This is a genomic window from Rhodanobacter sp. UC4438_H5 (genome assembly GCF_052978405.1).
Window position 1 is genome coordinate 1,850,778 of sequence record NZ_CM129672.1, and the last position, 57,068, is coordinate 1,907,845.

Here is a 57,068-nt window from a genome sequence, read left to right on the forward strand (position 1 = left end):
GGAGCTCGGCCGCAACCGCGGCAAGAATCCGTACGAACATTACCTGTGCCTCAACTCCGGCTCCGAGTCGGTGTCGCTGGCCTGCCGCATCGCGGACGTCAACGCCAAGGCGATGACCGATGCCGGCGCGCGCCATGCGGGCCGCACGATCAAGCGGCTGGCGGTGAAGGGCGCCTTCCACGGCCGCACCGAGGCGCCGGCGCTGTATTCGGACTCCTCGCGCAAGACCTACCAGCAGAACCTGGCCAGCTATCGCCACGAGGAGAGCGTGATCACGGTGGCGCCGTATGACGTGGCGCAACTGAAGGCCGTGTTCGCCGATGCCGACAGGCACGGCTGGTTCATCGAGGCCATGTTCCTGGAACCGGTGATGGGCGAAGGCGACCCGGGCCGGGCGGTGACGCCGGAGTTCTACAGTGCCGCCCGCGAGCTGACCGAAGCGCACGGCACCCTGCTGCTGGTCGATTCCATCCAGGCCGGGCTGCGCGCACACGGCGTGTTGTCGATCACCGACTACCCCGGTTTCGAGAAACTGCCGGCGCCGGACATGGAAACCTTCTCCAAGGCGCTCAACGCCGGCCAGTACCCGCTGTCGGTGCTGGCGGTGGGCAACCGCGCCGCCGGGTTGTACCGCAAGGGCATCTACGGCAACACCATGACTGCCAACCCGCGCGCACTCGACGTGGCGCTGGCCACGCTGGGCGAATTGACCGATGAGGTGCGGCAGAACATCCGCGAGCGCGGCAAGGAGTTCGTCGACAAGCTTGGCGCGCTCAAGCACGAGCTGGGAGGCCTGATCACCAAGGTGCAGGGCACCGGGCTGTTGTTCTCCTGCGAACTGGCCCCGGAGTACAAATGCTTCGGCGCCGATTCGACCGAGGAATTCATGCGCGAGCACGGCATCGGCGTGATCCATGGCGGCGTCAACTCGCTGCGCTTCACCCCGCATTTCAAGGTCACCAGCGCCGAGGTCGACCTGATCGTCGCCCACGTGCGCAAGGCCTTGCTGGAAGGCCCGCGCAAGGCCAAGGCCGAAGCGGCCTGAGCCGCGCGGCCACCCACACCGGCTGCGGCGAAACACGACGTTTCGCCGCAGCTGAATACTTCATGCACGTAAGAACTTGCCGACTGCCCTGACGGTGTCCCCCTGCCTAGACTGATCCGGCCGGCAGCTGCCGGTCACCCAGGGAGGATTCACCATGTCCATGTCACTGCGCCTGCTTGCCGTCAGCGCCGCCTTCGCCTTTGCCGGCACCGCCTTCGCAGCCAGCCCGGCGACCCCGGCGGCATCCACCAAGCCGCACACTGCCCAGCAGCAGCGGATGATCGACTGCAACCACCAGGCCACCGGCAAGAAGGGCGCCAAGCGCAAGGCGTTCATGAGCTCCTGCCTGAAAGGCCATGCCTCGGCGCCCGCGGCGGCGTCGACCGACACGGCCCAGCACGCGAAGATGAAGAGCTGCAACGCGGACGCCAAGACCAAGGCGCTCAAGGGTGCCGAGCGCAAGGCGTTCATGAGCTCCTGCCTGAAGGGCGGAGCGGCCGCCGCGCCCTGACGCATCGCGGTGCTGTCCATGCCGGCGTGCGTGGACAGCACCGCTTCGCTAAGCTCCCGGACTGTCGCGCCCGGCGCCGCCACCAGACAGTCCACTGATGAAGATCGTCGAAGTCCGCCACCCGCTGATCCGGCACAAACTGGGCCTGATGCGCCGCGCCGGCATCAGCACCAAGGAGTTTCGCGAACTGGCTTCCGAAGTCGCCGCCCTGCTCACCTACGAGGCCACCAAGGATCTGGAGACGGTCGAGGAGGAGATCGAGGGTTGGGCCGGTCCGCTGCGCGTGCATCGGATCAAGGGCCGCAAGATCACCATCGTGCCGATCCTGCGCGCCGGCCTGGGCATGCTGCCCGGCGTGCTCGACATGATTCCGGCGGCCAAGGTCAGCGTGGTCGGCCTGCAACGCGACGAGCACACGCTCAAGCCCGTCACCTACTACGAGAAACTCACCGGCCGCATGGACGAGCGCATCGCGCTGATCGTCGACCCCATGCTGGCCACCGCCGGCACCCTGGTCGCCACCGTGGACATGCTCAAGGCGGCCGGCTGCAAGCGCATCAAGGGGCTGTTCCTGGTCGCCGCGCCGGAAGGGCTCGAACGCATCACCGCGACCCATCCCGATATCGAGATCTACACCGCCTCCATCGACCAGCGGCTCAACGAGAACGGCTACATCCTGCCCGGCCTGGGCGACGCCGGCGACAAGATCTTCGGCACCAAGCAGCTGCCCGCCGGCTGAGCGCCAGATCGCCGCGGAAGCGGCGTGCGCGGTTTCACGGCACGGTCACAAGGCGCCACTAAACTCGGCGCGTTCCGGCTGACCGGGCGCCATCGGGGGAGAAACCATGTTCGCAAAGCTCGCGCAACGCGGCCTGTGGCTGCTGCTGGCCGGCATCGCCTCGACGTTCGCCGCACAGGCTGCCGACGTCAGCATCGACCAATTCCGGGTTCGCGGCCCCGCCGGCGGCAACGACGAGTTCGTCGAACTGTTCAACGCCGGCCCTGCAGCGATTGACTTGTCCGCGTACAAGTTCAACGCCTCCAACGCCAGCGGCACGATCGGCACGCGGCTCACCTTCCCCGCCGGCACGCAACTGGCGTCGGGCTGCCACCTGCTGCTGACCAACAGCGCCAGCGGCGGCTACTCCGGCAGCGTGCCGGGCGATCTCACCTACGCCACCGGTGTCACCGACACCGGCGGCCTGGCCTTGCTCGACGCCGACGGCAACATCGTCGACCAGGTGGGCCTCAGCACCGGTTCGGCCTACAAGGCGGGCACGCCGCTGGCCTCGCTGGGCAGCAGCAATACCGACCAAGGCTACCAGCGGCGGCAGACCGCGGCCGGCCTGCCGCAGAACTCCGGCGACAACAGCGCCGATTTCGTCACCGTGAGTCCGACCCAGCCGCACAACAGCGCCAGCACCTGTGTGGCCATGGGCCCGTCGCTGTCGATTGCCGACGCCAGCATCAGCGTGCACGGCGCCAGCGACGTGGCGATGCCGTTCACCATCACCATGAATGAACCGGCGCCGAGCGGCGGCACCAGCGTGCACGTGGCCACCGCCAACGGCAGCGCCACCGCGGGCGTGGAGTACGAAACGCTCGACACTACCCTCACCATCGCCGCGGGCGAGACCCAGGCCAGCTTCAACGTGGTCGTGCATGGGCGCTCCACGCCGGCCGACGACAAGGACTTCAGCGTCACGCTGAGCGATCCCGGCGACGGCGTGGCGCTGGGCGACGCCACCGCCATCGGCACCATCCACTACGACATCCCGGTGCAGGCGGAGATCTGGCAGATCAACGGCAGCGGGCAGCGGGCGGCCCTGCTCGGCAAGTCGGTGCTGACCTACGGCAACGTGGTCACCGCAGTGGGCCCGCTGGGCTTCACCATGCAGACGCCCGACGCGCGCGCCGACGCCAGCCCGCTGACGTCCAATGGCGTGTACGTGTTCACCAACGCCGCACCGACAGTAAGCGTGGGCGAGGCGGTGGACGTCGCGGCGGTGGTGGACGACTACTACGGCCTCACCGAGTTGAAGAACCCGACGATAAGCGTGGTCGGCCGCCACGTGCGCCTGCCGCGCGCCGTCGTGTTCGACCGGCGCACGCCTTCGCCCGATCCGGACCAGCTCTCCTGCGGCACCACCAATTTCCAGTGCTTCATGAGCATGCGTGTGCGCATCGATCACGGCATGATCAACACCGGCAACAAGCGTTTCAGCAGCGAACCGTATGCGGAGGTCAGCATCACCGCCAATGGCCGGCGCTCGCTGCGCCAGCCCGGCGTGGTGTTCGGCGTGCCGGTGCCTGCGGGCGTGGACCTGCCCAACTGGAGCGGCAACCCGGAAGTGTTCAAGATGAACACTGCCGACTTCGGTGCGGTGCCGCTGAACACGCCGTTCAACGCCGGCAGCACGTTCCGGGCCGAGGGCGTGATCTCCTACGACTTCGGCGCCTACACCTTCATCCCGACGCAGTTCCGGCTGGCGTACGCCGCGCCGATACCACGGCCGGTCTCGCCCACCCCGCTGCTGGCGCTGCGCATCGGCGCGTTCAACATGGAGCGCTTCTGCGACAGCGTGTTCGACACCACCTACAGCTGCAGCGGCGGGAGCAAGGAGCCCACGCCGGACGCCGTCGCGCTGAAGACCCGCCGCCTGTCCAGCTATGTCGGCAGCGTGCTGCAGCTGCCCGACGTGCTGTCGGTGGAGGAAGTGGAAACCCGGCCGCTGCTGCAGGGTCTGGCTACGCAGATCCTTGCCGACTATGGCGTGGCGTACGACGCCTACCTGCTGCCCGGCCACGATCCCAGCGGCATCAACGTCGGATTCCTGGTGCGCCGCGACCACGTGCAGGTGCTCTCGGTGCAGCAACTCGCCGCCGGCGAAACCTGGGACGACGACGGCCACACCGCCTTCATCCACGACCACCCGCCGCTGCTGCTCACCGCGCAGGCAGGCCGCACGCGCTTCCACGTGATTGCCGTGCACATGAAGGCGCGCTCGAACGTCGACGACAATACCGCCGCCGCCGAGCGTGATCGGGAAAAGCGTTTCCTGCAGGCAAAATCGCTGGCCAGCCAGGTGCAGGCGCTGCAGCAGGCCGATCCGCGCATGCCGCTGCTGGTGGTGGGCGACTTCAATGCCTACCAGTTCACCGATGGCTGGACCGACGTGGTGAACCTGGTGGCCGGCCGCTACGACGACAACCAGAACCTGCTCAAGCTCGGCCACAATATCGTGCAGCCGGCGCTGTGGAACGCGGTGAACACGGTGCCGCCCGACGATCGTTACTCGTTCCTTTACACGCAGAACTTCGGCGAGATCCAGGGTTACACCAGGGCCGGCAGCGGCAACCCCGGGCGCACCGTGCCGACCTTCCAGGTGCTGGACCACGCCCTGCTCAACGTGCCGGCGCGGCTGCGCTTCCTGCGCATGCAGTTCGGCCGTGCCGACCTCGACGCGCCGGCGCAGACCGTCGACGACGCCGCCAATGCCAGCGACTGGACGCGGGCGATCGGCGTCTCGGACCATGACGGCTTCGTGGTGGACCTGTTCGTGCCGCTGATCCACCGGCGGCTGCACTGAACACACTGGCGAAGGCCGCCGACCGGCGGCCTTCGCACGTTGACCGGGCTCAGCGACCGAAGCGGTCGGTGGCTTCCAGCAACTGGTGCAGGATGCCCGGCTCGAACGCCGAATGGCCGGCGTCCTGCACGATGTGCAGGTCGGCTTCGGGCCAGGCACGGTGCAGATCCCATGCGCTGCGCAATGGGCACACCACGTCGTAGCGGCCCTGCACGATCACCGCCGGAATATGGCGGATGCGATCCACGTTGCGCAGCAACTGGTCGTCGTGTTCGAAGAAGCCGCCGTTGACGAAGTAATGGCATTCGATGCGGGCAAAGGCCAGCGCGAAGTCGTCCGCGGCACTCGATTCGATGTGCGACTTGTCCTGCCACAGGAAGCTGGTGGCGCCTTCCCATACCGACCAGGCGCGCGCGGCCGCGCTGCGCACCGCCGCGTTGTCGCTGGTCAGGCGGCGGTGGTAGGCGCTCATCAGGTCACCGCGTTCCACCTCGGGGATTGCAGCCAGATAGGTTTCCCATGCGTCCGGATACAGCGCGTCGCAACCCTTCTGGTAGAACCACTCCAGCTCTTCCCGGCGCAGCATGAAGATGCCGCGCAGCACCAGCTCGGTCACCTTGTCCGGATGGGTCTGCGCGTATGCCAGCGCCAGGGTCGAACCCCACGAACCGCCAAACACCTGCCAGCGGTCGATGCCCAGGTGCTCGCGCACGCGCTCGATGTCGGCGACCAGGTCCCAGGTGGTGTTGTCGGCGAGTTCGGCATGCGGGGTCGACTGGCCGCAGCCACGCTGGTCGAACAGCACGATGCGATAGACCGCCGGATCGAAGAAGCGCCGGCATTTCGGATTCGTGCCGCCGCCCGGGCCACCGTGCAGGAACACCACCGGCTTGCCGTGCGGATTGCCGCTCTGCTCGTAGTACAGCGTGTGCAGCGGCGACACCGGCAACATGCCGCGGTCGAACGGCTCGATCTCGGGATACAGCGAACGCAGCGGCGACGACGGCATGACGGCTCCTTCGAATCCACAGACAAGCCGCCAAGGCTAGCACGGGCATGGTTTGCAGGCCCTCAATCGCCAGCAAACAGCTTGCCGGGATTGAGGATGCCGCGTGGGTCGAACACCTTGCGCACGCCGCGCATCAGGGCGATCTCCGCCGCGCTGCGCGTGCTGTCCAGGTAGGCCCGCTTGACCAGGCCGATGCCGTGTTCCGCCGAGATGCTGCCGCCATGGCGCTGCAGGGTATCCGCCAGCAGATGGGTGACGTGTTCGCACTGCTCGATGAACGCGGCCTCGGCCAGGTCATCCGGCCGCAGCACGTTGATGTGCAGGTTGCCGTCGCCGATGTGACCGAACCAGACCACCTCGGCTTGCGGATACTCGCGCGCCAGCAACGCCTGCATGTCGTGCAGAAAGGCGGGAACCGCGCCGACCCGAACCGAGATGTCGTTCTTGTACGGCCGCCGCGGCGCCAGACTCTCGGTGATGCCTTCGCGCAGGCGCCACAGCGCGGCTGCCTGCGCTTCGCTCTGCGCGATCACGCCGTCGCTGACCCAGCCCTGTTCCAGTGCCAGCTCGAATGCAGCCAACGCTGCTTCCTGCTGCCGCTCGTCCGCAGCATCGAACTCGGTGACCACGTAGTACGGATAATCGCCGTCGATGGCGCGCTGCGCGCCGTGTGCCAGCACGTGGCGCAAGGCGTGATCGGTGAAGAACTCGAACGCCTGCAGCACCAGCCGCGCGCGGAACAGCGCGAACACCTGCATCAGCGCGTCCATGTCCGGCAACGCCAGCAGCATCACCTGCGAGGGTAGCGGCGGATCGGTGAGCTTCAGCGTCGCCTCCACCACGATGCCCAGCGTGCCTTCCGAGCCGACCAGCAACTGGCGAAAATCGTAGCCGCTGGAGTTCTTCACCAGGCCGCGGTTGAGATCGAGCAGCTCCCCGTTGCCGGCCACCACCTTCAACCCGGCGATCCACTCGCGCGTGTTGCCGTAACGGATCACCCGGATGCCGCCGGCGTTGGTGGCTATGTTGCCGCCGATCGAACACGAGCCGCGCGCCGCGAAATCGACCGGATAGATCAGGCCATGCTGGCGTGCCGCGTCATGGACGTGCTGCAGGATCATCCCCGCCTGCACGGTGAGGGTGCGATCGACTGCATCGAAGCCGAGCACGCGCTGCATCCGCTCCAGGCTGAGCACCAGCTCGCCGTTCGCCGCCACCGCGCCGCCGGACAGGCCCGTACGCCCGCCCGATGGCACGATCGCCACCGCCTGCTCGTTGGCCCAGCGCACGATCGCCTGCACTTCTTCCACCGACGTCGGCAAGGCGATTGCCAGCGGCGCCGGCGTCCAGCGGCGGGTCCAGTCGCGACCGTAGTGTTCGAGGTCGGCCGCGGCCGTCAGCAGGCGCAGTTCGGGCAGTCGGCGGGACAGGTCGGCGAGGCGGTCATCGGACATGCGGCGGCTCCGGGGGCATCCACACAGACTGCCAGTCGCGCCGGAGCGCGTCCAGTGTTGCAGTGCGGCAATTCCTCGCCTACTCTGGACCGACCGCCGCCACCGGACACGCCACGAAGATGCAGACCTCCTATCCGCGCCAGGACATCAAGGTATTGCTGCTGGAGGGGGTCAGCGCCAGCGCGGTGGAGGTATTCCATCGGGCCGGCTACAGCCAGGTCGAGTTGCACGCCAAGTCGCTGCCTGAGGACGAACTCAAGGCGCGCATCGGCGAAGCCCACATCATCGGCATCCGTTCGCGCACGCAGCTCACCGCCGAAGTGCTGGCGCAGGCCAAGCGGCTGATTGCCGTGGGCTGCTTCTGCATCGGCACCAACCAGGTGAACCTGGGCGCCGCCCGCCTGGCGGGCATACCGGTGTTCAACGCGCCCTACTCCAACACCCGCAGTGTGGCCGAGCTGGTGATCGCCGAGGCGATCATGCTGCTGCGCGGCATTCCGCAGAAGAATGCGCAATGCCACCGCGGCGGCTGGGCCAAATCCGCCAGCGGCAGTTACGAGACCCGCGACAAGGTGCTGGGCATCGTCGGTTACGGCCACATCGGCACCCAGGTCGGCGTGCTGGCCGAGAGCCTGGGCATGCGGGTGATCTTCCACGACATCGAAACCAAGCTGGCGCTCGGCAACGCCCGCGCGGTGTCCAGTCTGGACGAACTGCTGGAACGCGCCGACGTGGTCACCCTGCACGTGCCCGAGACCCCGGCCACGCAGCTGATGATCCGCGCCGAACAGCTGGCGAAGATGCACGCCGGCGCCATGCTGATCAACGCCTCGCGCGGCAGCGTGGTCGACATCGATGCGCTGGCCGTGGCACTGCGCGAGAAGCGGCTGGCCGGCGCGGCGATCGACGTGTTCCCGCTCGAACCCAAAGGCAACGACGACGCCTTCGTCTCGCCGCTGGCGGGCATGGACAACGTGATCCTGACTCCGCACATCGGCGGCAGCACGCTGGAAGCGCAGGACAACATCGGCATCGAGGTGGCCAGCAAGCTGGTGCGCTACAGCGACAACGGCTCCACCCTGTCGGCGGTGAACTTCCCCGAGGTCACCCTGCCCGAACACCCGCACAGCCGCCGCCTGCTGCACATCCACCGCAACGTGCCCGGCACGCTGTCGCGCATCAACGAACTGTTCTCCGCCGGCAACCTCAACATCGACGCGCAGTTCCTGCAGACCGACAGCGAAGTCGGCTACGTGGTGATCGACGTCAGCGCCGACGAGGCCCAGGCGAATGCGTTGAAGGCGCAGATGGCGACGATTCCGGGGACGTTGCGCGCCCGGGTGTTGTATTGAGGCTGGGAATAGGGAATGGGGAATAGGGAATCGGAAAAGCAGTTGCCGGACCGCGGCTCTGGCTCCTCCATTCCCTATTCCCCATTCCCTATTCCCGACATGAAAAAGGCGCCCAGTGGGCGCCTTTTTCATGTCAAACCATTGGTCGGGGCGGCCGGATTCGAACCGACGACCCTCTGCCCCCCAGGCAGATGCGCTACCAGGCTGCGCTACGCCCCGACGAAACGGCGATTCTAGCAGCTTGTGGTGCGCTGCCGGAAGCGTGATGTCGCTCAGCGGCGCAGCAACGTCAGCACTTCCTCCAGCTCCATCCGCACCTGGCGCACGATCTGGTGCGACATGCTCGATTCCAGCCGTGCCTGCGGGCCTTCAAGGCGCGCGCGCGCACCGGTGATGGTGAAACCCTCGTCGTACAGCAGCGAACGGATCTGACGGATCATCAGCACGTCGTGGCGCTGGTAGTAGCGGCGGTTGCCGCGGCGCTTGACCGGGTTGAGGGCCGGAAACTCCTGCTCCCAGTAACGCAGCACGTGGGGCTTCACACCGCACAGCTCGCCCACTTCACCGATGGTGAAGTAGCGCTTGGCCGGGATGGCCGGCAGTTCGGTGTTATTCCCTTGATCCAGCATAGCTTTCGACTCTCACCTTGAGTTTCTGCCCCGGTCGGAAGGTCACCACCCGCCGCGCGGAGATCGGGATCTCCTCGCCGGTCTTGGGGTTGCGCCCCGGCCGCTGGTTTTTCATGCGCAGGTCGAAATTGCCGAACCCGGACAGCTTCACCTGCTCGCCGTTCTCCAGCGCACCACGCACCACCTCGAAGTAGGCATCCACGAATTCCTTGGCCTCACGCTTGTTGAGGCCCACGTCGAGGAAAAGCCGCTCGGCCATTTCCGCCTTGGTCAGCGCCATCTCATCCTCGCAGTTTCCCCTGGCATGTCTGCTCCAACGCGTTCACCGCTTCGCGTACCCAGTGATCCGCGTCGTCGTCTGTAAGGGTGCGTGAAGCGTCCTGCAAAATCAAGCCCATAGCGAGACTCTTTCGGCCTGCTTCGACGCCTTTGCCGCTGTAGCGGTCGAACAGCCGCAGCTCCCGCAACCGCGCGCCCAGCGTGCCGCGAACGGTGTGCTCGATCCGTGACCAGCTGACGCTTTCCGGCAAATCCATCGCGATATCGCGGCGCACCGCAGGAAATCGCGGGATCGCGGTCGCCCGGGGCAGGCGGCGGGCCAGCAGCGGCTCCAGCGCCACCTCCAGCACATGCACGTCGGGGCCAAGATCGAGCTCCCGCGCCAGCCGGGGGTGCAGGGCGCCGAGATAGCCGACCGTCTCGCCGTCGCGCGCGACCCGGGCGCCGCGGCCCGGATGCAGCCAGGACGGCAGCTCATCGGCATGGATCGACCAGCGCTCCGGCTCGCCGCCCCAGGCGATCAGCGTATCCAGGTCGCCCCTGAGATCGTGGAAATCGAGCAGGCGCGACGGCTCGCCCCATTGCTCGGCGCGCGCGTTGCCGCTGGCCACGACGGCCAGGCTGGGGGTTTCCACCGGTGGTTCGCCGGCCTGCGGATGCGTCAGGCCGTGGATGCCCGGCTCCTCGCACCCGGCCGCGCCTTGCCGGAACACCCGCGCCACTTCGAACAGGCGCACGCGACCCTGCTGGCGTGCGCGGTTGTGCCGCAACGCCTCGACCAGGCCCGGCAGCAGCGAGGGGCGCATCACCGCCAGGTCGGCCGACAGCGGATTGGCCAGCGGCACCAGTTGTTCGTTGAAGCCCCAGCGGGAGAGCAACTCGGCCGCCACGAACGACAGGTTGACGGCTTCGTGGTAACCCCGTGCCGCCAATTGCTCGCGCAGCGCCAGCTCGTTGATGCGCGCTTCGGGCTCGATCGCCAGCACCAGCGCGCCGGACGGCGAATGGGTGGGAATCTTGTCGTAGCCGAAGATGCGCGCGACTTCCTCGATCAGGTCTTCTTCGCGCTCGATGTCGAAGCGGCTGCTCGGCGCGGTGACCCGCCAGCCATCGCCGATCGTTTCCACCCGCATGCCCAGCGCGGTGAAGATGCGTGCCACCTCGGCGTCGGCCACGTCCACCCCGAGCACGCGTTTCAGGCGTGCTCGGCGCAAGGTCACCGGCACCGGCTGCGGCAGGTCGGCGGCGTTCTCGGCCACCAGCACCGGGCCGGCCTGCCCGCCGGCGATCGCCAGCAGCAGTTCGCTGGCGCGCTCCAGCGCGCGACGCGGCAAGCCCGGATCGACGCCGCGTTCGAAGCGGTGCGAGGCGTCGGTGTGCAAGCCCAGCTTGCGCGCGCGGCCCATGATCGCGGCCGGGGCGAAGTGCGCGGACTCCAGGAACACGTTGCGCGTGGCGTCGGTGACGCGCGAGTCGTGACCGCCCATCACGCCGGCCACCGCCAGCGCTTTCTTCTCATCGGCGATCAGCACGAAGCCGTCATCCAGCTTTGCTTCGCTGCCATCGAGCAGCTTCAGTGTCTCGCCGGCGCGCGCATGGCGCACCACGATGTCGCCGTCCAGCGTGTCGTTGTCGAACGCGTGCAGCGGCTGGCCCAGTTCCAGCATCACGTAATTGGTGACGTCGACCACCGCGTTGATCGGGCGCAGGCCGGCTCGGCGCAGGCGCTCGGCCAGCCACAACGGCGTTTTTGCCGCCAGGTCGATGCCTTCGATGATGCGCCCGAGATAGCGCGGCGCATCCTTGCCCGCCTCCAGGCGGATGCCGCGGCGCGCTTCGCTGCTCACGGGCACCTCTGCCTGCGCGACGGTCTTCACGTGACTGCCGAACAGCGCAGCCACGTCATGCGCCAGGCCGACCAGGCCGAGGCAATCGGGGCGATTCGGGGTGAGCTTCAGTTCGAAGCTGGCATCGGGCAGGCCGAGGTAGGCAGCCAGCGGCTGGCCCACCGGCGCATCCAGCGGCAGTTCCAGCAGGCCGGAGGCATCGGCATCGATGCCCAATTCCTTCGCCGAGCAAAGCATGCCGAACGACTCGACGCCGCGCAGCTTGGCCGCCTTGATCGAAACATCGCCGGGCAACTGCGCACCAACGCTGGCCAGCGGCACCTTGATGCCCACCCGCGCGTTCGGCGCACCGCAGACGATCTGCAGCGGCTCGCCCTGCCCTGCATCGACCTTGCACACCTGCAGCCGGTCGGCCTGCGGATGCTTTTCGGCTGCGACGATTTCGGCCACCACCACGCCGGCCAGGCCCTCGCCCAGTGGCGTGAGCTCTTCCACCTCCAGCCCGGCCATGGTCAGCGCATGCGCCAATGCCGCACGGTCAGCCTTGACCTCGACCAGTTCACGCAACCAGTTTTCGGAGAATTTCATGGATTGAAGTCCGGGAATAGGGAGTAGGGAATAGGGAATAGAGAATGGGAAAAGCACGAGCACGCGGCTCCAACTATTCCCCATTCCCTATTCCCGATTCACTCTCAGGCAAACTGCCTGAGAAACCGCAGATCGTTCTCGAAGAACGCACGCAGGTCGGAGACGCCGTAGCGCAGCATGGCGAAGCGCTCCACACCGAGGCCGAAGGCGAAGCCGGTGTAGCGCTCCGGATCGATGCCGCAGTTCTTCAGCACGTTCGGATGCACCATGCCGCAGCCGAGCACCTCCAGCCAGCGGCTCTGGCCATCCTCGGTCTCCCAGCGGATGTCGACCTCGGCCGAAGGCTCGGTAAAGGGGAAATAGCTGGGGCGGAAACGCATCTCGAAATCGCGTTCGAAGAACGCGCGGATGAACTCGGCCAGGGTGCCCTTGAGGTCGGCGAAACTGGAAGTCTCGTCAACCAGCAGGCCTTCGATCTGATGGAACATCGGCGAGTGAGTCTGGTCCGAATCGCTGCGGTAGACCTTGCCCGGCGCGATGATGCGGATCGGCGGCTGGCGACCGGCCATCGTGCGGATCTGCACCGGCGAGGTATGCGTGCGCAGCAGACGGCCGTCGCCGAAGTAGAAGGTGTCGTGCATCGCGCGCGCCGGATGGTGCGGCGGGAAGTTCAACGCCTCGAAGTTGTGCCAGTCGTCCTCGATCTCGGGGCCGTCGGCGCGCTGATAGCCGAGCCGCGCGAAAATCGACGCGATGCGTTCCAGCGCGCGGGTGATCGGGTGAATGCCGCCGCGCTCGCCATCGCGGCCGGGCAGCGAAATGTCGATCGCCTCGGAGGCAAGCCGATGGTCGAGCTCGGCCTGTTCCAGCACGGCCTTGCGTGTCGCCAGTGCGTCGACGAGGCACTCCTTGACACGGTTCACTTCGGCACCGCGCGCCTTGCGCTGCTCGGGCGCCAGGGTGCCCAGGGTCTTCAGCGCGGCGGTCACGATGCCGCTCTTGCCCAGCAGGCCCACGCGCAGGGACTCCAGCGTATCCAGCGTCTCGGCCTGTTCGATGCCAGCCAGCGCCTGCGCGGCCTGGCGTTCCAGATCATCCATCGGTGCGGTCCCGGTTCGGACGTGCAAAAACGAAAACGGGGAGGAGGCGTGTGGCCTCCTCCCCGCTTGATTCACATTCTATCGTCGCAAGCGACGATCAAGCAGCCAGGGCGGCCTTCGCCTTGTCAGCGATGGCCCCAAACGCCTTGATGTCATGCACGGCGATATCAGCCAGGACCTTGCGGTCGACGGTGATGCCGGCCTTGCTCAGCCCATTGATCAGACGGCTGTAGGACAGCCCGAACATGCGCGCGGCAGCGTTGATGCGCACGATCCACAGTGCACGGAACTGGCGCTTGCGCTGCTTGCGGCCGATATAGGCGTACTGACCAGCCTTGATGACGGCCTGGTTGGCGACGCGGAAGACCTTGCGGCGGGCGTTGTAGTAGCCCTTGGCGCGGCCGATGATGGTCTTGTGACGACGACGAGCGGTGACGCCACGCTTTACACGAGCCATGGTCTATCTCCTCACAAGTACGGCAGCATGCGAGCCACGCCCGGCGCGTCGCACGCCTTGAGGTGGTTCGGGGCACGGAGACCACGCTTCAGCTTGGTCGACTTCTTGGTCAGGATGTGCGACTTGTATGCGTGGCCGCACTTGATCTTGCCGGATGCGGTCTTGCGAAAACGCTTCGCAGCCGCCCGGTTGGTCTTGATCTTGGGCATGGAATGCTCCTTGAGTGGGAATGATCCCGTTTCTGACTGATCTGGCGGCAACCGCGGGCTGCTCTTTCCGTCCTGCCATGACCGGTGCACGACCCTTCCGGCGGGTCGAACCCGTAATCATACGGGTTCAAAAGGTCAAACGCCAGCACGAAGTGCCGACGCGTGCGTCCTCTCCCCTCCGGAGAGGATTGGGGAGAGGGTACGGGGCTTGCCCGCTACCCAATTGAGGGCGGCCGCTCCGGGAGACACGGCAAAAGGAGCATTGCCCGCGAGCGAACTCCCGCAAACGCGAACAGCCTATTTCTTCTTGGGCCCGATCATCATGACCATCTGGCGCCCTTCGAGCCGGGGGTACGACTCGACCTGGCCGTTGTCGCCGACGTCTTCCTGGATCTTGCGGGCCAGGTTCTGGCCGAGATCCTGGTGCGACATCTCGCGGCCGCGGAAGCGGATGGTGACCTTGACCTTGTCGCCCTCTTCCAGGAAGCGAAGCATGTTGCGCAGCTTGATCTGGTAGTCGCCCACGTCCGTGACCGGACGGAACTTCACTTCCTTGATCTCGACCTGCTTCTGCTTCTTCTTGGCGGCCTGGGCTTTCTTCTGGGCTTCGAACTTGAACTTGCCGTAATCCATGATGCGGCATACGGGCGGATCGCCATTGGGCTGGATCTCGACCAGATCCATGCCGGCTTCCTGCGCCAGCGCCAGCGCTTCGTCACGGGTCAGGATGCCGAGTTGCTCGGAATCTGCGCCAATGACACGCACCCGCGGCACGCGGATTTCCAGGTTGCGACGATTGCCCTTGTTGTCGGTGGTTGCGATACCACGATCCTCCAGAAGAAGTAATGAAACAGACCGTTCGGCGTTCAACGCCGGGTTTCGGTCTCCAGTCGCCCGATGAAATCGGCCAGCGGCATGCTGCCCAGATCCTCGCCGGAACGGGTACGGACAGAAACCGCCCCCGTCTCTTTCTCGCGGTCGCCGACCACGAGCAGATAAGGCACTTTCTGCATCGTATGTTCGCGGATTTTATAGCCGACTTTCTCGTTGCGCAAATCCGATTGTACCCGGAAACCTTTGTCGACAAGGGCTTGCGTGACCTCGCGAACGTAACCGGCCTGCGCATCGGTGATGCTGAACACCATCGCCTGGACCGGCGCCAGCCAAGTCGGCAGCAGGCCGGCATGGTGCTCGATCAGGATGCCGATGAAACGCTCCATGGACCCCACGATGGCCCGGTGCAGCATCACCGGATGCTGCTTCTGGGAGTGCTCGTCCACGTATTCGGCGCCCAGCCGCTCGGGCATCATGAAATCCACCTGCATGGTGCCGACCTGCCAGTCGCGGCCGATCGAATCGCGCATGTGGTACTCGATCTTGGGGCCGTAGAAGGCGCCCTCGCCCGGCAGCTCGGTCCAGGTTACCCCGGCAGCCGCCAAGGCACCCCGCAGCGCGGCCTCGGCCCGATCCCATACCTCGTCGTCGCCGATGCGCTGGTCCGGACGCAGCGCCAGAGCCACCTCGATCTTGTCGAAACCGAAATCGGCGTAGACCTGCATCGCCTGCCGGTGGAAGGCGGTGACCTCCGGCTCGACCTGCCCGGGCGTGCAGAAGATGTGGCCGTCGTCCTGGGTGAACGCGCGCACGCGCATGATGCCGTGCAGCGCGCCGGACGGCTCGTTGCGATGGCAGCCGCCGAACTCGCCATAGCGCAGCGGCAGGTCGCGGTAGCTGCGCAGGCCCTCATTGAAGATCTGCACGTGGCCAGGGCAGTTCATCGGGCGCAGCGCGAAGGTGTGCTTCTCCGACTCGGTGAAGAACATGTTCTCCTTGTAATTGTCCCAGTGCCCCGACTTTTTCCACAACGACACGTCCAGCACCATCGGGCAACGCACCTCCTGGTAACCGCTGCTGCGGTACACGCCGCGCATGTACTGCTCGACCTGCTGCCAGATCGCCCAGCCGTTCGGGTGCCAGAACACCATGCCGGGGCTCTCTTCCTGCTGGTGGAACAGGTCCAGCTGCTTGCCGATCTTGCGATGGTCGCGCTTCTCGGCCTCTTCCAGCTGGAACAGGTAGGCCTTCAGGTCCTTGTCGTTGAGCCAGGCGGTACCGTAGATGCGGCTGAGCATCGCGTTGTTCGAGTCGCCGCGCCAGTAAGCGCCAGCCACCTTCATCAGCTTGAACGAATGCAGCTTGCCGGTGTTCGGCACGTGCGGCCCCCGGCACAGGTCGGTGAATTCGCCCTGCGAATACAGCGACAGATCCTGGTCGGCCGGGATGCCCTCGATGATCTCGGCCTTGTAGTTCTCGCCCAGGCCGCGGAAGAACGCCACCGCCTCGTCGCGTGATTTCACGCTGCGCGTGACCGGCAATTGCTCGGCCACGATCTTGTGCATCTCCGCCTCGATCTTCGGCAGATCCTCGGGCGTGAACGGGCGTTCGTAGGCGAAGTCGTAGTAGAAGCCGTTGTCGATCACCGGGCCGATGGTGACCTGCGCGCCGGGAAACAGCCGCTGCACGGCCTGGCCCATCAGGTGCGCGGTGGAGTGGCGCAGGATCTCCAGCGCCTCCGGGCTCTTCTCGGTGACGATCTGCAGGCTGGCATCGTGTTCGATCGGGAAGCTGGCGTCGACCAGCTTGCCGTCGACCTTGCCGGCCAGCGTGGCCTTGGCCAGGCCGGCGCCGATCGAAGCGGCCACGTCCTGCACGGTGACGGGGTGTTCGAACGGCTTCTTGCTGCCGTCGGGGAGCGTAATCTCGATCATCGCGAAAGCTTCTCTTGAAAAGCAAAAAAGGGCTTGACGCCCTTTCTTTGACAAACGAAGGCGTGGTGGCGGTCAGTCGTGGCAGCACGTAGTCGTCATGTCGCACACTCGGCCGGCGCAAGCGCGGGCCACCTTGGTCTCGTGGATGGTGCCGAAATCCTAGTCTAGCCCAGATCGTGCGCGTCGCGGAGAGCCTCAGAACGGCTTGGCCAGCACCAGCCAGATCACGCCCAGCAGCAACAGCACCGGCAGCTCGTTGAGCCAGCGCAACGTGCGCGCCGAGGGCAACGCAAGGCCCTTTGCGCTGCGCTTGAGCAATCGCCCGGCCCAGGTGAAGTAGACCAGCAACAACGCGACGAGGGTCAGTTTGGCGTCGATCCAGTGCGTGCCGGAGGCCACGTTCGGCAGGCTCTGCGGGAATACCCGCCAACCCTGCCACAGCACCAGGCCGAACAGGAACGCGATGCCGAACATGTTGTGGCCGAACTTGTACAGTCGACGCCCCATCAGCTGCAGCCGCGCCTGCACCGCCGGCTCGTTCGCCGCTTCGGCCATGTTCACCAGGATGCGCGGCAGGTAGAACACCGTGGCCATCCAGGCGATCACGAACAGCAGGTGTAACGATTTGATCAACAGATAGGTCATGACGAATGGGCGTGGCCGCTGCCTCGCGCAGCGGCGGGCATGATAGCGCGAGCCGCCGGCTTCACTCGCGCGCGGGACCGATCCGCGCCAGCAACGCCTGCAGCAGGCGCTGCTGGTGCTGCGCATCGAGCGGCGCGTTGGCGCGATCGGTCAGCAGGAAGAAGTCCTCCACCCGCTCGCCGAAGGTGGCGATGCGTGCGTCGTGCACGCGTACGTCCTCGCTCAGCATCACCTGCGCCACCGCCGCCAGCAGACCGGGCCGGTCGGTCCCCGCCAACGCCAACTGGGTGCGGCCGCCGGCGGCATGGAAGCTGATCTTCGGCGTCACCTGGAAATGCTTCTGATGGCGCGACATGCTGCGCTTGCTCGGCTGCACGCCCACCGCTTGCGCGAGTGCGCGCTGCAGGCGCTGCTGCAACTCTTCGGCACGCGCGGGACTGGCCGGTTGCTGGCTGTCGGCTTCGAGCAACAGGAAGGTATCCAGCGCCATGCCGGTGGGCGAGCTGAGGATGCGCGACTCCATCACCGAAAAGCGCAGCCGATCCAGCATCGCCGTCACGGTGGCGAACAGGCCGTCCCGATCGGGCGTGTAGACGAACAGCTCGGTGCTGCCGCGTACCGACAACGGTTCCACCGCGACCAGCGGCACCGCACCCTGCGCGCGCAGGATCGCCGCGGTCTGCCACGCGATCTGCTCGGGCCGATGGCGCAGGAAGCTGAGTTGCGGAAAATCCCCCCAGACCTGCCGCACCCGGGCTTCGTCGAAGCCATCCTCCTGCAGCCGCGCCAGCGCCTGCGCGCTGCATTCGCGCACGCGCACGCTGGCGTCGCGCGGCAACTCGACGTCGCTGCGCAGGGCATGGCGGGTGCTGGTGCAGAGATCGGCCAGCAGGCGATCCTTCCAGCTGTTCCACAGGCGCGGGCTGGTGCCGATGATGTCGGCAATGGTCAGCAAGTAGAGCTGGCCGAGCTGCTCCCGCTCGCCCACCGTCTCGGCGAAACGGTGCACCACCTCGGGATCGGTGATGTCCTGGCGTTGCGCCGTGGTGCTCATCAGCAGGTGATGGCGCACCAGCCAGGCGACCCGTTCGACGTCGCCGGAGGGGAGGCCCAGCCGCGTGCAGAAATCCCGCGCATCCTGTTCGCCCAGCACCGAATGGTCGCCGCCGCGACCCTTGGCGATGTCGTGGAACAACGCCGCCAGCAGCAGCACCTCGGGCTTGGGCAGCATGGCCCAGATCTCGCAGCCAAGCGGGAACTCGCCCCGTGCCGCCGGCTCGGCGAAGCGCGCCATGTTGCGCAACACGCGCAAGGTGTGTTCGTCGACCGTGTAGACATGGAACAGGTCGTACTGCATGCGCCCGAACACCTTGCCGAACGCCGGCAGGATCGCCGCCAGCAGGCCGTGCCGGTTCATCCGCCACAACGCCTCCACCGCCGGCGCACCGCGCCGCAACAGGCGCAGGAACGCGGCCAGCACCTCCTCGTCCCGGGCCAGCGCCGCGCCATGGGCGTCGGTCGCCTGATGGATGCGGCGCATGGTGTCGGCACTGAAGCCCAGCACGCCGGACTGCTCCAGCCGGGCGATGAAAATCTCCACCAGCGCCGCGGGCCGGCGCATGAACAATTCCGGATCGCGCGCGGCCAGGCGCGCGCCGTAGCGCACGAAATCGTCGCCCACCGGCTGCTCCGCCGCGGGAGGCTCCAGCATCTCCTCGAAGCGCTCGGCCACCTGCACGCCGAGCCGCTCGACCTGGCTGGCTGCGCGGTAGTAGCCCTGCATGAACTGTTCGACGCCGAGGTTCTTCTCGTGCTCGTCCTGGAATCCCAGGCGTGCGGCCAGCGCCTGCTGATAATCGAACAGCAGCCGCTCCTCGGCCCGTCCCGCTTCCAGATGCAGGGCATAGCGGTAACGGCGCAGCGTCGATTCGGCTTGTTCCAGCTGGGCTTGCTCGGCCGGATCGAGCAGCCCCTCGGCGACCATCCCCGACAACCCGTCCGCGTGCGCCAGGCGTCGCCCCATCCAGCGCAGCGAGTCGAGCGTACGCAGGCCGCCGGGCCCGTCCTTGAGGTTCGGTTCGAGGTTGTAGGCAGTGTCGTCGTAACGGGCGTGCCGCGCGTTGCGCTCGGCCAGCCGGGCGGCGAGGTATTCGCGCGGCGGCCACAACGCCGGGTCGTCAACGATGCCCCGCAGTTGCGCATCGAAGGCCGGATCGCCGGCCAGCCGTCGCGCGTCGAGCAGGCTGGTGAATACGCTGGCGTCCTGCGCGGCCAGCGCCCGGCATTGCGCTGGTTCGCGCACGGCGTGGCCCACTTTCAGGCCGATGTCCCACAAGGTAGCGAAGAACTGCTCCAGTGCCCGCAGGCGCGCAGGCTCGGGTGCCGCCGCCAGCGCCAGCAGGTCCACATCCGAGTACGGAAACAGCAGGCCGCGGCCAAAGCCGCCAATCGCGAACAGCGCCGCGCCGGCTACCTCACCGAGGCAGGCTGCCCACACATGCGCAACCACCCGCGCCACCGACTCGCCGCGCCGCCGCGCCAACGCACTGGCATCCATGCCGTCGCGAAACGCCGTAGCCAACCCGCGATCCACATCCTCCAGCAACTGCCGCAACGCCCGCCGCGCCTCGGCCGAAACGCCGGAGCGCGGCACTGCCACGGGCAGGCGCGGCAAGGGAGGGAGCGCTGAATTCATTGGAGCGAGAAGTGAGTGGAGAGGAGTGCGGAATGAGAGAAGGCAGTCTGCCATGTCTGCATGGCATCCGGCGCCGGCGCCGCGCGCCCAGCTCTCTTTTCTCAATCCTCCCCACTCACTCCTGCTTCACGCATCCGGCCAGGGCGTGAGGATCTCGAAGCCGTCGTCGGTCACCGCCAGGGTGTGTTCCCACTGGGCGGACAGCGAATGGTCCTTGGTCACCACGGTCCAGCCGTCGGGCATCTGGCGCGTCTGCGGCTTGCCGGCGTTGATCATCGGCTCGATGGTGAAGGTCATGCCCTTCTTCAACTCGACGCCGGTGCCGGGCTTGCCGTAATGCAGCACCTGCGGCTCGTCGTGATAGACCTTGCCGATGCCGTGGCCGCAGTACTCCTTGACCACGCTGAAACCGGCCGCCTCGGCATGCTGCTGGATGGCGTGGCCGATATCCCCAAGCGTGGCGCCGGGACGCACCGCCTCGATGCCGCGCATCATCGCCTCGAAAGTCGTATCCACCAGCCGTTTGGCCAGCACCGACGGGGTGCCGGCGACGTACATGCGACTGGTGTCGCCGTGCCAGCCGTCCTTGATCACGGTGACGTCGAGGTTGACGATGTCGCCGTCCTTGAGCACCTTGCCCTCGCTCGGGATGCCGTGGCAGATCACGTGGTTGACCGAGGTGCACAGGGTCTTGGGGAAGCCGTGATAGCCGACGTTGGCGGGAATCGCCTTCTGCACGTTGACGATGTGCTCGTAGGCGCGGCGGTCCAACTCCTCGGTGGTGACGCCGGGCTTGACGTACTCCTTGAGCATGGCCAGCACTTCGGCAGCCAGCTTGCCGGCGACGCGCATGCCTTCAAGGTCTTCGGGAGATTTCAGGGTAATGGCCATGGATTCCACTCATGTGGCGACAGAACTCCTTGAAATCCAGAGACTTGCCGCACCGCCGGCGTACCGGCTACAATTTCGGAGTTTTGCAGGGCTGATGCCTCCCGAGCGGGAGTCGATCCACGCAAAGCGAGCCGGGATTGTAACGCCCAGCGGTACAACACCCAAACCAACGCCACACACGCATCGGCACCGCCTTCGGGGTGCCGCGCCTCGCCCACCGTCAAAATCGGGCCAGTCGCGGTCGAAGCCGGGGATGCGTGGAGGTCCCAACCCCCAGGTTCCTTCTCGAGGGAACCGACAATCGGAGCGACACCCATGGCACAAGTCACCATGCGTCAGATGCTGGAAGCCGGCGTCCATTTCGGTCATCAGACCCGTTACTGGAATCCCAAGATGGCCCCGTACATCTTCGGCGCCCGCGGCAAGATCCACATCATCAATCTCGAAAAGACCCTGCCGCTGTTCACCGACGCGATGAATTTCCTGTCGGGCCTGGCGCAGAAGCGCGGCACCATCCTGTTCGTCGGCACCAAGCGTTCGGCCCGCGAGCCGTTGGCCGAAGAGGCCGCACGCGCCGGCATGCCGTTCGTCACCTCGCGCTGGCTCGGCGGCATGCTGACCAACTTCCGCACCGTGAAGCAGTCCGTTTCGCGCCTGAAGGAACTGGAAGCGGCCGAGACCGATGGCAGCTTCGACAAGCTGGTCAAGCACGAAGTGCTGGCCCGTCGCCGCGAGCGCGACAAGCTGCAGGCCTCGCTGGGCGGCATCAAGGACATGAACCGTCTGCCCGACGCGCTGTTCGTGATCGACATCGGCCACGAAGACATCGCCGTGCAGGAAGCCAAGAAGCTGGGCATCCCGGTAATTGCCGTGGTCGACACCAACTACAACCCGGAGCTGGTCGACTACGCCATCCCGGGCAACGACGACGCGATCCGCGCGATCCAGCTGTATGCCCGCGCCGCCGCCGACTCGATCCTCGAAGGCAAGGCCGCCGCGCCGGCCGCCGCCCAGGGCGACGGCAACGACTTCGTCGAGCTGGACGAGGAAGGCAACCCGGTGGCCAAGGTCGATCGCCCGCGCCGCGAGGCTGCCCCGCGCAAGTCCGCGCCGCGCCGCGACGGCGGTCGCGACGGCGGCCGTGGCCCGCGCAACGAAGGCGCGCCCGCCAAGTAAGCGCCGAGGCGGCGGTCGCCGACCGCCGCCAGGCTGCCGAGATCAACGCGTGACGGCGTTTGCTTGCCGTCGCGCCATCCAAGCATTGGAGAACTACCGATGAGCAATATTTCCGCCCAGATGGTGAAGGAGCTGCGCGAGCGGTCCGGCGCCGGCATGATGGAATGCAAGAAGGCGCTGGTGGAGAACAACGGCGACCTCGACGCCGCCATGGAGTGGCTGCGCAAGTCCGGCCTCGCCAAGGCCGACAAGAAAGCCAGCCGCATCGCCGCCGAAGGCCGCATCGTCACCGACCAGGCCAGCGGCAAGGCCGTACTGGTCGAGATCAACTGCGAAACCGACTTCGTGGGCAAGGACGCGAGCTTCCTGAAGTTCAGCGACACCGTCGCCGAAGTCGCGCTGAAGTCCGGCGCCGCCGATATCGACGCGCTCAAGGCAGCCGCCTATCCCGGCGGCGGCACCGTCGAGGACGCGGCCAAGGCGCTGATCGCCACCATCGGCGAGAAGATCGACGTGCGCCGCATGGCCCGCATCGAGAACGACGGCGTGATCGGCAACTACATCCATGGCGGTCGCATCGGCGTGCTGGTGTCGCTCAAGGGCGGCTCCGAGGAGCTGGCCAAAGGCATCGCCATGCACGTGGCGGCGATGAACCCGGCGCACGTCCGCGCCGAGGACGTGCCGGCCGAGTTCGTCGCCAAGGAGAAGGAAATCGCGCTGAGCCTGATGTCCGAGAAGGACAAGGCCAAGCCGGCCGAGATCCTGGAGAAGATCATCAGCGGCAAGATCCACAAGATCGTTTCCGAAGTCACCCTGCTGGGCCAGCCCTACGTGCTGGACACCAACGTCACGGTCGCCGAGGCGCTGAAGAAGGAAGGCGCCGACGTCATCTCGGTCGTCCGCCTGGCCGTCGGCGAAGGCATCGAGAAGGTGGAAGAGGATTTCGCCGCCGAAGTCATGAAGCAGGCAGGCTTGAGGTAATCCGAAGTACCCGTCATCCCTGACGGCAAAGACCGGCCATCGGGCAACCGCTCCTGCGTTGCCTCACCTCGGGCATCCATGCCCTCGCCATGGCCGGACTTTCAGAAAGAGCGGGTGCTTCGAACCAGGGGCCGCGGGAAACCGCGGCCCTTTTCGTTGTCGCGGTCAATCCCGGTAGGCGCCCAGGTCGCGACGATGGCCGAACTGCGTGACGTAGAACCCCAGCCGCCCGCGAAAGCCTCCCAGCGCCACCTCCACGCGATGGCGCGGATGGGCCTCGTAATAGGCCGAACTGGTGCAAAGGTGGTCGAACAGGAAGCCGGTCATGGGGCCGCCCCTCAACTGGTAGTCGCATTCCCGGCGCCGCCGGCGGTGAACGGTGTGCATCTGCACCGGCGGCAGGAATGCGGCATCGCCCAGCATTCGCGTGACCCCGCCCGCCACCCCATGCGCCAGCGCGCACCAGATGAAGCCTGCAGCCAAGGCAGCGCAGAACGGTGCCGCCAGGAGCATTTTGGCGGTACCGCCCTGATAGGCTTCGTTGCGTCCGGTGAGATTGACCCACGCGAGCCACACCGTGACCGCCACGCCAAGCACCAGCGCCACGTAGAAGCTGGATCGTTCCACCCACGGCTCGGGCAGGAAGTCGATCCAGCCACCGTAGAACGCCAGGGCCATCACGATCAGCGTGCCGTGGATGGCGATGCGTCGCCCGCGCGACGGCGCCGGGACCCCGTAATAAAGCGTGTTCCACCCCACCCGTTCGCTCCTTGAACCGAATCCGTCGCGGCGACTTCAATCGACCGAGGCAAGCTTACCCGAGAGCGGCTCTGCCGCTACAATGTGGCGGTTTGCCCCCACAATCCGGAGAACCCATGAGCACCCAGCCCAAGTACCACCGCATCCTGCTCAAGCTCTCCGGTGAAGCGCTGATGGGCGAGGCCGACTACGGCATTGATCCGAACGTGATCGGCCGGCTCGCCGAGGAGATCATCGAGGTGCGCCGCGCCGGCGTGGAAGTGGGCGTGGTGATCGGCGGCGGCAACATCTTCCGCGGCGCCGGCCTGGCCGCGGCCGGCATGGATCGCGTCACCGGCGACCACATGGGCATGCTCGCCACCGTGATGAACGCGCTGGCGATGGCCGATGCGATCGAGAAGCGTGGCGGCTATGCGCGGGTGATGAGCGCGATCCAGATCCACGACGTGGCCGAGGACTACATCCGCCGCCGCGCGATCCGCCACATCGAGAAGGGCCGCATCGTGCTGTTCGCTGCCGGCACCGGCAATCCGTTCTTCACCACCGACTCGGCCGCGGCGCTGCGCGCCGTGGAAGTCGGCGCCGACCTGCTGCTCAAGGCCACCAAGGTCGACGGCGTCTACAGCGCCGACCCCGCCCGTGACGCGCACGCCATCCGCTACGAGCGGCTGAGCTACGAGGAAGTGATCCAGCGCAACCTGCAAGTGATGGACACCGCCGCGATCGCGCTGTGCCGCGACCACGGCATGCCGCTGCGCATCTACGACATGAGCGTGCCCGGCAGCCTGATGCGCATCATGGGCGGCGAGTCGATCGGCACGCTGGTCGGCTGAGTCGGCCCGCGGGGGCGACGCCCGCCACTGCTATAATCACGCGTTGCCAGATTCACCGGGGTACGACACATGCTCAACGACATCAAGAACGATGCCCAGGCCCGCATGGGCAAGAGCATCGATTCGCTCAAGCACGACCTCACGCGTATCCGCACCGGCCGCGCCAGCACCACGTTGGTCGACCACATCAAGGTCAGCTACTACGGCGCGGAAACGCCGCTGTCGCAGGTCGCGTCCGTGACGCTGGCCGATGCGCGCACCATCCTCATCACGCCGTGGGAAAAAAACATGGTGGCGCCGATCGAGAAGGCCCTGATGGCATCGGACATCGGCATCACGCCGACCACCGCCGGCACCGTGATCCGGCTCAACATGCCCGCGCTCACCGAGGAGCGTCGCAAGGAGCTGGCCAAGCACGTGGGCCATGAGGGCGAGAACGCCAAGATCGCCATCCGCAACGTGCGCCGCGATGCCCTGCAGCAGGTCAAGGACCTGCTCAGGGACAAGCAGATCACGGAGGACGAGGATCGCCGTTTCGACGACGAGATCCAGAAGCTCACCGATCGCGCGGTCAAGGACGTCGATACCGTGGTCAAGGCCAAGGAAGAGGAGCTGATGGCGCTCTGAGCGCCATCGCACCCCGCATGCCGGCCGCCACGGCTGCCCGGGTTCCCCGCCATGTCGCCATCGTGATGGACGGCAACGGGCGCTGGGCCCGTGCCCGGCACCGTCCGCGCAGCTTCGGCCACAACGCCGGGCGCCGCGCGGTGCGCGAGGTGATCGAAGCCTGCCTGCGCGAAGGCGTGCCGGTGCTGACCCTGTTCGCCTTCTCCAGCGAAAACTGGCAGCGCCCGCAGGACGAGGTCAGCGCCCTGATGAACCTGTTCGTGCGCGCGCTGGACAAAGAAGTGGAGGAACTGCACGGCCACGGCGTGCGCCTGCGCTTCATCGGCGACCTGGACAGCTTCGACGAGCCGCTGCGCCAGCGCATGCGCGCGGCGACGGACCGCACCGCCGGCAACGCGGCGCTGCAACTGAATATCGCGGTGAGTTACGGCGGCCGCTGGGACATCGTGCAGGCCTGTCGCCACGCTGCCGCGGCAGTCGCGCATGGCGAGTTGCGCGCCGACGAGATCGACGAATCACGGCTGGGCCAGTGGATGAGCCTGGCCGAGCTGCCGCCGCTGGACCTGTTCATCCGCACCGGCGGCGAACGCCGCATCAGCAACTTCCTGTTGTGGCAGGTCGCCTACGCCGAGCTGTACTTTACCGATACGTTGTGGCCCGATTTCGACCAGGCTTGCCTGCGCGAGGCCATCGCCGACTACGCTTCGCGCGAGCGCCGCTACGGCCGCACCAGCGCGCAGCTGGCCCCTGCCCCCCAGGAGCGTGGGCGATAGAAACCAAGGGGCTATGGCTTCGCGCTTTTGGCCAGCTTTTCCGCTCCTTCTCGTCAGATAGCTACGGCTATCTTCCTCAAACGATCGAAAAACCTGACTCAAAATCGCTTTGCTCGCTCCCTTGGTTTCTACCGCCCACGCTCCTAGAGGATTTCCATGCTGCTTCAGCGCATTCTCACCGCCCTGGTGCTCGCGCCGCTGGCGATCCTGATCGTCCTGCTGCCGCCGACCGGCGTCTTCGGCGCGATCGTGGCCGTGGCTTTCCTGGCGGCATGGGGGGAGTGGGCCCAGCTGAGCGGCCTGCATGGCCGTGCCCGGGTGGCCTTGCTGATCGTGGCCGCCGGCGTGTTCGTGCTGCTCTGGCTGGCGCGCGACAGCGCGTGGCTCGACTGGCTGCTGGTCGCTGGCGTGGCATGGTGGCTGGTGGCCTGCCTGTGGCTGCGCCACTTCGCGTTCGCCGCCGCGCCCACGCGCGACAACACCGCGCTGAAACTGCTGGCCGGCGCATTCGTGATCTTTCCGGCCTGGGTCGCCCTGGTCCGCATCCATGGCCACTCGCCGCACGGCCCGTGGTGGACCTTGCTGGCGCTGATGATCGTGTGGGCCTCGGACATCGGCGCCTACGCCGCCGGCCGCGCCTTCGGCAAGCGCAAGCTGGCGCCGCATATCAGCCCGGGCAAGACCTGGGCCGGCGCCTACGGCGCGCTGGTCGCCGGCGTGCTGCTGGCGCTGGTCGGCGCCTGGCTGCTCGACGTGCGTGATGTGCGGTTGCTGGCGCTGGCGCTGCTGGCGGCGGCCACCGTGTCCATTTCTATCGTCGGCGACCTGTTCGAGAGCCTGCTCAAGCGGCATGCCCAGGTGAAGGATTCGGGCAGCATCTTTCCCGGCCATGGCGGCCTGATGGATCGACTGGACAGCGTGTTCGCGGCACTGCCCATTTTCGCCGCCGGCTTGTGGGTGCTGCAGTTGTGACGATGCGCACGGTCGCTGTCCTTGGTGCCACCGGCTCGATCGGCGGCAGCACGCTGGACGTGATCGCGCGCCATCCGGAGCGGTTCCGCGCCAGCGTGCTCACCGCGAACCACCGCGTCGAGGCGCTGGTCGAACTGTGCGTTCGACACCGGCCGGACCTGGCCATCGTCGCCGATCCCGCGCACGAGGGCGAACTGGCCCGGCGCCTGGCCGACGCCGGGGTGCGCTGCGATGTCGCCAGCGGCCCGGACGCGCTGGTCGCCGCGGCGGCCAGCAACCTGTGCGACACCGTGGTGGCGGCCATTGTCGGCGCCGCCGGGCTGGAGTCGACCCTGGCCGCCGCGCAGGCCGGCAAGCGGCTGCTGCTGGCCAACAAGGAGTCCATCGTGATGGCCGGCCCGCTGCTGCTGCAGGCGGTCGAGCGCGGTGGCGGGGTGCTGGTGCCGGTCGACTCCGAGCACAACGCGTTGTTCCAGTGTCTGCCGGGCGGTCGCCCCGCACTGGCCCGCAGTGGCGTGCGCCGATTGATCCTGACCGCGTCCGGCGGCCCGTTCCGCGGCCGCAGCCGCGCCGAGCTGGCGCATGTCACGCCCGACCAGGCCTGCAAGCATCCCAATTGGGTCATGGGCCGCAAGATCTCGGTCGACTCGGCCACCCTGATGAACAAGGGGCTGGAGGTGATCGAGGCGCATCACCTGTTCGCCGCGCCGGTCGAGGCCATCGAGGTGGTGGTGCATCCGCAGAGTCTGATCCACTCGATGGTCGACTACGTCGACGGCTCCGTGCTGGCGCAACTGGGCAACCCGGACATGCGCACCGCGATCGCCCACGCGCTGGCCTGGCCGGAGCGGGTCGAGTCCGGGGTCACCCCGCTCGACCTCGCCGCCTGCGCGCCGCTGCAGTTCGAGGCGCCGGATCTGGCCACCTTCCGCTGCCTGGCGCTGGCCTTCCAGGCGCTGCGCGCCGGTGGCGACGCCCCGACCGTGCTGAGCGCGGCCAACGAGGTGGCGGTGGAGGCCTTCCTCGCCGGCACGCTGGCGTTCCTGTCGATCGCCGACGTGGTCGAGGCGGTGCTTGCGGAACTGCCGGCGCAGCCGGTGGTCGATATCCCGACCCTGCTCGAGCGCGACCGGGCGGCCCGCGAGGCGGCCCGGCGCGTACTGCGCAGGGCTTGCTGATATTCTTGTCCCGATGACTTTCCGCTGCGGTACTTGATGACTTCCTTTTTCGGCTCGGTGTTCTGGTTGCTGGTCACGCTCGGCGTGCTGGTGACCTTCCATGAGTTCGGCCACTACTGGGTCGCGCGGCGCTGTGGGGTCAAGGTGCTGCGGTTCTCGATCGGCTTCGGCAAGGCGATCTGGAAGCGCATCGGCCGCGACGGCACCGAATACTGGATCGCGGCGATCCCGCTGGGCGGCTACGTGAAGATGCTGGACGCGCGCGAGGGCGAGGTCGACCCGGCCCTGCGCGACCAGGAGTTCACCGGCAAATCGGTGTGGAAACGCATCGCCATCGTGGCGGCCGGGCCGGGCTTCAACGTGATCTTCACCATCGCCGCGCTGTGGCTGATGTTCATGCTCGGCCGGAGCGACTACGCGCCGATCGTCACCTCCACGCCGGACAGCATCGCCGCCGAGGCAGGCATCCAGCCGGGCGACCGCATCCTCAGCGTCAACGGGCGCCAGGTCTCCACCTGGAGCGATTCGATGGACGCGGTGGGCAACGCGCTGCTGGCGCTGACCCCGCTGCCGCTGACGGTGCGCCACGCCGACGGCCAGACCCGCGAACTCGTGCTGCCGCTGGACCGTCTGCCGGCCGGCCAGCCGATCGACCAGTACTTCGGCAAGCTCGGCTTGCGCCTGGCACCGCCGCCGGCGATCGCCGGCACGGTCAAGCCCGGGCAACCGGCGGCCCTGGGCGGCATCCAGGGCGGCGATCGCATCGTCAGCATCAACGGCCAGCCGGTGGGCGATTTCGACAGCCTCGGCAAGCTGGTGCAATCGGCGGCGGCCACATCGCCGCGACTGTCGATCGGCGTGCTGCGCGACGGCCGGCCGCTGACCCTCGCGGTCACCGCGACATGGGAGTCGCTCGGCGACCAGCCGGCGAAGTGGATGCTGGGCGTCGCCCCGCCGCCGCCGGAGCCGGCCACCGTGCAGTATTCGCCGGCGCGCGCACTGGGCGCCGCGTTCACCACCACTTGGCGCAACACCCGGCAGACCTTCGGCATGATCGGGGAGATGCTCAGCGGGCACGCCTCGACCAAGAACATCTCCAGCGTGATCGGCATCGCCCAGTACGCCAATGCGTCGGCGCAGATGGGGCTGGCGTGGTTCCTGCAGTTCCTGGCGATGGTGTCGCTGAGCCTGGCGATCCTGAACCTGCTGCCGATCCCGGTCCTCGATGGCGGGCACCTGCTGTATTATCTGATCGAACTGGTCAAGGGCAGCCCGGTCAGCGAACAGGCCATGATCATCGGCCAGTACATCGGTCTGGTCCTGCTGTTCAGCCTGGTCGGATGGACGCTATTCAACGACATCCAGCGAACCCTGCTGTCGTGATGCGCATTGCCATCGCCCTCGACCACCTGGCGATCCGCCAGACTGCGCCGGTCCTGCTTGCCCGGGCCGACGCGGTCCGCGACAAATCCCGCTGGAATGCAGCGCCCCTTTTCGCGACGGGCTCATCCCCCGCCGCATGCGTTGACGGAGCGGCCGCGCTGGCCGCCCCGTCAAACTAACCCAACGGAACCGACGATGAAGCGTATCGCCGCGCTGATCCTGCTTGCCTCCCTTGCCGCGAACGCGTACGCGTTCGAGCCCTTCGTGATCTCGGACATCCGCATCGACGGCCTCAGCCGCATCGCGGCCGGCACGGTGTACAACTACCTGCCGGTGAACAAGGGCGACCGGCTCACCAACGCCGAGGCGGCGCGCGCCATCCGCGCGCTGTACCAGACCAAGTTCTTCAGCGACGTGGAGCTCGACCGCGACGGCAACATCCTGGTGATCAAGGTGGTCGAGCGGCCGTCCATCGCCAAGCTCAACATCCGCGGCAACCACGACATCAAGACCGACGACCTGAAGAAGGGCCTCAAGCAGACCGGCATCTCCGAAGGCGAGACCTTCGACCGGCTGGCCATCGACGGCGTGCAGCAGGAGCTGATCCGGCAGTACTACAACCGCGGCAAGTACAACGTGTCGGTCGAGCCGCACGTGACCCGGCTCGACCGCAACCGCGTTGCCATCGACATCGAGATCCGTGAGGGCAAGGCAGCCAAGATCCGCGAGATCAACATCCTCGGCAACCACGCCTACACCGACAAGCAGATCCGCGACGATTTCGAGTCCGGCACGCCGAACCTGATGTCGTGGTACTCCAAGAACGACCAGTACTCGCGCGAGAAGCTTTCCGGCGACCTGGAGAAGCTGCAGTCCTACTACATGAACCGCGGTTACGCGGATTTCGGCGTGGATTCGACCCAGGTCAGCATCTCGCCGGACAAGCGCAACATGTACATCGACGCCAGCATCAAGGAAGGCGACATCTACAAGGTCACCGACGTCAAGCTGCTCGGCGACCTGATCCTGCCGGAAAAGACGATGCGCCAGCTGGTGTTCGTCAAGGAAGGCGACATCTTCAACCGCGGCGCGATCGAGAACTCCAGCAAGGCGATCAAGGCGGTGCTGTCCAACATCGGCTATGCCTACGCCAAGGTCACGCCGATCCCGAAGCTGGACAAGGACAAGCACACGGTCGACCTGACCATGTACGTCGAGCCGGGCCAGCGCGTGTACGTGCGCCGCGTGATCTTCTCCGGCAACACCAAGACCGAGGACAACGTGCTGCGTCGCGAGATGCGCCAGCTCGAAGGCTCCATGTACTCGCAGGCCGCGATCGACCGCTCGAAGATCCGCCTGCAGCGGCTGGGCTACTTCAAGAAGGTCGACATCGACAAGAAACTGGTGCCCGGCTCGCAGGACCAGGTCGACGTCAGCGTCAAGGTCGAGGAGCAGGCCGCCGGCAGCATGCAGTTCGGCATCGGCTACTCGCAGTACGCCGGCATCATCCTCAACGCCTCGTTGAGCCAGAACAACCTGTTCGGCAGTGGCGACAGCTTCTCGGTGAGCGGCTCGCGCAGCACCTACCAGACCAGTTTCGGCGCCAACTACTACAACCCGTACCTGACCGACAACGGCATCGGCATCGGCTACAGCGTCAACTATTCCAAGACCGACTACGGCAACACCGACTACGCCAACTACAGCACCAGCGCCAAGGGCTTCTCCACCTACCTGGGCATCCCGATCAGCGAAACCGACGGCGTGCGCTTGGGCCTGGGCATCAGCAGCAACAAGGTCAACCTGTTCCCCGGCTACAGCCCGCGGGACCTGATCGACTACCAGAACCAGCTCGGCAACAAGACGATCCATTCGTGGACCGGCACGCTGGGCTGGAACCACGACACCCGCAACGGCTTCTGGGCGCCCACCCGCGGCGGCCTGCTGCAGGCCCAGGCGGATGTCGCCCTGCCCGGCTCCACCGTGCAGTACTGGAAGCTCACCGCCGAGGCCAACCATTACTGGCCGATCGGCAAGGGCTTCGTGCTCTACCTGGACGGCCAGGTGGGCTACGGCAAGACCTATGGCAAGAACGGCATCAGCGACGACCAGTTCGCCGTGCTCAAGGCCGCCACCGAAGCGCAGCGCGGCGCAGGCTACGTGATGCCCGACCTGCGCCAGGATTTCCCGTTCTTCGCCAACTTCTCTTCCGGCGGCGTGCGCGACGTACGCGGCTTCCAGGACAACACCCTGGGCCCGCGCGTGTGCATCGACGGCAGCTCGCCGGACGCGCGCGGCAACTGCCTGGGCGCCTACTGGGCGCAACCGATCGGCGGCTCGTTCAAGGTGCTGGGCACCGCCGAGCTGTACCTGCCGCTGCCGTTCCTGAAGGACATCAACACCGCGCGCGTGTCGCTGTTCACCGACGTCGGCAACGTCTACCGGGATTACCAGAGCTTCGACGCCAGCACGCTGCGCGCCTCGGCCGGCGTATCGCTGCACTGGCAGGCGCCGATCGGCCCGCTGATCATCAGCCTCGCCGTGCCGTTCCGCTCGCAGCCGTCGGACGGTCATTACGAGGAGCGCATCCAGTTCACCTTCGGCAGCCAGTTCTGACCATCGGCCGGTGCGGGCGCCGCCACGTGCGGAGCTGCCGGCGTCTCGAAGGAAAACGCGGCGATGCCGCGTTTTCTTTTTCGTCGTCCGGGCACACCTGCGTCGTGCGGCGCCACGCCCTACAATGACGCGCACCGTCCGGAGCCACGCATGAACGCCATCCACTACTCGGCAGCCGAACTGGCCGCGCGCTTCGGCCTCGACGTCCGCGGCGACGGCACGCGGATGGTGAGCGGCGTGGGCACGCTCGGTGGCGCCGGCGCCAGCGAGTTGAGCTTTCTTTCCAACAGCAAATACACCGCGCAGCTGCTGTCCACCCGCGCGGGCGTGGTGGTGCTGCGCGAGGAGAACCTCGCCGATTGCCCGGCCACCGCGCTGATCGCCAGGGACCCCTACGTCGCCTACGCGCGCATCGCCGCGCTGTTCGAGCGCCTGCCCGCCGCACCGGCTGGCGTGCATCCCAGTGCCGTGGTCGCCGCTTCCGCGCGCGTCAGCGCCGGCGCCAGCATCGGCCCGTGTTGCGTGATCGAGGCCGATGCAGTGGTCGAGGACGGCGCCGTGCTGGGGCCACACTGCATCATCGGCGAGGGCTGCACGGTGGGGGCGCAATCGCGGCTGGTGGCCCGGGTCACCCTGGTCACGCGCGTCATCCTGGGTCGCCGCGTGCTGGTGCATCCCGGCGCGGTGATCGGTTCGGACGGCTTCGGCCTGGCCTTCGACACCGACCACTGGATCAAGCTGCCCCAGTTGGGTGGGGTACGCATCGGCGATGACTGCGAGATCGGCGCCAACACCACGATTGACCGCGGCACGCTGGACGACACCGTGCTGGAAGAAGACGTGCGGCTGGACAACCAGATCCAGATCGCCCACAACGTGCACGTGGGCGCGCACACCGCAATGGCCGGATGCGCCGCCGTGGCCGGCAGCGCCAGGATCGGCCGCTACTGCCAGATCGGCGGCAATGCGGGCGTGCTCGGCCATCTCGAGCTGGCCGACCGGGTTACCATTACCGCCAAGAGCCTGGTCACCCATTCGATACGCGAACCGGGCGAGTACTCCTCCGGCGTGCCGCTGCAGGAAAATCGCCTGTGGCGCAGGAATGCGGCGCGATTCAAGCATCTGGACGAATACGCGCGCCGTCTGGCGGCACTGGAAAAGGACAAGAGCGATGACTGAGGAAAATTTCGAGATCACCCTGCCGGTGCAGGTGGAGCAGATCCAGCGCCTGCTGCCGCACCGCTACCCGTTCCTGCTGGTCGACCGGGTGATCGAGGTCGTGCCGGACGTCAGCGCAGTCGCGCTGAAGAACGTCACCATCAATGAACCGTTCTTCGATGGCCATTTCCCGGGCCATCCGGTGATGCCGGGCGTGCTGATCATTGAGGCGATGGCGCAGGCCGCCGGCCTGCTGACGCAGATCAGCCGCCGCATGAAGGGCGACGCGGGCAGCCCGTTGTTCTATCTGGTCAAGGTCGACAATGCGCGCTTCAGCGCTCCGGTGGTGCCGGGCGACCAGTTGCGCCTGGAAGTGAACCTGAAACGCCTGGTCCGCGGCATGGGCCTGTTCGCCGCGCGCACCACGGTCGACGGCAAGGAAGTGGCAAGCTGCGAACTGATGTGCGCCGCGAGGTCATGAACATGAGTGACAGCACCGCGATCCACCCCACTGCGCAGGTCGACCCGGCTGCCGTGATCGGCGCCGGCGTGCGCATCGGCGCCTATAGCGTCATCGGCGCGCAGGTGGAGATCGGCGACCGCACGGTGATCGGCCCGCACGTGGTGATCGAAGGCCCCACCCGGCTCGGGTGCGACAACCGCGTCGCCCAGTTCGCCTCGCTGGGCGGCGATCCGCAGGACAAGAAATTCGCCGGCGAGCGCACCGAACTGGTCATCGGCGACCGCAACCTGATCCGCGAATTCACCACCATCAACCGCGGCACCGGCGACGGCGGCGGCGTCACGCGCCTCGGCGACGACAACTGGGTGCTTGCCTACGTGCACATCGCGCACGACTGCCAGGTCGGCAATCACGTGGTGTTCTCCAACTATTCCGCCCTGGCCGGGCACGTGGTGATCGGTGACTGGACGATCCTCTCCGGCTATTCGGGCGTGCACCAGTTCTGCAAGGTCGGCGCGCACGCCTTCATCGGCATGGGCTGCCTGGTCGGCCACGACGTGCCGCCGTTCGTGATGATGGCCAACGAGCAGCAGGGCCGCCCGCGCGGCATCAACAGCGAAGGCCTCAAACGCCGGGGCTTCGATGCCACCCGCATCGCCGCGATCAAGCGCGCCTACCGCACCCTCTACATGGCCGGCCTCTCGCTGCCCGAAGCCCGCGAGAAACTCGCCGAGCAGGCGCGCGAAAGCGCCGACGTCATGGCAATGCTGGAGTTCCTCGACCACAGCGAGCGGTCGTTGGCGCGATAAGCGCGTCGCGCTTATCGCAAAATCAAGCACGCGCTCTGGCTCTCGCTTCACGACGGAGACGAAATGCAAAACACCGGCGTCTCCGCAACTGCCCCGCTGATCGCCATCCTCGCCGGTGAGGATTCCGGCGACCAGCTCGGTGCCGACCTGATCGTCGCCTTGCGCCAGCGCTACCCGCAGGCGCGCTTCGTCGGCATCGGCGGGGCGCGGATGCAGCGCGAGGGGTTCGAGTCCTGGTACGACATCCGCGAGCTGTCGCTGTTCGGTTTCAGCGAGGTGATCAGCCACCTGCCGCGCCTGCTGCGTCTGCGCCGTTCCCTGGTCGCGCGCCTCAGGCAGGCCAGGCCGGCGGTGGTGATCGGCATCGACGCCCCGGATTTCAACCTCGGCGTGGAACGGCGCCTGAAGGAGGCCGGCTTGCGCACGGTTCACTACGTCAGCCCCTCGGTGTGGGCATGGCGCGAGAATCGCGTGGAGAAGATCGGTCGCAGCGCGGACCGCGTGCTGTGCCTGTTCCCGATGGAACCGGCGATCTACGCGCGCCATGGCATCGACGCGCGCTTCGTCGGCCACCCGCTGGCCGACCGCTTCGCGCTGGTCGCCGACCGCGTCGGCGCGCGCGAGGCGCTGCACCTGCCGCAGCAGGCGCCGGTGTTGGCAGTACTGCCGGGCAGCCGGATGTCCGAGGTGGATCGGCTGGGCCGGATTTTCCTGGATGCCGCGCAGCACGTTGCTGCAGTCGTGCCCGGCCTGCGCATCGTGGTCCCCGCCGCCAATGCACGGGTGCACGCGCGGTTGCAGGAACTGCTCGCCCGATTGCCGGCCAGCGAACCCGCGCCGCTGCTGCTGGACGGCCAGGCCCACGAGGCGATGCTGGCCGCCGACGTGGTGCTGCTGGCCTCCGGCACCGCCACGCTGGAGGCCATGCTGGCCAAGCGGCCGATGGTGGTCGGCTACCGCGTGGCGCCACTGAGCTATCGCATCGCGCGCGCCCTGAACATGATCAAGACGGACGTCTATTCGCTGCCCAACATCCTGGCCCGCGCCAGCGGGCTGGGCCCGGGGCCGTGGGTGCCCGAGCTGATGCAGGACGACTGCACCGCCGACAAGCTGGCCGCCGCCACGCTGGCCCTGTTCGGCGACAGCGAGCGCCGCAGCGCGATCGTGGCCGCCTTCGAATACCTGCACCAGGAACTGCGCGGCGACATGGCCGGCCACGCCGGCGAACGGGCCGCGACCGCGGTGGCGGAGCTGGTCGACGATCACGGCCGCGCCGATGGCTGAGCTTGTTCTCGACAGCCATCGCCCACCGCCGCGCTCGCAGGCGGACGAGGACGGATCGGCCACCAGCCTGCTGGTCGCCGGTGTCGACGAAGCCGGTCGCGGCCCTCTCGCCGGTCCGCTGGCGGTGGCGGCGGTGATCCTCGATCCGGTCCGGCCGATCCGCGGCCTCGACGATTCGAAGAGGCTCAGCGAGGCGCGCCGCGAGGCGCTGTTCCCGCTGATTCTCGAACGCGCGCTGGCGTACTGCATCGTGCTGGTCGAGCCGGAGGAAATCGATTCGCTGAACATCTTCCGCGCCACCATGACCGGCATGCGCCGCGCCCTCGCCGGCCTGGCGCCCGCCGCGCAGCACGCGCTGATCGACGGCAACAAGCTGCCGCCGGACCTGCCCTGCCCGGCGCGCGCGATCGTCGGCGGCGACGCGCTGGAACCGGCCATCAGCGCGGCCTCGATCCTGGCCAAGGTCACCCGCGACCGCTTGATGGTGGAACTGGACGCGCTCCACCCCGGCTACGGCTTCGCCCTGCACAAGGGCTACCCCACGCCGGCCCACCTCTCCTCGCTGCAGCGGCTGGGGCCATGCCCACTGCACCGCCGCAGCTTTGCCCCGGTGCGCCTGCTGCTGGATCAGGCCAGCTTGTTCTGAGGCAAACATCGCGGCCGCGATTGCTGCATCCGGCCATCGCTTACACTGGCCTCTCGTGACCGCTGGTCCATGGATATGAAGGGGACGCCATGCGACGGATGAGCCTGTTCCTGGTCGCCTTGATGAGCTGCTTCGCCGCCACCGCGGGCGTGCGGCCCGGCGACGTGCCGCCGGATTCACTGGGGCCAACGATGGATGGACACACGGTGAGCCTGGCCTCGCTGCGCGGCAAGGTCGTGGTGATCAGTTTCTGGGCGACCTGGTGCGGCTACTGCATGAAGGAGATGCCGGTGCTGGCGAAGATGCAATCGCTGGCGACCGAGCGCGGCATGTCGCTGCAGGTGGTGGCGGTCAACTACAAGGAGGATCGCCGCGTCTTCCTGCGTGCCGCGCGCGCACTGGGCAAGAGCCTCCCCGAACTGCTGCTCACCTGGGATCGTCACGGCGCCATCGGCAAGCCGTATGACGTCACGGGAATCCCGGTGATGGTGATGCTGCATCGTGACGGCACCGTGGCCCATGTCCACGTCGGATATGGCGAAGACATGCTCGGTACGCTCGTCGAGGAGATCAACGCGTTGCTGCGCGAACCGCCGATCGCGGCACCGGTGCTCGCGCCGCGATGACCCCCGGTCGGCGCCGGCCCGCGCTTCGCGCAAACCCCGCGCAAGTCAATCTTGCCGCTGCCTGCGGCGGCGGGTAGCCTGCACGGACAACGCGCGCAGATTTGCATGACCGCCAGCTTCGCCCACCTTCACCTGCACAGCGAGTACTCGCTGGTCGACTCGACCATCCGCATCAAGGCGCTGGTCGCCGCCTGCGTGCGCGACGGCATCCCGGCGGTGGCGTTGACCGACGAATGCAACATGTTCGCGCTGGTCAAGTTCTACAAAGCCTGCAGCGCGGCCGGAATCAAGGCCATCGGCGGTTGCGACCTGCTGGTCTCGGCGCCGGACGATCCGCGCCCGTGGCGGCTGACCCTGCTGTGCCAGGACCATGACGGCTACCTCAACCTGTCGCGGCTGGTGTCGCGTGCCTGGCAGGAGGGCCAGCACGGCGGACGCGCGCTGATCGACGCCGGCTGGTTGCATGGCGAGGCCTGCAGCGGGTTGATCGCCCTGCTCGGCCGCGACAGCGAAGTAGCCCGCATCGCGGTGCACCAGGGCAGCGATGCCGCGCTGGCGAAACTGCGCGCGCTGGCACGACTGTTTCCGGATCGGCTGTACCTGGAGCTGACCCGCTGCGGCCGCGACGGCGAGGAACTCTGGAACAGCGCCGCCCTGGGCCTGGCCGCCACGCTCGACTTGCCGGTGCTGGCCAGCAACGACGTGCGCTTCCTCAAGCAGGCCGACTTCGACGCGCACGAGGCGCGCGTGTGCATCAACCAGGGCCGCGTGCTGGCCGACCCCAAGCGCCCGCGGGAATACACCGACCAGCAGTACCTGAAGACGCCCGGAGACATGGCGACGCTGTTCGCGGACCTGCCCGAGGCGCTGGCAAATACCGTCGAGCTGGCCAAGCGCTGCACGCTGGAACTCAAGTTCGGCAAGTACTACCTGCCCGACTTCCCCGTGCCGGAGGGCCACGACCTCGACAGCCACATCCGCGAACTGTCGCGGCAAGGCCTGGAACAGCGCCTTGCACTCGCGCCGCTGGCTGCCGGCCACTCGCGCGCGGACTACGACGCGCGGCTCGAACGCGAGCTGGACGTCATCGTCAAGATGGGCTTCCCCGGCTACTTCCTGATCGTCGCGGACTTCATCAACTGGGGCAAGCAACACGGCATTCCGGTGGGCCCGGGCCGCGGTTCGGGCGCCGGCTCGCTGGTCGCCTGGGCGCTGAAGATCACCGACCTCGACCCGCTGCAGTTCGACCTGCTGTTCGAGCGCTTCCTGAATCCCGAACGCGTGTCGATGCCAGACTTCGACATCGACTTCTGCATGGACCGCCGCGACGAGGTGATCGACTACGTCGCGCGCAAGTACGGGCGCGACAAGGTCAGCCAGATCATCACCTACGGCTCGATGGCGGCCAAGGCGGTGCTGCGCGATTCGGGCCGCGTGCTCGGCATGGGTTACGGCCAGGTCGACAAGCTGGCCAAGATGATCCCGCCGCGGCCGCTCGACCTGACCCTGTCCGATGCGCTGGGCCTGTCGGAGAAATCGAAGAAGGAAACCGACCGCGTCGTGCGCGAGTTCTGCGACGCCTACGCGCAGGACGAGGACGCCCATGCGCTGATCGACCTGGCGCTGAGCCTGGAAAACCTCACCCGCAACGCCGGCAAGCATGCCGGCGGCGTGGTGATCGCACCGACTCCGCTCACCGATTTCTCCCCCCTGTACTGCGAAGCCGGCGGCGGCGGTGTGGTCACCCAGTACGACAAGGACGACGTCGAGGCGGTCGGCCTGGTGAAGTTCGACTTCCTCGGCCTGCGCACGCTTACCATCATCGACTGGGCGGTGAAGGCGATCAACGCGCGCCGCGCGAAAACCGGCGAGGCGGCGCTGGACATCTCGGCGCTGCCGCTGGACGACCCGGCGCCGTACGAGCTGCTGAAGAAGGCGCAGACGGTCGCCGTGTTCCAGCTCGAATCCTCCGGCATGCAGCGCATGCTGAAGGATGCGAAACCCGATCGCTTCGAGGACATCATCGCGCTGGTGGCGCTGTACCGCCCCGGCCCGATGGATCTGATTCCCAGCTTCATCGCGCGCAAGCACGGCCGCGAGGAAGTCGAATATCCCGACCCGCGCGTCGAGCCGATCCTGAAAGAGACCTACGGCATCATGGTCTACCAGGAGCAGGTGATGCAGATGGCGCAGATCGTGGGCGGCTACACGCTCGGCGGCGCCGACCTGCTGCGCCGTGCGATGGGCAAGAAGAAAGTCGAGGAGATGGTCAAGCACCGCGCGATCTTCCGCGAGGGTGCGGCCAAGGACGGGCTCAGCGGCGAAAAGGCCGACGCCATCTTCGACCTGATGGAGAAGTTCGCCGGCTACGGCTTCAACAAGTCGCACGCGGCCGCCTACGCGCTGGTGTCGTACCAGACCGCCTGGCTGAAGGCGCATTACCCCGCCGAGTTCATGGCCGCGACGATCTCCGCGGACATGGACAACACCGACAAGGCGGTCACCTTCCTCAACGAAGCGCGCGCACTGGGCATCGTGGTGCAGCCGCCGGACGTCAATGCGTCCGAGTACATGTTCGTGGCGGTGGAACCCAAGGTCATCCAGTACGGCCTGGGCGCGATCAAGGGCGTCGGCCACGGCGTGTGCGAGGCGATCGTCGCCGAGCGCGCGCACGGGCGCTACACCGACCTGGCCGATTTCTGCCGACGGATCGATCCGGGCAAGCTCAATCGGCGTGTGCTGGAGGCGCTGATCCTGTCCGGCGCGCTGGACGCGCTGGCGGCCAACCGCGCCAGCCTGATGCTCCAACTTCCCGACGCGGTCAAGGCCGCCGAACAGCACCAGCGCGACCGGCAATCGGGCCAGAACGACATGTTCGGCGCGGCGATGGGCTCGGCCACGCCGGTACTCGAGATCGACTTGCCGACCGCGCCGGAGTGGCCGCTGGAACAACGCCTGCAAGGTGAACGCGACACCCTCGGCCATTACCTCTCCGGCCACCCCACCGACCCGTGGAAAGACGAGCTGGCGCAGCTGTCCACCTGTCCGCTGGGCGAGATCGTCGACCGCTACCAGCCGCCGAAGCCGCGCCGCAACGACGACGGCAGCGAGAACCGCTTCCGCCGCGGCCCGGACACGCCCTGGACCATCGCCGGCATGGTCGCCGCCGTGCGCAAGCGCGGCGACAGCGACGCGTTCGTGCGCATCGAGGACGGTGGCGGCGCCATCGAGGTGAGCTTCTTCGGCGAGATCTACCACCAGGCGGCGCCCCTGCTCACGCGCGGGCAATTGCTCGTCGTCGACGGCGGCCTGCGCATCGACGAATTCTCCGGCGGCGGCTTCCAGTTGCGCGCGCGCAGCGTCTGCTCGCTCGACGACGCCTGCCGCAGGCACGCGCGCCTGCTGCAACTGAAATTGAACGGCATCCACGCCGACTTCGCCGAACAACTGCAACGCACCCTGGCCGGCTACCGCGGCGGCCAGGCCAGCGTCACCCTGCACGGCTACCGCAACCGCAGCGCCCAGGCCGACCTGGAACTGGGCGAGGAATGGCGCGTGGACGCCATCCCCGCCCTGCTGCGCGCCGTGCGCGCGCTGCCCGGAGTGCAGGCCGCACGCCTGCGCATCGTCAAGCAGCAGGATTGAGGCACCGCCGGGCGCATGTATCCACTGTCTGCGGGCACGCATGGAGGGACCGATGACCGTTGCCCATAAATGGACTTTCGCGCTGTTCGCGTTGGTTTTCTTCGGCGGCGTTCATGCGCAGCAGACACATCCCGACGCGCCGTTTCTGTGCGAGGGAGGCGATGGCAGCAGCGACCAGACGACACTCGCCGAAGTCGTCGGCGACGGACGCGCCCACTTCGTCGCGGGCACCGACGACTGCCCTTCCACGGCGGATCGCTGCCGGGAAAAGGCCTACCTGATCCCGGGTGACCAGGTACTGGCGGGCGACGTCCGCGGCGACTACGCCTGCGTCATGTTTCCCGACAACCAGGATGGACACGCCGACTGGCTGCCGCGCAACCGCCTGCGGCCGGTGCTGGCGCAGCCATCAACGTCGGCATGGGAAGGCGACTGGGTGCAGGGGGACAACCGCATCACGATCCGCCATGACAACGGCATGTTGCGTGCCGACGGCGAAGCCTATTACCCGATGGCCGACCCGCCGCCGGACCAGTTCCCCGGCGGCCCCAACCTGGGCGCCATGGGCGGGGAGGCACGGCCCAGCGGCCATCACGCAACCTTTGTCGACGATGCGTGCGAGGTGAGCGCCTTCCTGGTCGGGAAGTATCTGGTGGTCAGCGACAATCACCAGTGCGGCGGACTCAACGTCCGCTTCGACGGCATCTATCGACGCAGGTAGGCCTTCGCGGGATTACTTGCCGCCCCGCTCCATCATCGCCTTCAGGTCGGCAAACGGATTGCCCGTCGCCGGCGGCGCTTCCTCCACTGCCATCACCCCGCCGCGCACGTGGTCGATATGCCGCGCGTGCTCATTGTCGTGGCAGTACACGCACAGCAGTTCCCAATTGCTGCCGTCGGCCGGGTTGAAGTCGTGATCGTGGTTGCGGTGGTGCACGGTCAGTTCCTGCAGATTGGCGCGCGTGAACTCGCGGGCGCAGCGACCGCACACCCACGGATACATCTTCAGCGCCCGCTCGCGATAGCCCAGCTCGCGCTGCTCGGCGGCGCGTCGCGCCTCGGCCACGATGCGGTCGAGTTTCGCGTTGTCGATGGGTTTGCTGGGCATGGCGGCGATCCGGCGGCGGGTGCTCGATGGGGCGGACGATAACGCAATCACCGCGCCCGCGGCAGGCATCTGTCGACCCGATCACGGCCATACGGCGCCGTTCTCGCCTTTTCTTGCGGAACGGTATACTTGAGCGCTTCCGTGCAATGAACAGCAACGAATGAACCCCAACTTCCTCGATTTCGAACAACCCATCGCCGAACTGGATGCGAAGATCGAGGAGCTTCGCCACGCCAGCGATGGCCAGGCGTTCAACATCGACGAGGAAGTGGCGCGCCTGCGGCAGAAGGTGAAGGTAAAAACGGCGGACATCTTCCGCAACCTCAATTCCTGGCAGACCACCCAGCTTTCCCGCCACCCGGCGCGGCCCTACACACTCGACTACATCGGCGTGATCTGCGAGGAGTTCCACGAACTGGCCGGCGACCGCATGTACGCCGAGGACGCTGCCATCGTGGGCGGCCTGGGCCGCATCAACGGCCGGCCGGTGATGATCATCGGCCACCAGAAAGGCCGCGACACCAAGACCAAGGTGCGCCGCAACTTCGGCATGCCGCGCCCCGAGGGCTACCGCAAGGCGCTGCGCCTGATGCAGATGGCCGAGCGTTTCGGCTTGCCCCTGCTGACCCTGATCGACACCCCGGGCGCCTACCCCGGCGTCGGCGCCGAAGAGCGCGGGCAAAGCGAGGCGATCGCGCGCAACCTGCTGGAAATGGCCGAACTCAAGGTGCCGATCATCTGCACCGTGATCGGCGAGGGCGGCTCCGGCGGCGCGCTGGCGATCGGCGTCGGCGACCGCACCAACATGCTGCAGTACTCCACCTATTCGGTGATCTCGCCCGAAGGCTGCGCCTCAATCCTGTGGAAGAGCGCCGACAAGGTAAAAGACGCCGCGGAGGCCCTGGGCATGACCGCCCCGCGCCTGCTCGAACTGGGCCTGATCGACAAGCTCATCCGCGAGCCGCTCGGCGGCGCCCACCGCAACCCGCGCTCGATGGCGATCCGCCTGAAAGCCGTGCTGCTGAACCAGCTCGACGAGCTGCAGGCGATGCCGGTCCCCGACCTGCTCGAACAGCGCTACAAGCGCCTGCGCAGCTACGGGGCTTATCAGGAATAACTTCGCCAGCGACCGATCGCCGGTGCACCAGCCACCCGATGCCGGGCCCTGACTGGCTGCACCACGAGGCCCGCCATGAATCGCGTGCAACTTGCCGTCCTGGTTCTCTGCCTTTCCCCAGCGTGCATCGTGGTTGCCTCGTCGACCGCACCCGCGCCGATCACCTCAAGAGCGGCACTGGCGCGCTATCTGCATGACACGCAGCCAGGCACTTCGCCGCTGGACGACTTGTCCCCTGGCGGGCGCAAACGGTTTCTTGCCCAGCTCGACTTCGGCCCACACGGCCTGCGCGGCATGTCGCTGGAGGACCCGGCCAACGAGCTGACGCGCCCACAGATCGTGCAGCTGCTTGCCCTGTTCGGCGCGCAAAGCCATGCCGTCGACGGACTGACACCCGCCGAGCAGTCCCGCCGAAACCATGAACGCACGCAGGACGCCGCCAGCCGGGGATGCGCCGTCGACACATGCGGCGAGAGCATGCTGGAGCGACGCTATGACGAGTTCGTTCTGCAGGAAACCGTCCCCTCACCGTCCCCTGCCGAGCGCTCCACCTGGGTCGAACGACGTTACGACCGACTGTTCGGCGATGCACAAACGCCTGAGAGCCTGCGCCTGGCCAGCCACACTGACCTCAGGCTGCTCAAGCGCGCAGCGGAAGCCGTGGTGTTCCACGCGCCAAGCCCGACCCACATCGCCCAGCTGCGGATGGATCTGGCTGAAATGCACCGACGAGGCATGGCATCGGACAAGGACTATGCGCGCCTCCACCAGGCGCTGATCACCGGCCGCGATTTCGATGCCGCGAACACCCTGGCGCGACATCACCCGGAGATGGGCATCCCCGTCATTCCGACGTTCCGCCGTGCCGCATCGCCGCCGCCGGGACAACCGACCGCACTGACCGTGGATGCACGCACCGGCACCATGGCACGCCAATCCTTCGATCTGTCCGCGCCATTGCGCATCGTGGTAGTGGCGTCCTGCCACTTCTCGCGGGATGCCGCGCGCGCGATCCGTGCAGACGCCCAGTTGCGCTCCCTTTTTGCCGGCAACGCCATCTGGCTGGCCAGCCAGAACGAGCAGCTCGACGCGGTCAGCGACTGGAACCGCGAGTTTCCGGATCAACCGATCCACATCGCCTGGTACGACAGCGAGTGGTCCATGCTCGACAGCTGGGCCATGCCCACCTTCTACCTATTCCGTCATGGTCAACTGGTGACGAAGTTCAGCGGTTGGAAAGACGTGGACACCTTGAAGCAATCCTTGCGCGAGGGCGGCGTACTCCAGTGAGGCCCGTCAGGCACCCGCGCGCCGGCGCGCGCTACCATCGACCCACCTTCCGCTGCCGGACACCGCCATGGCCCACGACAAGCTTGCCGTCCTGATCGATGCCGACAATGCCCGCCCGGCGATCGTCGAGGGCCTGCTGGCCGAGATCGCCAAATACGGCACCGCCCACGTCAAGCGCATCTACGGCGACTGGACCAAGCCGGACTTGAACGGCTGGAAGGAAGCGCTGCTGCGCTACTCGATCCAGCCGATCCAGCAGTTCCGCTACACGGTCGGCAAGAACGCCACCGACTCGGCGATGATCATCGACGCGATGGACCTGCTCTACGCCGAGCGCTTCGACGGCTTCTGCATCGTCTCCAGCGACAGCGATTTCACCCGCCTCGCCTCGCGCATCCGCGAATCGGGGCGCATCGTCTACGGTTTCGGCGAGAAGAAGACGCCGGAGCCGTTCCGCACCGCCTGCGACAAATTCATCTATACCGAGGTGCTGGCTGGCACCAGCGAGACCGAAACCGAGACGGCACCGAAACAGCGCTCGGCGAAGGAACTGCGCGGCGACAGCAAATTGATGAACATGCTGCGCAATGCGATCGAGGCCGCGTCCGACGAGACCGGCTGGGCCAGCCTCGGGCCGGTCGGCAGCATCATCAACAAGCAGTCGCCCGACTTCGACTCGCGCAACTATGGCTACGCAAAACTGAGCGGCCTGATCAAGGGCATCGGCCTGTTCGACACCGAGGAGCGCCAGATCGGCAACGGCAAGCACATTTACGTGCGGTCCCGCGCCGACAAGAAATGAGCGACCCGCTGCAAGCCCATCTACTCGCGGCGCTGACCGCGACAGCACCCGCGCCGATCTGTGTCGCCTTCAGCGGCGGCCCCGATTCCAGCGCCCTGCTGCACGCGCTGGCCCGCGAACCGCTGGCCCGGGAACGCGGGTTGCGCGCGGCGCACGTCGATCATGGCTTGCATGCCGACAGCGCGCGTTGGGCGGCACACTGCGCTCGCTTCTGCCAGGACCTCGACGTGCCTTGCGCGCTGGTGCGCGTATACGTCCCGCGCGATGGCGGCAAGGGCCTGGAGGCCGCCGCGCGGCACGTCCGCCATGCCGCGCTGGCCGACCTGCTGCACGATGGCGAGTGGCTGCTGTTCGGCCACCATCGCGACGACCAGGTCGAGACCGTACTGCTGAAATTGCTGCGCGGCGCAGGGCCGGAAGGCCTGGGCGGGATGCGCGTACGACGACCGTTCGGCGCCGGCCAACTCTGGCGCCCCCTGCTGGAGCTGCCGCGGGCCACGCTGCTCGACTACGTCGCCGCCCACCAACTCGACTGCATCGACGACCCCTCCAACGCCGACATCCGCCTCGCGCGCAATCGCCTGCGCCATGAAATCCTGCCGGGGCTGCTGCGTTACTGGCCGCAGGCCTGCGACTCGATCCTGCACAGCGCCGCGCTGAGCCGCGATGCCGCCGACGCACTGCGCAGCCAATGGCTCCCCGCGTTCGATGCCCTGCACGACCGCGCCAGCGGCAGCCTCGACCTGCCCGGCTGGCGCGCGCTGCTGCCCGCATTGCGCGAACCGCTGCTCGACCACTGGCTGCACCTGCGCGGACTGGCCGCTCCCGGTGCGGCGCAGCGCCGGCAGATCGAGCGCCAGTGCGATGCACGTGCCGGCCAGTTGCCGTGCGTGCGCTGGGCCGGCACCGAGTTGCACATCTGGAAGCAGCGATTGTGGGCCCTGCCGACACAGGCACCGATCGACCCCGACTGGCAACAGCGCTGGAGCGGCGAACCGCTGGCGCTGCCGGACGGTGGCGAACTGGCGCTGACGGCGCCGGCCACCCGCCTGGCGCAACCGCTGCAAGTGCGCATGCGCCGCGGCGGCGAGCGCATCCGCCCGGCGGGCAACCCGCACACGCGCGAGTTGCGCAACCTGTTCCAGCAGGCGCAGATGCCGCCGTGGCGACGCGACGCGTGTCCGCTGCTGTATGCCGATGGCGAGCTGATTGCCGTGGCCGACCGCTGGATCAACGCCCGCGGTGCCGAGCTGTTCGACCGCTGCGGCGCGCAGCCCCGCTGGCGCCCCGGACGCTGATCCAGATCACGCCCGCGGCTTGCGGCGACGCCGCGCCGATTGATTCGCCCGCCGCGCTGCGCTAGCGTTGCGGGCCATGGCCAAGACCGCTCCCAAGACCGTTGCCGACCCCGCTCCCGCCGTCGATTTCGAACACTCGCTCGACGAGCTGGAGCAACTGGTCACCCGGATGGAAGGCGGCGAGTTGAGCCTCGACGAATCGCTTGCCTCGTTCGAGCGCGGCATCGGCCTGTTCCGTCATTGCCAGCAGTCGCTGCAACAAGCGGAACTGCGCGTGCGCCTGCTGCTGGACCCCGATGCCCCCGACCGCGCCGAACCGTTTGAACCCGAACTCTGAGTCCGCCGAACTCGGCCCTGCCCTGCAGTCGCTGGTTGCCCGCGCGGAACGCGCGCTGCAGGACCGCCTGCCGCCGGCCGTGCACGATTCCGACCACCTGCATCGCGCCATGCATTACGCCGTGCTGGGCGGCGGCAAGCGGCTACGGCCGATGCTGGTCTACGCCGCCGGCCACATGCTGGGCCAGGATGGCCCCGCACTGGACGCCGCCGCCTGCGCGGTGGAACTGATCCACGCCTACTCGCTGGTGCACGACGACCTGCCCGCCATGGACGACGACGCGCTGCGCCGCGGCCGGCCGACCTGCCACGTGGTGTTCGGCGAGGCGATGGCGATCCTCGCCGGCGACGCCCTGCAGGCGCTGGCCTTCGAACTGCTGGCCGACGATGGCGCCGAGATCGACGCCAGCGTGCGCATCGCCATGCTGCAGACGCTGGGTCGCGCCTGCGGCGCCGAAGGCATGGCCGGCGGCCAGGCGCTGGACCTGGCCGCGGTCGGGCGATCGCTGGAACTGGCCGAGCTGGAATACATGCACGGCTGCAAGACCGGCGCCTTGATCCGCGCGTCGGTGCGGCTAGGCGCGCTGCTCGGCGGCGCCGATGCCGACGCACTGCTGGCGCTGGATCGCTACGCCAGCGCCGTCGGCCTGGCCTTCCAGGTGCGCGACGACATCCTCGACGTGGAAGGCGAATCGGCGGTGATCGGCAAGACCGCCGGCAAGGATGCGGCCGCGGCCAAGCCCACCTTCCCGTCGATCATCGGCCTCGACGCCTCGCGCGAGCGCCTGGCCGGCTTGACCGACACCGCCCTGGCCGCGATCGCGCCATGGGGCGAACGCGCCGCGCTGCTGCACGAACTGGCCCGCTACGCGGCGCACCGCACGCGCTGAACACCGGCAATGAAAAAGGCGGCCAGGGGCCGCCTTTTTTGCTTCGTTGCTTCCGGGCTACTTGATCAGGCGCAGGGTGAACGGGTAGCGATACGTCACGCCCTCGTTGGCCTTGATCGCGGCGATGATGGTGAACACCAGCCAGGCGATGCCGATGATGAACCACAGCGGGATCGCGATGACCAGACCGATGCCGAACGTCATCACCGAGAGCAGGAACAGCACCACGAACGCGATGGCCACCGTGATGTTGAAGTTCAGCGCCTCCTTGCCCTGGTCGTTGACGAACGGCATGGTGTCCTTCTTGATGAGCCAGATCACCAGCGGGCCGATGAAGCAGCCCCAGCCGCCGCCCAGCGCACCGGTGAGGATCGCACCGAGCAGCGCGGACAGATGCGCAAACATCGCCCACTGTCTTTCCTCGGCAGGCGGAACGCCCGGCGCCGGATCGGTCGGCGCGGGCGGGATGACGGATTCGGGTGGAACGCTCATGCGCATCTCCTTCGACGTCGAAGCTCACCGGCCGCTTGCCGGTCGTGCCGATGCTAGCAAGGCTTGCGCCGCTTTGCCGCAAGAACCTGCCAACACGCCCAACCCCGCCGGAGGCGCGGCTACTCGCCGGCGACGGTCATGCGATCGAGCAGGATCGAGCCGGTGAGGACCGGCGAGCGCGGATCGACATCGTCGCCCACCGCCACGATGCCGGCGAACATGTCGCGCAGGTTGGCGGCGATGGTGATGCCTTCCACCGGATGCACGATGCGGCCGTGCTCCACCCAGAAACCGGCGGCCCCACGCGAATAATCGCCAGTGACGATCGACACGCCCTGGCCCATCACCTCGGTGACCAGCAGACCGGTACCCAGGCGCCGCAGCATGCCGGCGAAATCGGACGCCTCGCCATCGGCCGCGCCCGCGGCCACCACCAGATTGTGCACGCCGCCGGCGTTGCCGGTGGATTCCATGCCGAGCTTGCGCGCCGAATAGCTGCCCAGCATGTAGCGCGCCAGCACGCCGCCTTCGATCAGGGCGCTGTCGCGCGTGGCCACGCCCTCGGCATCGAAATTGGCCGAGCCCTGGCCGCGCTGAAGATGCGGCCGCTCGTCGATATTCAACCATGCAGGCATCACCGCCTGGCCCACATGGTCGAGCAGGAAGCTGGCCCGCCGATACAGCGAGCCACCGCTGACCGCCCCGAGCAGATGCCCGATCACGCCGCGCGCAAGCTCCGGCGCGAACAGCACCGGGCATTGCCGGGTGGACAGGCCGCGCGCCCCAAGCCGCGCCAGCGTGCGCTCGGCGGCCTTGTCGCCGAGCGCCTTCGCGCTGATGAAATCGCCCGCCGCGCGCACGCTGTCGTACCAGTAATCGCGCTGCATGCCGTCCTCGTCGCCGGCGATCAGCGCCAGCGACAACGCGTGGCGGGTGCCGCGCTCGCGGCCCACGAAACCGTGCGAGTTCGCGTACACGGACAGACCCTGCCCGGCCTGCACGGAGGCGCCATCGGAGTTGCTGATGCCGGCATGTGCGCGCCCGGCATCCTCGATCGCGATGCCCAGCTCGATCGCCTGCGTGGTGTCGATGTCCCAGGGGTGCCACAGGTCCAGTTCCGGGAACGCGCTGGCCATGCGCGAGGCATCGGCCAGCCCGGCGGCGGGATCGGCCTCGGTGTAACGGGCAATCGCACAGGCCTGGTCCAGCGTCGCCTGGATCGAATCCGGATGCAGGTCCGCCGTGCTGGCCGAGCCCTTGCGCTGGCCGAAATACACCGTGAGCCCGAAGCCGCGATCGCGGGTGTGCTCGACCGTTTCCACCTCGCCGAGGCGCACATTCACGCTGAGCCCGGTGTCGATGGTGGCGGCCACTTCGGCCTGGCTGGCGCCGGCGATCCGCGCGCGGCGGATCACGTCCTCGGCCAACTCGGCGAGTCGATCCAGTTCGGATGTACTGCTATCGCGGCTGACGACGGCTTCACTCACGTTGGTCTTTCCTGGGCAAGGGGCGGGTAGAATAGGCGGCTCGCAATCGCCAGAGCGTTCACATGGGGGCGCGGCGGGAGAATGAAAGGAGCCATGAGCCTTCCCTCGCCACCTGCCCCGGGCATCTATCGCCACTACAAGGGCCGGCGTTATCGCGTGCTGGGTACCGCGCGGCACAGCGAGACGCTGGAGTCGATGGTGGTCTATCAGGCACTCTACGGCGAACATGGCCTGTGGGTGCGGCCGGCCGCCATGTTCACCGAAACCATTGATCTGCACGGCACGCCGACGGCACGCTTTGCGCTGGAGCAGGCCGAAGCCGACCCCGCCGGCAACGCCGCCGACGATCCACCCGCCCCTGCCGGAATGAACCCGTGAGCCCCAGCCGCAGCCGCAACCAGACCGAACTCGACGAACAGGACTACGGCCCCAGCCGCACCCAGCAGCGACGCGAGGCGCTCGCCGTGCTGACGCTCGCCGGCCAACTGGTCGAGCTGCCCGCCAGCCGGCTGGCCAAGCTCGACCTCCCCGACGACGTGCGCCGCGAGATCGAGATCACCCGTCGCATCACCGCACACGGCGCCAGGAAGCGCCAGATGGCGTTCCTGGCCAAGGTCATGCGCCGCTTCGGCGAGGAGGATTTCGCCGCCGTGCGCGCCGAGCTCGGCGAGAACCGCGAGAAGCAGCGCCAGGACACCGCCGCGATGCACCGTCTGGAAGCGATCCGCGACCGGCTGGTCGACGGTGACGACGCGGCACTGGCCGAAGTGATCGCCGAACACCCGCAGGTCGATCGCCAGCACCTGCGCTCGCTGGTGCGCCAGGCGCGGCTGGAGCGGGAGACGCCGAACAAGCCGCCCCGCGCCTTCCGCGAAATCTTCCAGCTGCTGAAGGAACTGACCGCCGGCAATTCCGACGCTTCCTGAGCGCGCCGACGCACGTCCGCGTCGTCCGCTGCAGCAGCTCGCGAACTGCCCTGCATCGCCCGTCGCAAGGACGCGCGGAGTCGGCCCCTGCCAATTGACGGCCATGCGCCGGCTGGCATAGGCTGGCAATCTTTTCCCACCGCCTCGCGAGTCGCCAACCATGAGCCTGGAACTGCACATCACCCTCAGCGACGCTGACCTGAAGCTGTTCGTCGACAGCATCACCGAGGCGCGAAAGCAGGTGGACACCGTGGATGCCATCAGCATCGTCGGCGCCGCGCGCAAGCTGCTCGAGGAAACCAATCGCGCGGAACTGCCCGACTTCGTCGCCAACCGCCTGAAGCACCTGGACACCATGATCAGCATGATCGAGGACGCCGGTTTCGCGCTGCCCGAGGAGGATCGCGACAACGTGCTGGCCGCGCTTGCGTACTTCTCCAGCCAGGATGACGTCCTCCCCGACAATGTTCCCGTGCTGGGCTTCCTCGACGACGCCATCATGATCGAGCTGTGCATGCGCGAGCTGCAGTACGAAATCGAGGCCTACGACGACTTCCGCATCTGGCGCGACAATGAGGCGACCCGCCGCGGCGAAAGCAGGGCCGGCCTGATGCTGAACCGCGTGGAATGGGCCGAGGCTCGCCGCCAGGAGGCCATCGAGCGCATGCACCGCCGCCGCCGCGAAGCCTATGCCGGCGGCAGCTGGACGCCGGTACTGTTCAAGGTGCGCTGAGCCGGCATCGGCCTCACTCGCGAAGGGCGCTGCGGCGCCCTTCGTCGTTTCCGCCAACGACAAAGGCCGGCAGTTTCCTGCCGGCCTTTGTCTTGCATCTGGCGCCCGAAGTTGGACTCGAACCAACGACCCCCTGATTAACAGTCAAGTGCTCTAACCAGCTGAGCTATTCGGGCGGGAGCTGCGTAGTTTGTCGACGCGGCGGCGTACTGTCAAGCCGCCGGCCGCATGATCCGCCGCCGATTCAGTGGGTGATCACGCGATAGCAAGGCACGTAGGCCGAACCGCCCGGCAACTTCATGCGGTGCTGCTGCACGAAGGCCTGCAGCAGCTGGTCCAGCGCGCGCATGATGTCGACATCGCCGTCGATGGCGAACGGCCCGTTGCGCTCGATCGCCTGCACGCCCTCTTCCTTCACGTTGCCGGCGACGATGCCGGAGAACGCCCGCCGCAAGTCGGCGGCAAGCTCGTGACGCGGGCGGCCGTGGCGGATCTGCAGCGCACCCATCGCCTCGTGAGTGGGCCGGAACGGCTGCTGGAACTCCAGCGGGATCTGCAGCGCCCAGTTGAAGAAGAACGCGTCCTTGGTGTCGAGCCGGTTGTGGCGCACTTTCTCCAGCCCCTTGACCATCGTGCGCGCCACCGTCTGCGGATCGTCGACGATGATCTGGTAATGCCGCGCGACCTCGTCGCCGAGGGTCAGGCGCAGGAAGCGGTCGATCTGCTCGAAATAGGCGGCCGAATGGCGCGGGCCGGTGAAGATCAGCGGGAAGGGCGTGCTGGCGTTGTCCGGGTGCAGCAGGATGCCCAGCAGGTACAGGATCTCCTCGGCGGTACCGACGCCGCCGGGGAACACGATGATGCCGTGGCCCAGCCGCACGAACGCCTCCAGGCGCTTCTCGATATCCGGCATGATCACCAGGTGGTTGACGATCGGGTTCGGGGATTCGGCCGCGATGATGCCCGGCTCGGTGATGCCGATGTAGCGGTTGTGCCGGCGCCGCTGCTTGGCGTGCGAGATCGTGGCGCCCTTCATCGGCCCCTTCATCGCGCCCGGGCCGCAGCCGGTGCAGATGTCCAGCCCGCGCAGGCCGAGCTGGTAGCCGACCAGCTTGGAATAGTCGTACTCCTCGCGGGAGATGGAGTGGCCACCCCAGCACACCACCAGGTTCGGGTCCACCTGCGGCTTCAGGATGCGCGCGTTGCGCAGGATCTCGAACACGCCCTGGGTCAGCGCGGAAGAGGGGTCGAGATCGAGCCCGAGCTGTTCCAGCTGGGTCGACACGTAGACGATGTCGCGCACGACCGCGACGAGCAGCTCGTTGATGCCGCGGATGATCTCGCCGTCGACGAACGCCTGGGCCGGCGCGTTCGAGAGTTCGATCTTCATGCCGCGATCCTGCTGCAGCACCTGGATGTCGAAATCGGGGTACTGCTCCAGCATCGCGCGCGGGTCGTCGCTGACGTTGCCCGAGGTCAGCACTGCCAGCGCGCAGCGCCGCAGGAGCGCGTGCAGCCCCGAGCCGCTGGCACCGCGCAGGCGGGCCACCTCGTGGCGCGAGAGCACGTCGAGCCCGCCGATCGGGGTGATGCGGGCGCTGACCGCGCCCGGTTTGCCGGCACGGCCGGCCTGGAAATCATTCATCCACAACTCTCCTGCCGCTGACGACGTGACTGCCTCATGCAGCGTCGTGGCGGGTTGCCAAGCATCCGCTGCGCGAATCATCGGGTCAAGACAACACGATGCCGATGTGCCTTCGCAAAAAAAACCGGCACCCTGAGGTGCCGGTCGTTTCGGAACGATGCCGCGATCAGAACGTGTAGCGCAACGTCAGCATGGCCGACCAGCGCGACACCACGCGGGTCGGGTTGGAACCGGCGTCGTAGCGGATCAGCTGCTGCGGCTGGTAATTGCCGTTCTGGTCGGTGGGCAGGTAGTAGATGTACTGGCCTTGCGCATTCACGCCGTTGGATCCGGCCAGCGTGCGCGTGTTGAACTGGCCGTTGACGGTCTGGCCCCAGTCGCTGTCGAGCAGGTTGAGGAAGTTGTAGACGTCCAGACGCACGACGCCCTTGTTGCCCTTGAAGATGCCCGGGACTTCCTGCGAGAAGCTCATGTCGAGCTGATTGACCCAACCGTAATGATCGGTGTTGCGGCCGGCGATCTGGCCCCGGTGACGGCTCAGGTACTTGTTGCCCGCAATGTAGTCCTGGAACTGCTGGATCAGTTCGGGCGATGCGCTGCCGTAGCTGACCTTGGGGTCGTTCACCGTCGGGATGTAGATCGGGTCCTGATAGGTGATGCCGTCGCCGTTGACGTCGCCGGAGAAGATCCAGCTGTACGGCAGGCCGCTGTGGCCGCTGTAGAACGCCGACACGCTGGTCTTGTAGTTGCCGAAGAACGCATGCTGCCAGGTCAGCGACGCCTTGAGCGCCCGCGGGATGTTGCGGTCGGCGGTGGCGGCGACTTCGTCATTGACGTTTTCGCGCACCACGTACTTGTAGCCGGAGAACGCCTGCGAGCTGTTGCCCGGGTTGACCTCGGTGGCATGGCTGAAGGTAAGGCTCACGTTACCGAACCAGCTTTCCGAGAAGGGCTTGGCCAGCGCCAGGGTCAGGCTGTCGGACTTGCCCTTGCCGGTGTTGGTGAGCAGCGTGGACTGCTGGTCGAACGCCCGGTCGCGATTGGCCGCCGCATCCTTGTCCGCACCTTTGATGCTGCCGTTCTCGCCCGGCGTCTTCCAGTACTGGAAGCGGCCATCGGGCAACGTGCCGGTCGGCGCGCCGATGTTGATGGCCTTGTAGAAGATCGCGTTGTCGGCCTGGATATGCTGCAACTCCACCGAGCTGATCAGACCCCACCACGGCAATTCGGCATCGAATGCCAGGGTGGTCTTCCACACGCTGGGCAGCTTGAAGTCGGGGTCGATCGTGTCGACAATCCCCGATGGGACTAGCGTACTCGGAATGTTCTGGTGATACGGGTCCGGGCTGAACGCCGCATCCGCCGGATCGAACGACGAATAGCTGGCCACGGTAAGGCCGTTGTTCTGGTAGGGGTTGGTCATCCATACCGTGGGCGGCGTGGTCTGGAACAGGCCGATGCCGCCGCGCAACTGCATCATGCGCTCGGTGTTGAACGCGTAGTTGAACGCGAAGCGCGGCTCGACCACCTTGTTCTTGCTGCCCAGGCTGCTGTTGTTCGGGTAACCGAACGACTGCTGGAAGGCGGCGTTGTAGAACGGGGCATGGTCGGACTGCGGGATGTTCATGCGCAGGCCGTAGGTCACCGACAGGTTGTTGTTGACCTGCCAGGTGTCCTGGATGAACGGGCTGTACTGGCTGTACACCCACTGTGCCGCCACATCGTTGAGGGTGTAGCCCTGCGCCGGCTGGTACAAGTAGTACGAGGCGTAGTCGCGGTTCGCGAAATTGGTCAGCCCGTAGAACGTGTAATTGCCGTGCTCGGTGCGGCCGAACAGGTTGTAGATCTGGTCGCGCTGGAAGTCGATGCCGCCCTTGATGGTGTGGTCGCCAAGGAAATAGGTGCCGGCGATGAAGGCCGACCACTTCTTGGTGTTGATGGCATTCTCGTGGCGGTACTGATCCTCGCCCAGGTTGACCGACGGCCCCTTGTTGTCGTTGCTCAGGTAGACCTTCACCTGCGGCTGGTTGATCGCGTTGCCGGCCAGCTGTTCGAACGTCTGGTAGCTGATCTTGGCTTCGGTCGAGAAGTTCTCGCTCCAGTCATCGTAGAACTGCAGCGCGGCGTTCTTGGTCAGGCTGTCCTTGCTGTACCAGTAGCTGTCCAGGCCCACTTCCTTGGAGCTGTTGCCCTGCACGATGGGCTGGTTCTCCTTGGTGTACTGGTAGGTGAAGCTGGCACGATGGTCGTTGTTGATGTTCCAGTCGATCTTGCCGAGGTAGCGCTTGTCGGTCAGACCGACCGCACCGCCACCCAGGCTGCCCGGCTGCAGGCCAAGCGCCTTGGCGGTATCGATCACCTGCTGCAGGTCGCTGGGCGAGATCTTGTTGGAGGTGGACGCGCCGGTCAGCGACGGGTCCAGGCCGTTGGACGAGTCCGCGCCGATGCCGGTGGTCTTTTCCTGCTCGGCCGAGAAGAAGAAGAACAGCTTGTCCTTGATGATCGGGCCGCCCACGGTGACGCCGCCGGTCCAGTCGCGCTGGTAGCCGGTGTAGTCGTAACCGCGGTCGCCGTTGTCCAGCCAGCCGGCATTGCCGACCATCTTGTTGGCATTGCGATAGGCGTAATACACCGAGCCGTGAAACTCGTTGGTGCCCGACTTGGTGACCGCATTGATGTCGGCACCGACCGTGTCGGAGGTGACGTCGAAATTGGCGGTGGAGATGTTGTACTCGCCGATCGTGTCGACCGAGATCGGCGAACCCTGGTACGGCAGGCCATTGGCGTTGAGGCCGTAGGGGTCGCCCTGGGAAATGCCGTCGACGCTGATGTTGTTGAAGCGGTTCGGCAGGCCGGCCATCGAGATCGAACCGTCACCCTGGTCGGTCACGTTGATGCGCGGGTCGAGGCGCGCGATGTCGTCGATCGAACGGTTGCCCTGCGGCGTCGTCTCCAGCTCGCGCTGCGAGACGTTCATCGACAGGCCCTTGTTGTCCGCCGAGAAAATCTGGCTGAGCGCCGAGGTGGTGACCGTGACCGCGCTGAGGTCCTTGGCCTGAACCCCGGATGTGCTCATCTGCACGTTGATCGAGGATACCTGGCCCAGTTGCAGGTAGACGTTGTTCTTTTCCGCCTGCCCCATGCCCGTCTTGGACACGGTGATGTCGAACGGGCCGCCCACGCGCAGGCCCTGCGCGGTGTAGCGGCCGTCGGCGTCGGTGGTGACCGTCTTGGTGGTGCCTGACGGCTCATGCACGATCTGCACGGTGGCTCCGGCCACCGGCTGGCCGCTGGCGTCGACGATTCGTCCCGTCGCGCCGGAGGAGGTCACGTTCTGGGCGGCGGCCGGCGCGCCCGCAAGCAACGCAGCAATCGCAAACGGCAGCAATTTGGTGCGAATTCGGCTGTTCATGTCTTGTTCGTCCCTCGAGTCAACGACAAAAGAAAAGTATGTACGGAATCAAACATGCCGCGACCCGGGATGGCCCAGGCATGGTGGCGAAGCGTTTGATGGTCCTGCTTGGCTCCCGGCAGCGGTCCGCGCGGGACCGATGCGGGCGGCTGGCAGCTGTCTCCCTCTGCCAACCAATTGTTAAAAGAATTTTAACGGCATTGTATGACACTTTCATGCCAGTGGCACGTCACCCCGGCGACGGCCAACCGCCCCCGCGGGGCATGGTTTTCAGGGCATCGAACGCAGGAACGAGGCCACGCCGGACATGAACATCTGTACCGACAAGGCGATCAGCAGCATGCCCATCACGCGCTCCAGCGCGGTCAGCACGCTCTCGCCCAGCCAGCGGAACAGGTAGGTCGAGCTGAGCAGGATGATCGCCGTGGCCAGCCACGCCAGCAGCAGCGCGAGCACCCAATCCGCGGTGCGCCCGGGCTGGGTGTTGGTGAGCAGCAGCAGCGCGGCCATCGCCGAGGGCCCGGCCACGCCGGG

51 protein-coding genes and 2 tRNA genes (2 of these 53 cut by a window edge) are annotated in these 57,068 nt (G+C 67.0%); 31 read left to right on the plus strand and 22 right to left on the minus strand.

The window, feature by feature from the left end; all coding sequences use genetic code 11:
* The 4 genes from ACVCL9_RS08810 to ACVCL9_RS08825 all read left to right on the plus strand — a co-directional run.
* Positions 1 to 1,045, plus strand: the 3' portion of a protein-coding gene (locus ACVCL9_RS08810; protein WP_447098392.1) for an aminotransferase class III-fold pyridoxal phosphate-dependent enzyme. The gene continues 452 nt to the left of window position 1, outside the view; the window shows 1,045 of its 1,497 coding nt (coding positions 453-1,497); its start codon lies beyond the left edge, outside the window; it ends in the stop codon at positions 1,043 to 1,045.
* Between the two features lie 154 nt (positions 1,046 to 1,199).
* Positions 1,200 to 1,556, plus strand: coding sequence for a PsiF family protein (locus ACVCL9_RS08815; RefSeq protein WP_447098391.1), 357 nt, complete (start codon positions 1,200 to 1,202; stop codon positions 1,554 to 1,556).
* Between the two features lie 97 nt (positions 1,557 to 1,653).
* Positions 1,654 to 2,295, plus strand: coding sequence for a uracil phosphoribosyltransferase (gene upp, locus ACVCL9_RS08820; protein ID WP_447098390.1), 642 nt, complete (start codon positions 1,654 to 1,656; stop codon positions 2,293 to 2,295).
* Positions 2,296 to 2,401: 106 nt separating this feature from the next.
* A complete protein-coding gene (locus ACVCL9_RS08825) occupies positions 2,402 to 5,146 on the plus strand; it encodes a lamin tail domain-containing protein (protein ID WP_447098389.1) in 2,745 nt (914 codons plus the stop codon).
* A 49-nt stretch (positions 5,147 to 5,195) separates the two neighbouring features.
* On the opposite strand, the gene pip is transcribed toward ACVCL9_RS08825, so the two are convergent.
* Both pip and ACVCL9_RS08835 read right to left on the minus strand, forming a co-directional pair.
* Entirely contained in the window at positions 5,196 to 6,155 is a 960-nt protein-coding gene (gene pip, locus ACVCL9_RS08830) for a prolyl aminopeptidase (protein WP_447098388.1), read from the minus strand.
* Positions 6,156 to 6,217: 62 nt separating this feature from the next.
* Positions 6,218 to 7,609 (minus strand): FAD-binding oxidoreductase, encoded by a 1,392-nt coding sequence (locus ACVCL9_RS08835; RefSeq protein ID WP_447098387.1) that lies wholly within the window; start codon positions 7,607 to 7,609, stop codon positions 6,218 to 6,220.
* 119 nt (positions 7,610 to 7,728) lie between these two features.
* Between ACVCL9_RS08835 and serA the strand changes: the two genes are divergently transcribed.
* A complete protein-coding gene (serA, locus tag ACVCL9_RS08840; RefSeq protein ID WP_447098386.1) occupies positions 7,729 to 8,961 on the plus strand; it encodes a phosphoglycerate dehydrogenase in 1,233 nt (410 codons plus the stop codon).
* Positions 8,962 to 9,103: 142 nt separating this feature from the next.
* On the opposite strand, the gene ACVCL9_RS08845 is transcribed toward serA, so the two are convergent.
* The 12 genes from ACVCL9_RS08845 to map all read right to left on the minus strand — a co-directional run bounded on the left by ACVCL9_RS08845 (position 9,104) and on the right by map (position 21,069).
* A tRNA-Pro gene (locus tag ACVCL9_RS08845) sits at positions 9,104 to 9,180 on the minus strand.
* 53 nt (positions 9,181 to 9,233) lie between these two features.
* The gene (locus ACVCL9_RS08850) at positions 9,234 to 9,590 is read right to left on the minus strand and encodes a MerR family transcriptional regulator (protein ID WP_077513841.1); all 357 of its coding nucleotides are present in this window, start codon (positions 9,588 to 9,590) and stop codon (positions 9,234 to 9,236) included.
* The gene (gene ihfA / locus ACVCL9_RS08855; RefSeq protein WP_395119720.1) at positions 9,571 to 9,870 is read right to left on the minus strand and encodes an integration host factor subunit alpha; all 300 of its coding nucleotides are present in this window, start codon (positions 9,868 to 9,870) and stop codon (positions 9,571 to 9,573) included. The genes ACVCL9_RS08850 and ihfA overlap by 20 nt, the downstream gene beginning before the upstream one ends.
* Before the next feature lies 1 nt (position 9,871).
* Complete coding sequence (gene pheT, locus ACVCL9_RS08860; RefSeq protein ID WP_447099438.1) at positions 9,872 to 12,304, minus strand: phenylalanine--tRNA ligase subunit beta; 2,433 nt, start codon at positions 12,302 to 12,304, stop codon at positions 9,872 to 9,874.
* Positions 12,305 to 12,408: 104 nt separating this feature from the next.
* Positions 12,409 to 13,404, minus strand: coding sequence for a phenylalanine--tRNA ligase subunit alpha (pheS, locus tag ACVCL9_RS08865; RefSeq protein WP_447098385.1), 996 nt, complete (start codon positions 13,402 to 13,404; stop codon positions 12,409 to 12,411).
* Between the two features lie 97 nt (positions 13,405 to 13,501).
* Positions 13,502 to 13,861, minus strand: a complete 360-nt coding sequence (gene rplT, locus ACVCL9_RS08870) for a 50S ribosomal protein L20 (RefSeq protein ID WP_136257363.1) — start codon at positions 13,859 to 13,861, stop codon at positions 13,502 to 13,504.
* 11 nt (positions 13,862 to 13,872) lie between these two features.
* Positions 13,873 to 14,070, minus strand: coding sequence for a 50S ribosomal protein L35 (gene rpmI / locus ACVCL9_RS08875; RefSeq protein ID WP_395119723.1), 198 nt, complete (start codon positions 14,068 to 14,070; stop codon positions 13,873 to 13,875).
* A 297-nt stretch (positions 14,071 to 14,367) separates the two neighbouring features.
* The gene (gene infC, locus ACVCL9_RS08880; RefSeq protein ID WP_395121221.1) at positions 14,368 to 14,892 is read right to left on the minus strand and encodes a translation initiation factor IF-3; all 525 of its coding nucleotides are present in this window, start codon (positions 14,890 to 14,892) and stop codon (positions 14,368 to 14,370) included.
* Positions 14,893 to 14,936: 44 nt separating this feature from the next.
* On the minus strand, positions 14,937 to 16,838 hold the full coding sequence (gene thrS / locus ACVCL9_RS08885; protein ID WP_447098384.1) for a threonine--tRNA ligase: 1,902 nt from the start codon (positions 16,836 to 16,838) through the stop codon (positions 14,937 to 14,939).
* A 195-nt stretch (positions 16,839 to 17,033) separates the two neighbouring features.
* Entirely contained in the window at positions 17,034 to 17,483 is a 450-nt protein-coding gene (locus ACVCL9_RS08890) for a CopD family protein (protein WP_395119725.1), read from the minus strand.
* Positions 17,484 to 17,544: 61 nt separating this feature from the next.
* On the minus strand, positions 17,545 to 20,178 hold the full coding sequence (gene glnD, locus ACVCL9_RS08895; RefSeq protein WP_447098383.1) for a [protein-PII] uridylyltransferase: 2,634 nt from the start codon (positions 20,176 to 20,178) through the stop codon (positions 17,545 to 17,547).
* Positions 20,179 to 20,304: 126 nt separating this feature from the next.
* Positions 20,305 to 21,069: a type I methionyl aminopeptidase gene (gene map / locus ACVCL9_RS08900; RefSeq protein WP_447098382.1), complete on the minus strand. Its 765-nt coding sequence runs from the start codon at positions 21,067 to 21,069 to the stop codon at positions 20,305 to 20,307.
* A gap of 315 nt (positions 21,070 to 21,384) precedes the next feature.
* On the opposite strand from map, the gene rpsB reads away from it, so the two are divergent.
* Both rpsB and tsf read left to right on the plus strand, forming a co-directional pair.
* Positions 21,385 to 22,245 carry a 30S ribosomal protein S2 gene (rpsB, locus tag ACVCL9_RS08905; RefSeq protein ID WP_395119728.1) on the plus strand — a complete coding sequence of 287 codons (861 nt, stop codon included), beginning with the start codon at positions 21,385 to 21,387 and terminating at the stop codon, positions 22,243 to 22,245.
* 99 nt (positions 22,246 to 22,344) lie between these two features.
* A complete protein-coding gene (gene tsf, locus ACVCL9_RS08910; RefSeq protein WP_447098381.1) occupies positions 22,345 to 23,226 on the plus strand; it encodes a translation elongation factor Ts in 882 nt (293 codons plus the stop codon).
* A gap of 165 nt (positions 23,227 to 23,391) precedes the next feature.
* Here tsf and ACVCL9_RS08915 read toward each other — a convergent pair whose 3' ends face one another.
* Positions 23,392 to 23,985, minus strand: coding sequence for a hypothetical protein (locus tag ACVCL9_RS08915; protein ID WP_395119730.1), 594 nt, complete (start codon positions 23,983 to 23,985; stop codon positions 23,392 to 23,394).
* 116 nt (positions 23,986 to 24,101) lie between these two features.
* Between ACVCL9_RS08915 and pyrH the strand changes: the two genes are divergently transcribed.
* From pyrH to ACVCL9_RS08990, 15 genes are all read left to right on the plus strand, one after another.
* A complete protein-coding gene (pyrH, locus tag ACVCL9_RS08920; RefSeq protein WP_395119731.1) occupies positions 24,102 to 24,818 on the plus strand; it encodes a UMP kinase in 717 nt (238 codons plus the stop codon).
* Positions 24,819 to 24,887: 69 nt separating this feature from the next.
* Positions 24,888 to 25,445, plus strand: coding sequence for a ribosome recycling factor (frr, locus tag ACVCL9_RS08925; RefSeq protein WP_447098380.1), 558 nt, complete (start codon positions 24,888 to 24,890; stop codon positions 25,443 to 25,445).
* Between the two features lie 17 nt (positions 25,446 to 25,462).
* The gene (gene uppS / locus ACVCL9_RS08930; protein WP_447098379.1) at positions 25,463 to 26,218 is read left to right on the plus strand and encodes a polyprenyl diphosphate synthase; all 756 of its coding nucleotides are present in this window, start codon (positions 25,463 to 25,465) and stop codon (positions 26,216 to 26,218) included.
* Between the two features lie 156 nt (positions 26,219 to 26,374).
* Entirely contained in the window at positions 26,375 to 27,190 is an 816-nt protein-coding gene (locus ACVCL9_RS08935; protein ID WP_447098378.1) for a phosphatidate cytidylyltransferase, read from the plus strand.
* A gap of 2 nt (positions 27,191 to 27,192) precedes the next feature.
* The gene (locus tag ACVCL9_RS08940) at positions 27,193 to 28,368 is read left to right on the plus strand and encodes a 1-deoxy-D-xylulose-5-phosphate reductoisomerase (RefSeq protein WP_447098377.1); all 1,176 of its coding nucleotides are present in this window, start codon (positions 27,193 to 27,195) and stop codon (positions 28,366 to 28,368) included.
* A 36-nt stretch (positions 28,369 to 28,404) separates the two neighbouring features.
* Entirely contained in the window at positions 28,405 to 29,751 is a 1,347-nt protein-coding gene (gene rseP / locus ACVCL9_RS08945) for an RIP metalloprotease RseP (RefSeq protein WP_447098376.1), read from the plus strand.
* A 195-nt stretch (positions 29,752 to 29,946) separates the two neighbouring features.
* Positions 29,947 to 32,367 (plus strand): outer membrane protein assembly factor BamA, encoded by a 2,421-nt coding sequence (gene bamA, locus ACVCL9_RS08950; RefSeq protein WP_447098375.1) that lies wholly within the window; start codon positions 29,947 to 29,949, stop codon positions 32,365 to 32,367.
* 150 nt (positions 32,368 to 32,517) lie between these two features.
* A complete protein-coding gene (gene lpxD / locus ACVCL9_RS08955; RefSeq protein ID WP_447098374.1) occupies positions 32,518 to 33,546 on the plus strand; it encodes a UDP-3-O-(3-hydroxymyristoyl)glucosamine N-acyltransferase in 1,029 nt (342 codons plus the stop codon).
* Positions 33,539 to 34,006, plus strand: coding sequence for a 3-hydroxyacyl-ACP dehydratase FabZ (gene fabZ, locus ACVCL9_RS08960; protein WP_395119739.1), 468 nt, complete (start codon positions 33,539 to 33,541; stop codon positions 34,004 to 34,006). The genes lpxD and fabZ overlap by 8 nt, the downstream gene beginning before the upstream one ends.
* A 2-nt stretch (positions 34,007 to 34,008) precedes the next feature.
* Entirely contained in the window at positions 34,009 to 34,797 is a 789-nt protein-coding gene (gene lpxA / locus ACVCL9_RS08965) for an acyl-ACP--UDP-N-acetylglucosamine O-acyltransferase (protein ID WP_447098373.1), read from the plus strand.
* 63 nt (positions 34,798 to 34,860) lie between these two features.
* The gene (lpxB, locus tag ACVCL9_RS08970; RefSeq protein ID WP_447098372.1) at positions 34,861 to 36,081 is read left to right on the plus strand and encodes a lipid-A-disaccharide synthase; all 1,221 of its coding nucleotides are present in this window, start codon (positions 34,861 to 34,863) and stop codon (positions 36,079 to 36,081) included.
* Complete coding sequence (gene rnhB, locus ACVCL9_RS08975; RefSeq protein WP_395119742.1) at positions 36,074 to 36,727, plus strand: ribonuclease HII; 654 nt, start codon at positions 36,074 to 36,076, stop codon at positions 36,725 to 36,727. The genes lpxB and rnhB overlap by 8 nt, the downstream gene beginning before the upstream one ends.
* Positions 36,728 to 36,816: 89 nt before the next feature.
* A complete protein-coding gene (locus tag ACVCL9_RS08980; protein WP_447098371.1) occupies positions 36,817 to 37,353 on the plus strand; it encodes a TlpA family protein disulfide reductase in 537 nt (178 codons plus the stop codon).
* Between the two features lie 105 nt (positions 37,354 to 37,458).
* On the plus strand, positions 37,459 to 40,998 hold the full coding sequence (dnaE, locus tag ACVCL9_RS08985) for a DNA polymerase III subunit alpha (protein WP_447098370.1): 3,540 nt from the start codon (positions 37,459 to 37,461) through the stop codon (positions 40,996 to 40,998).
* Positions 40,999 to 41,038: 40 nt separating this feature from the next.
* Positions 41,039 to 41,719, plus strand: a complete 681-nt coding sequence (locus tag ACVCL9_RS08990; protein ID WP_447098369.1) for a hypothetical protein — start codon at positions 41,039 to 41,041, stop codon at positions 41,717 to 41,719.
* A 12-nt stretch (positions 41,720 to 41,731) separates the two neighbouring features.
* Here ACVCL9_RS08990 and ACVCL9_RS08995 read toward each other — a convergent pair whose 3' ends face one another.
* Positions 41,732 to 42,106 (minus strand): YajD family HNH nuclease, encoded by a 375-nt coding sequence (locus ACVCL9_RS08995; protein WP_395119746.1) that lies wholly within the window; start codon positions 42,104 to 42,106, stop codon positions 41,732 to 41,734.
* A 160-nt stretch (positions 42,107 to 42,266) separates the two neighbouring features.
* Here ACVCL9_RS08995 and ACVCL9_RS09000 point away from each other — a divergent pair, with 160 nt between their 5' ends.
* The 6 genes from ACVCL9_RS09000 (at position 42,267) to ACVCL9_RS09025 (ending at position 47,839) form a co-directional block, all read left to right on the plus strand.
* Complete coding sequence (locus ACVCL9_RS09000; protein WP_395119747.1) at positions 42,267 to 43,223, plus strand: acetyl-CoA carboxylase carboxyltransferase subunit alpha; 957 nt, start codon at positions 42,267 to 42,269, stop codon at positions 43,221 to 43,223.
* A gap of 75 nt (positions 43,224 to 43,298) precedes the next feature.
* Positions 43,299 to 44,513, plus strand: coding sequence for a hypothetical protein (locus ACVCL9_RS09005; protein WP_447098368.1), 1,215 nt, complete (start codon positions 43,299 to 43,301; stop codon positions 44,511 to 44,513).
* 67 nt (positions 44,514 to 44,580) lie between these two features.
* Complete coding sequence (locus ACVCL9_RS09010; RefSeq protein ID WP_395119749.1) at positions 44,581 to 45,315, plus strand: NYN domain-containing protein; 735 nt, start codon at positions 44,581 to 44,583, stop codon at positions 45,313 to 45,315.
* On the plus strand, positions 45,312 to 46,613 hold the full coding sequence (gene tilS / locus ACVCL9_RS09015; protein WP_447098367.1) for a tRNA lysidine(34) synthetase TilS: 1,302 nt from the start codon (positions 45,312 to 45,314) through the stop codon (positions 46,611 to 46,613). The genes ACVCL9_RS09010 and tilS overlap by 4 nt, the downstream gene beginning before the upstream one ends.
* A gap of 76 nt (positions 46,614 to 46,689) precedes the next feature.
* Positions 46,690 to 46,950: an exodeoxyribonuclease VII small subunit gene (locus tag ACVCL9_RS09020; protein WP_395119751.1), complete on the plus strand. Its 261-nt coding sequence runs from the start codon at positions 46,690 to 46,692 to the stop codon at positions 46,948 to 46,950.
* Positions 46,934 to 47,839, plus strand: a complete 906-nt coding sequence (locus ACVCL9_RS09025) for a polyprenyl synthetase family protein (RefSeq protein ID WP_447098366.1) — start codon at positions 46,934 to 46,936, stop codon at positions 47,837 to 47,839. Before ACVCL9_RS09020 ends, ACVCL9_RS09025 begins: the two co-directional genes overlap by 17 nt.
* Positions 47,840 to 47,896: 57 nt before the next feature.
* Here ACVCL9_RS09025 and ACVCL9_RS09030 read toward each other — a convergent pair whose 3' ends face one another.
* Positions 47,897 to 48,331, minus strand: a complete 435-nt coding sequence (locus ACVCL9_RS09030) for a DUF4870 domain-containing protein (protein ID WP_395119753.1) — start codon at positions 48,329 to 48,331, stop codon at positions 47,897 to 47,899.
* A gap of 119 nt (positions 48,332 to 48,450) precedes the next feature.
* Positions 48,451 to 49,818, minus strand: coding sequence for a metalloprotease PmbA (pmbA, locus tag ACVCL9_RS09035; RefSeq protein WP_447098365.1), 1,368 nt, complete (start codon positions 49,816 to 49,818; stop codon positions 48,451 to 48,453).
* Positions 49,819 to 49,911: 93 nt separating this feature from the next.
* Here pmbA and ACVCL9_RS09040 point away from each other — a divergent pair, with 93 nt between their 5' ends.
* The 3 genes from ACVCL9_RS09040 (at position 49,912) to ACVCL9_RS09050 (ending at position 51,477) form a co-directional block, all read left to right on the plus strand.
* On the plus strand, positions 49,912 to 50,196 hold the full coding sequence (locus ACVCL9_RS09040) for a DUF1653 domain-containing protein (RefSeq protein WP_395119755.1): 285 nt from the start codon (positions 49,912 to 49,914) through the stop codon (positions 50,194 to 50,196).
* The gene (gene yjgA / locus ACVCL9_RS09045; RefSeq protein WP_395119756.1) at positions 50,193 to 50,744 is read left to right on the plus strand and encodes a ribosome biogenesis factor YjgA; all 552 of its coding nucleotides are present in this window, start codon (positions 50,193 to 50,195) and stop codon (positions 50,742 to 50,744) included. The genes ACVCL9_RS09040 and yjgA overlap by 4 nt, the downstream gene beginning before the upstream one ends.
* Before the next feature lie 160 nt (positions 50,745 to 50,904).
* On the plus strand, positions 50,905 to 51,477 hold the full coding sequence (locus ACVCL9_RS09050) for a YkvA family protein (protein ID WP_447098364.1): 573 nt from the start codon (positions 50,905 to 50,907) through the stop codon (positions 51,475 to 51,477).
* 99 nt (positions 51,478 to 51,576) lie between these two features.
* Here ACVCL9_RS09050 and ACVCL9_RS09055 read toward each other — a convergent pair.
* From ACVCL9_RS09055 to ACVCL9_RS09070, 4 genes are all read right to left on the minus strand, one after another.
* Positions 51,577 to 51,653 (minus strand) — tRNA-Asn (locus ACVCL9_RS09055).
* Between the two features lie 68 nt (positions 51,654 to 51,721).
* On the minus strand, positions 51,722 to 53,122 hold the full coding sequence (gene ppnN / locus ACVCL9_RS09060) for a nucleotide 5'-monophosphate nucleosidase PpnN (RefSeq protein WP_447098363.1): 1,401 nt from the start codon (positions 53,120 to 53,122) through the stop codon (positions 51,722 to 51,724).
* Between the two features lie 166 nt (positions 53,123 to 53,288).
* Positions 53,289 to 56,534 (minus strand): TonB-dependent receptor, encoded by a 3,246-nt coding sequence (locus ACVCL9_RS09065; RefSeq protein WP_447098362.1) that lies wholly within the window; start codon positions 56,532 to 56,534, stop codon positions 53,289 to 53,291.
* A gap of 270 nt (positions 56,535 to 56,804) precedes the next feature.
* A protein-coding gene (locus tag ACVCL9_RS09070) for a YhgN family NAAT transporter (protein ID WP_395119760.1) crosses the window boundary here: on the minus strand, positions 56,805 to 57,068 show its end. 336 nt of this gene lie beyond the right edge of the window; the window shows 264 of its 600 coding nt (coding positions 337-600); the start codon falls outside the window, past its right edge; its stop codon occupies positions 56,805 to 56,807.

Excerpts from the sequence above, each read along its gene's own strand:
- rseP (WP_447098376.1), top strand. The coding sequence starts at position 28,405 with ATGACTTCCTTTTTCGGCTCGGTGTTCTGGTTGCTGGTCACGCTCGGC.
- rpmI (WP_395119723.1), bottom strand. The coding sequence starts at position 14,070 with ATGCCCAAGATCAAGACCAACCGGGCGGCTGCGAAGCGTTTTCGCAAG.
- ACVCL9_RS08815 (WP_447098391.1), top strand. The coding sequence starts at position 1,200 with ATGTCCATGTCACTGCGCCTGCTTGCCGTCAGCGCCGCCTTCGCCTTT.
- fabZ (WP_395119739.1), top strand. The coding sequence starts at position 33,539 with ATGACTGAGGAAAATTTCGAGATCACCCTGCCGGTGCAGGTGGAGCAG.
- ACVCL9_RS08995 (WP_395119746.1), bottom strand. The coding sequence starts at position 42,106 with ATGCCCAGCAAACCCATCGACAACGCGAAACTCGACCGCATCGTGGCC.
- pheS (WP_447098385.1), bottom strand. The coding sequence starts at position 13,404 with ATGGATGATCTGGAACGCCAGGCCGCGCAGGCGCTGGCTGGCATCGAA.
- ACVCL9_RS08850 (WP_077513841.1), bottom strand. The coding sequence starts at position 9,590 with ATGCTGGATCAAGGGAATAACACCGAACTGCCGGCCATCCCGGCCAAG.
- rnhB (WP_395119742.1), top strand. The coding sequence starts at position 36,074 with ATGGCTGAGCTTGTTCTCGACAGCCATCGCCCACCGCCGCGCTCGCAG.
- upp (WP_447098390.1), top strand. The coding sequence starts at position 1,654 with ATGAAGATCGTCGAAGTCCGCCACCCGCTGATCCGGCACAAACTGGGC.
- lpxD (WP_447098374.1), top strand. The coding sequence starts at position 32,518 with ATGAACGCCATCCACTACTCGGCAGCCGAACTGGCCGCGCGCTTCGGC.
- ACVCL9_RS09020 (WP_395119751.1), top strand. The coding sequence starts at position 46,690 with ATGGCCAAGACCGCTCCCAAGACCGTTGCCGACCCCGCTCCCGCCGTC.
- ACVCL9_RS08935 (WP_447098378.1), top strand. The coding sequence starts at position 26,375 with ATGCTGCTTCAGCGCATTCTCACCGCCCTGGTGCTCGCGCCGCTGGCG.
- ACVCL9_RS08835 (WP_447098387.1), bottom strand. The coding sequence starts at position 7,609 with ATGTCCGATGACCGCCTCGCCGACCTGTCCCGCCGACTGCCCGAACTG.
- bamA (WP_447098375.1), top strand. The coding sequence starts at position 29,947 with ATGAAGCGTATCGCCGCGCTGATCCTGCTTGCCTCCCTTGCCGCGAAC.
- ACVCL9_RS08990 (WP_447098369.1), top strand. The coding sequence starts at position 41,039 with ATGGAGGGACCGATGACCGTTGCCCATAAATGGACTTTCGCGCTGTTC.
- rplT (WP_136257363.1), bottom strand. The coding sequence starts at position 13,861 with ATGGCTCGTGTAAAGCGTGGCGTCACCGCTCGTCGTCGTCACAAGACC.
- tsf (WP_447098381.1), top strand. The coding sequence starts at position 22,345 with ATGAGCAATATTTCCGCCCAGATGGTGAAGGAGCTGCGCGAGCGGTCC.
- ACVCL9_RS09005 (WP_447098368.1), top strand. The coding sequence starts at position 43,299 with ATGAATCGCGTGCAACTTGCCGTCCTGGTTCTCTGCCTTTCCCCAGCG.
- ACVCL9_RS09010 (WP_395119749.1), top strand. The coding sequence starts at position 44,581 with ATGGCCCACGACAAGCTTGCCGTCCTGATCGATGCCGACAATGCCCGC.
- ACVCL9_RS09030 (WP_395119753.1), bottom strand. The coding sequence starts at position 48,331 with ATGAGCGTTCCACCCGAATCCGTCATCCCGCCCGCGCCGACCGATCCG.
- map (WP_447098382.1), bottom strand. The coding sequence starts at position 21,069 with ATGGCCATTACCCTGAAATCTCCCGAAGACCTTGAAGGCATGCGCGTC.
- tilS (WP_447098367.1), top strand. The coding sequence starts at position 45,312 with ATGAGCGACCCGCTGCAAGCCCATCTACTCGCGGCGCTGACCGCGACA.
- uppS (WP_447098379.1), top strand. The coding sequence starts at position 25,463 with ATGCCGGCCGCCACGGCTGCCCGGGTTCCCCGCCATGTCGCCATCGTG.
- lpxB (WP_447098372.1), top strand. The coding sequence starts at position 34,861 with ATGCAAAACACCGGCGTCTCCGCAACTGCCCCGCTGATCGCCATCCTC.
- ihfA (WP_395119720.1), bottom strand. The coding sequence starts at position 9,870 with ATGGCGCTGACCAAGGCGGAAATGGCCGAGCGGCTTTTCCTCGACGTG.
- ACVCL9_RS09065 (WP_447098362.1), bottom strand. The coding sequence starts at position 56,534 with ATGAACAGCCGAATTCGCACCAAATTGCTGCCGTTTGCGATTGCTGCG.
- frr (WP_447098380.1), top strand. The coding sequence starts at position 24,888 with ATGCTCAACGACATCAAGAACGATGCCCAGGCCCGCATGGGCAAGAGC.
- ACVCL9_RS09000 (WP_395119747.1), top strand. The coding sequence starts at position 42,267 with ATGAACCCCAACTTCCTCGATTTCGAACAACCCATCGCCGAACTGGAT.
- glnD (WP_447098383.1), bottom strand. The coding sequence starts at position 20,178 with ATGAATTCAGCGCTCCCTCCCTTGCCGCGCCTGCCCGTGGCAGTGCCG.
- ACVCL9_RS08890 (WP_395119725.1), bottom strand. The coding sequence starts at position 17,483 with ATGACCTATCTGTTGATCAAATCGTTACACCTGCTGTTCGTGATCGCC.
- ppnN (WP_447098363.1), bottom strand. The coding sequence starts at position 53,122 with ATGAATGATTTCCAGGCCGGCCGTGCCGGCAAACCGGGCGCGGTCAGC.
- pheT (WP_447099438.1), bottom strand. The coding sequence starts at position 12,304 with ATGAAATTCTCCGAAAACTGGTTGCGTGAACTGGTCGAGGTCAAGGCT.
- thrS (WP_447098384.1), bottom strand. The coding sequence starts at position 16,838 with ATGATCGAGATTACGCTCCCCGACGGCAGCAAGAAGCCGTTCGAACAC.
- pip (WP_447098388.1), bottom strand. The coding sequence starts at position 6,155 with ATGCCGTCGTCGCCGCTGCGTTCGCTGTATCCCGAGATCGAGCCGTTC.
- ACVCL9_RS08980 (WP_447098371.1), top strand. The coding sequence starts at position 36,817 with ATGCGACGGATGAGCCTGTTCCTGGTCGCCTTGATGAGCTGCTTCGCC.
- dnaE (WP_447098370.1), top strand. The coding sequence starts at position 37,459 with ATGACCGCCAGCTTCGCCCACCTTCACCTGCACAGCGAGTACTCGCTG.
- ACVCL9_RS09050 (WP_447098364.1), top strand. The coding sequence starts at position 50,905 with ATGAGCCTGGAACTGCACATCACCCTCAGCGACGCTGACCTGAAGCTG.
- lpxA (WP_447098373.1), top strand. The coding sequence starts at position 34,009 with ATGAGTGACAGCACCGCGATCCACCCCACTGCGCAGGTCGACCCGGCT.
- ACVCL9_RS08940 (WP_447098377.1), top strand. The coding sequence starts at position 27,193 with ATGCGCACGGTCGCTGTCCTTGGTGCCACCGGCTCGATCGGCGGCAGC.
- rpsB (WP_395119728.1), top strand. The coding sequence starts at position 21,385 with ATGGCACAAGTCACCATGCGTCAGATGCTGGAAGCCGGCGTCCATTTC.
- serA (WP_447098386.1), top strand. The coding sequence starts at position 7,729 with ATGCAGACCTCCTATCCGCGCCAGGACATCAAGGTATTGCTGCTGGAG.
- pyrH (WP_395119731.1), top strand. The coding sequence starts at position 24,102 with ATGAGCACCCAGCCCAAGTACCACCGCATCCTGCTCAAGCTCTCCGGT.
- ACVCL9_RS09040 (WP_395119755.1), top strand. The coding sequence starts at position 49,912 with ATGAGCCTTCCCTCGCCACCTGCCCCGGGCATCTATCGCCACTACAAG.
- ACVCL9_RS08825 (WP_447098389.1), top strand. The coding sequence starts at position 2,402 with ATGTTCGCAAAGCTCGCGCAACGCGGCCTGTGGCTGCTGCTGGCCGGC.